Origin of the sequence: Streptomyces sp. NPDC055955 (assembly GCF_042270245.1) — a bacterium.
Lineage (GTDB): Bacteria > Actinomycetota > Actinomycetes > Streptomycetales > Streptomycetaceae > Streptomyces.
The window spans coordinates 58,922-114,799 of record NZ_JBHJYS010000005.1 but is presented as its reverse complement, the minus strand read 5'-3'; the positions used below and the strand labels follow the sequence as shown (position 1 = coordinate 114,799).

Annotated in this window: 53 protein-coding genes and 2 pseudogenes (1 of these 55 running past the window's edge); 36 read left to right on the top strand and 19 right to left on the bottom strand. The window is 70.7% G+C overall.

Annotated elements, in window-relative coordinates:
• On the bottom strand, positions 1-1,472 hold the 5' portion of the coding sequence (locus ACFC96_RS11615; RefSeq protein ID WP_376611702.1) for an acyl-CoA synthetase. The gene continues 145 nt to the left of window position 1, outside the view; the window shows 1,472 of its 1,617 coding nt (coding positions 1-1,472); its start codon is at positions 1,470-1,472; the stop codon falls past the left edge of the window.
• A gap of 196 nt (positions 1,473-1,668) precedes the next feature.
• Here ACFC96_RS11615 and ACFC96_RS11610 point away from each other — a divergent pair, with 196 nt between their 5' ends.
• The 6 genes from ACFC96_RS11610 (at position 1,669) to ACFC96_RS11585 (ending at position 7,119) form a co-directional block, all read left to right on the top strand.
• Positions 1,669-2,505, top strand: coding sequence for a crotonase/enoyl-CoA hydratase family protein (locus ACFC96_RS11610; RefSeq protein WP_376611700.1), 837 nt, complete (start codon positions 1,669-1,671; stop codon positions 2,503-2,505).
• 28 nt (positions 2,506-2,533) lie between these two features.
• Positions 2,534-3,481: a Zn-ribbon domain-containing OB-fold protein gene (locus ACFC96_RS11605; protein WP_376611698.1), complete on the top strand. Its 948-nt coding sequence runs from the start codon at positions 2,534-2,536 to the stop codon at positions 3,479-3,481.
• On the top strand, positions 3,482-4,528 hold the full coding sequence (locus ACFC96_RS11600) for a thiolase domain-containing protein (protein ID WP_376611696.1): 1,047 nt from the start codon (positions 3,482-3,484) through the stop codon (positions 4,526-4,528). It begins immediately after the preceding gene.
• Complete coding sequence (locus ACFC96_RS11595; RefSeq protein WP_376253335.1) at positions 4,525-5,712, top strand: thiolase domain-containing protein; 1,188 nt, start codon at positions 4,525-4,527, stop codon at positions 5,710-5,712. The genes ACFC96_RS11600 and ACFC96_RS11595 overlap by 4 nt, the downstream gene beginning before the upstream one ends.
• An 82-nt stretch (positions 5,713-5,794) precedes the next feature.
• The gene (locus tag ACFC96_RS11590; protein WP_376253336.1) at positions 5,795-6,037 is read left to right on the top strand and encodes a DUF397 domain-containing protein; all 243 of its coding nucleotides are present in this window, start codon (positions 5,795-5,797) and stop codon (positions 6,035-6,037) included.
• A 167-nt stretch (positions 6,038-6,204) separates the two neighbouring features.
• The gene (locus tag ACFC96_RS11585) at positions 6,205-7,119 is read left to right on the top strand and encodes a universal stress protein (RefSeq protein WP_376611694.1); all 915 of its coding nucleotides are present in this window, start codon (positions 6,205-6,207) and stop codon (positions 7,117-7,119) included.
• Between the two features lie 15 nt (positions 7,120-7,134).
• Here ACFC96_RS11585 and ACFC96_RS11580 read toward each other — a convergent pair whose 3' ends face one another.
• Positions 7,135-7,845, bottom strand: a complete 711-nt coding sequence (locus tag ACFC96_RS11580) for a leucine-rich repeat domain-containing protein (RefSeq protein ID WP_376253342.1) — start codon at positions 7,843-7,845, stop codon at positions 7,135-7,137.
• A gap of 75 nt (positions 7,846-7,920) precedes the next feature.
• Between ACFC96_RS11580 and ACFC96_RS11575 the strand changes: the two genes are divergently transcribed.
• Together ACFC96_RS11575 and ACFC96_RS11570 are read left to right on the top strand one after the other, a co-directional pair.
• On the top strand, positions 7,921-8,544 hold the full coding sequence (locus ACFC96_RS11575; RefSeq protein WP_340459005.1) for a CGNR zinc finger domain-containing protein: 624 nt from the start codon (positions 7,921-7,923) through the stop codon (positions 8,542-8,544).
• A gap of 208 nt (positions 8,545-8,752) precedes the next feature.
• On the top strand, positions 8,753-9,253 hold the full coding sequence (locus ACFC96_RS11570; RefSeq protein ID WP_340459004.1) for a hypothetical protein: 501 nt from the start codon (positions 8,753-8,755) through the stop codon (positions 9,251-9,253).
• A 68-nt stretch (positions 9,254-9,321) separates the two neighbouring features.
• Here ACFC96_RS11570 and ACFC96_RS11565 read toward each other — a convergent pair whose 3' ends face one another.
• Both ACFC96_RS11565 and ACFC96_RS11560 read right to left on the bottom strand, forming a co-directional pair.
• Positions 9,322-11,304, bottom strand: coding sequence for an N-acetylmuramoyl-L-alanine amidase (locus ACFC96_RS11565; protein WP_376253348.1), 1,983 nt, complete (start codon positions 11,302-11,304; stop codon positions 9,322-9,324).
• Between the two features lie 317 nt (positions 11,305-11,621).
• Positions 11,622-11,957 (bottom strand): ROK family protein, encoded by a 336-nt coding sequence (locus tag ACFC96_RS11560; RefSeq protein WP_340459003.1) that lies wholly within the window; start codon positions 11,955-11,957, stop codon positions 11,622-11,624.
• A gap of 20 nt (positions 11,958-11,977) precedes the next feature.
• Between ACFC96_RS11560 and ACFC96_RS11555 the strand changes: the two genes are divergently transcribed.
• Complete coding sequence (locus tag ACFC96_RS11555; RefSeq protein ID WP_376611692.1) at positions 11,978-12,160, top strand: carbohydrate-binding protein; 183 nt, start codon at positions 11,978-11,980, stop codon at positions 12,158-12,160.
• Between the two features lie 70 nt (positions 12,161-12,230).
• Here the strand turns inward: ACFC96_RS11555 and ACFC96_RS11550 are convergent, their stop codons facing one another.
• On the bottom strand, positions 12,231-13,409 hold the full coding sequence (locus ACFC96_RS11550; protein ID WP_340459001.1) for an aminoglycoside phosphotransferase family protein: 1,179 nt from the start codon (positions 13,407-13,409) through the stop codon (positions 12,231-12,233).
• A gap of 233 nt (positions 13,410-13,642) precedes the next feature.
• Between ACFC96_RS11550 and ACFC96_RS11545 the strand changes: the two genes are divergently transcribed.
• On the top strand, positions 13,643-15,142 hold the full coding sequence (locus ACFC96_RS11545) for a hypothetical protein (protein WP_376253354.1): 1,500 nt from the start codon (positions 13,643-13,645) through the stop codon (positions 15,140-15,142).
• A gap of 78 nt (positions 15,143-15,220) precedes the next feature.
• Here ACFC96_RS11545 and ACFC96_RS11540 read toward each other — a convergent pair whose 3' ends face one another.
• The 7 genes from ACFC96_RS11540 to ACFC96_RS11510 form a co-directional block, all read right to left on the bottom strand.
• Positions 15,221-16,651: a PP2C family protein-serine/threonine phosphatase gene (locus tag ACFC96_RS11540; protein WP_376253357.1), complete on the bottom strand. Its 1,431-nt coding sequence runs from the start codon at positions 16,649-16,651 to the stop codon at positions 15,221-15,223.
• A gap of 150 nt (positions 16,652-16,801) precedes the next feature.
• Positions 16,802-18,403: a glycoside hydrolase family 13 protein gene (locus ACFC96_RS11535; protein WP_376611690.1), complete on the bottom strand. Its 1,602-nt coding sequence runs from the start codon at positions 18,401-18,403 to the stop codon at positions 16,802-16,804.
• An 84-nt stretch (positions 18,404-18,487) separates the two neighbouring features.
• Positions 18,488-19,363, bottom strand: coding sequence for a carbohydrate ABC transporter permease (locus ACFC96_RS11530; protein WP_376612283.1), 876 nt, complete (start codon positions 19,361-19,363; stop codon positions 18,488-18,490).
• Positions 19,364-19,395: 32 nt separating this feature from the next.
• Positions 19,396-20,343, bottom strand: a complete 948-nt coding sequence (locus ACFC96_RS11525; protein ID WP_376611688.1) for a carbohydrate ABC transporter permease — start codon at positions 20,341-20,343, stop codon at positions 19,396-19,398.
• A 30-nt stretch (positions 20,344-20,373) separates the two neighbouring features.
• On the bottom strand, positions 20,374-21,786 hold the full coding sequence (locus tag ACFC96_RS11520; RefSeq protein WP_376611686.1) for an extracellular solute-binding protein: 1,413 nt from the start codon (positions 21,784-21,786) through the stop codon (positions 20,374-20,376).
• A gap of 150 nt (positions 21,787-21,936) precedes the next feature.
• Positions 21,937-22,959: a LacI family DNA-binding transcriptional regulator gene (locus ACFC96_RS11515; protein WP_376253368.1), complete on the bottom strand. Its 1,023-nt coding sequence runs from the start codon at positions 22,957-22,959 to the stop codon at positions 21,937-21,939.
• 135 nt (positions 22,960-23,094) lie between these two features.
• Positions 23,095-24,003: a TIGR03619 family F420-dependent LLM class oxidoreductase gene (locus ACFC96_RS11510; protein WP_376611684.1), complete on the bottom strand. Its 909-nt coding sequence runs from the start codon at positions 24,001-24,003 to the stop codon at positions 23,095-23,097.
• 677 nt (positions 24,004-24,680) lie between these two features.
• On the opposite strand from ACFC96_RS11510, the gene ACFC96_RS11505 reads away from it, so the two are divergent.
• Entirely contained in the window at positions 24,681-25,076 is a 396-nt protein-coding gene (locus tag ACFC96_RS11505) for a nitroreductase/quinone reductase family protein (protein WP_376611682.1), read from the top strand.
• 181 nt (positions 25,077-25,257) lie between these two features.
• Positions 25,258-25,980: a PP2C family protein-serine/threonine phosphatase gene (locus ACFC96_RS11500; RefSeq protein ID WP_376253376.1), complete on the top strand. Its 723-nt coding sequence runs from the start codon at positions 25,258-25,260 to the stop codon at positions 25,978-25,980.
• An 18-nt stretch (positions 25,981-25,998) separates the two neighbouring features.
• Here the strand turns inward: ACFC96_RS11500 and ACFC96_RS11495 are convergent, their stop codons facing one another.
• A complete protein-coding gene (locus tag ACFC96_RS11495; RefSeq protein WP_376611680.1) occupies positions 25,999-26,598 on the bottom strand; it encodes a DUF4232 domain-containing protein in 600 nt (199 codons plus the stop codon).
• A gap of 237 nt (positions 26,599-26,835) precedes the next feature.
• Between ACFC96_RS11495 and ACFC96_RS11490 the strand changes: the two genes are divergently transcribed.
• The 3 genes and pseudogenes from ACFC96_RS11490 (at position 26,836) to ACFC96_RS11480 (ending at position 30,970) form a co-directional block, all read left to right on the top strand.
• Positions 26,836-27,510, top strand: coding sequence for a TetR/AcrR family transcriptional regulator (locus tag ACFC96_RS11490; protein WP_376611678.1), 675 nt, complete (start codon positions 26,836-26,838; stop codon positions 27,508-27,510).
• A 175-nt stretch (positions 27,511-27,685) separates the two neighbouring features.
• Positions 27,686-29,293, top strand: a complete 1,608-nt coding sequence (locus tag ACFC96_RS11485) for an MDR family MFS transporter (RefSeq protein WP_376253384.1) — start codon at positions 27,686-27,688, stop codon at positions 29,291-29,293.
• Between the two features lie 387 nt (positions 29,294-29,680).
• A pseudogene (locus ACFC96_RS11480) lies at positions 29,681-30,970 on the top strand (RNA-guided endonuclease InsQ/TnpB family protein).
• Here ACFC96_RS11480 and ACFC96_RS11475 read toward each other — a convergent pair.
• Positions 30,957-31,427 (bottom strand): pyridoxamine 5'-phosphate oxidase family protein, encoded by a 471-nt coding sequence (locus ACFC96_RS11475; RefSeq protein ID WP_376253386.1) that lies wholly within the window; start codon positions 31,425-31,427, stop codon positions 30,957-30,959. The pseudogene ACFC96_RS11480 and the gene ACFC96_RS11475 overlap by 14 nt on opposite strands.
• A gap of 271 nt (positions 31,428-31,698) precedes the next feature.
• Here ACFC96_RS11475 and ACFC96_RS11470 point away from each other — a divergent pair, with 271 nt between their 5' ends.
• Positions 31,699-32,634, top strand: coding sequence for an SDR family oxidoreductase (locus ACFC96_RS11470; protein ID WP_376253389.1), 936 nt, complete (start codon positions 31,699-31,701; stop codon positions 32,632-32,634).
• A 124-nt stretch (positions 32,635-32,758) separates the two neighbouring features.
• Here ACFC96_RS11470 and ACFC96_RS11465 read toward each other — a convergent pair whose 3' ends face one another.
• Positions 32,759-32,977 (bottom strand): hypothetical protein, encoded by a 219-nt coding sequence (locus ACFC96_RS11465; RefSeq protein WP_376253392.1) that lies wholly within the window; start codon positions 32,975-32,977, stop codon positions 32,759-32,761.
• A 253-nt stretch (positions 32,978-33,230) separates the two neighbouring features.
• Between ACFC96_RS11465 and ACFC96_RS11460 the strand changes: the two genes are divergently transcribed.
• From ACFC96_RS11460 to ACFC96_RS11445, 4 genes are all read left to right on the top strand, one after another.
• Positions 33,231-34,406 (top strand): hypothetical protein, encoded by a 1,176-nt coding sequence (locus ACFC96_RS11460; protein ID WP_376611676.1) that lies wholly within the window; start codon positions 33,231-33,233, stop codon positions 34,404-34,406.
• Between the two features lie 610 nt (positions 34,407-35,016).
• Complete coding sequence (locus tag ACFC96_RS11455) at positions 35,017-35,511, top strand: DUF5709 domain-containing protein (protein ID WP_376253398.1); 495 nt, start codon at positions 35,017-35,019, stop codon at positions 35,509-35,511.
• 74 nt (positions 35,512-35,585) lie between these two features.
• On the top strand, positions 35,586-36,626 hold the full coding sequence (locus ACFC96_RS11450) for a Dyp-type peroxidase (protein ID WP_376611674.1): 1,041 nt from the start codon (positions 35,586-35,588) through the stop codon (positions 36,624-36,626).
• The gene (locus ACFC96_RS11445; protein WP_340460880.1) at positions 36,623-37,420 is read left to right on the top strand and encodes a family 1 encapsulin nanocompartment shell protein; all 798 of its coding nucleotides are present in this window, start codon (positions 36,623-36,625) and stop codon (positions 37,418-37,420) included. Before ACFC96_RS11450 ends, ACFC96_RS11445 begins: the two co-directional genes overlap by 4 nt.
• 35 nt (positions 37,421-37,455) lie before the next feature.
• Here ACFC96_RS11445 and ACFC96_RS11440 read toward each other — a convergent pair whose 3' ends face one another.
• Positions 37,456-38,046 carry a hypothetical protein gene (locus tag ACFC96_RS11440; RefSeq protein WP_376611673.1) on the bottom strand — a complete coding sequence of 197 codons (591 nt, stop codon included), beginning with the start codon at positions 38,044-38,046 and terminating at the stop codon, positions 37,456-37,458.
• A gap of 16 nt (positions 38,047-38,062) precedes the next feature.
• A complete protein-coding gene (htpX, locus tag ACFC96_RS11435; RefSeq protein ID WP_340461051.1) occupies positions 38,063-38,998 on the bottom strand; it encodes a zinc metalloprotease HtpX in 936 nt (311 codons plus the stop codon).
• 191 nt (positions 38,999-39,189) lie between these two features.
• Here htpX and ACFC96_RS11430 point away from each other — a divergent pair, with 191 nt between their 5' ends.
• Positions 39,190-39,684 (top strand): NUDIX hydrolase, encoded by a 495-nt coding sequence (locus ACFC96_RS11430; protein WP_376611671.1) that lies wholly within the window; start codon positions 39,190-39,192, stop codon positions 39,682-39,684.
• Between the two features lie 180 nt (positions 39,685-39,864).
• On the opposite strand, the gene ACFC96_RS11425 is transcribed toward ACFC96_RS11430, so the two are convergent.
• Complete coding sequence (locus ACFC96_RS11425; RefSeq protein ID WP_376611669.1) at positions 39,865-41,019, bottom strand: ROK family protein; 1,155 nt, start codon at positions 41,017-41,019, stop codon at positions 39,865-39,867.
• 374 nt (positions 41,020-41,393) lie between these two features.
• Between ACFC96_RS11425 and ACFC96_RS11420 the strand changes: the two are divergent.
• The 4 genes and pseudogenes from ACFC96_RS11420 to ACFC96_RS11405 form a co-directional block, all read left to right on the top strand.
• Positions 41,394-41,756: pseudogene (locus ACFC96_RS11420) on the top strand (hypothetical protein); the annotation flags it as partial.
• Positions 41,753-42,958 carry a Gfo/Idh/MocA family protein gene (locus tag ACFC96_RS11415; RefSeq protein ID WP_376611667.1) on the top strand — a complete coding sequence of 402 codons (1,206 nt, stop codon included), beginning with the start codon at positions 41,753-41,755 and terminating at the stop codon, positions 42,956-42,958. The pseudogene ACFC96_RS11420 and the gene ACFC96_RS11415, both read left to right, overlap by 4 nt.
• 105 nt (positions 42,959-43,063) lie before the next feature.
• Positions 43,064-43,699 carry an LAETG motif-containing sortase-dependent surface protein gene (locus ACFC96_RS11410; protein WP_376611665.1) on the top strand — a complete coding sequence of 212 codons (636 nt, stop codon included), beginning with the start codon at positions 43,064-43,066 and terminating at the stop codon, positions 43,697-43,699.
• A 71-nt stretch (positions 43,700-43,770) separates the two neighbouring features.
• The gene (locus ACFC96_RS11405) at positions 43,771-44,310 is read left to right on the top strand and encodes a 2'-5' RNA ligase family protein (protein WP_376253417.1); all 540 of its coding nucleotides are present in this window, start codon (positions 43,771-43,773) and stop codon (positions 44,308-44,310) included.
• Positions 44,311-44,314: 4 nt separating this feature from the next.
• Here ACFC96_RS11405 and ACFC96_RS11400 read toward each other — a convergent pair whose 3' ends face one another.
• The gene (locus tag ACFC96_RS11400; RefSeq protein WP_376611664.1) at positions 44,315-44,623 is read right to left on the bottom strand and encodes a zinc-ribbon domain-containing protein; all 309 of its coding nucleotides are present in this window, start codon (positions 44,621-44,623) and stop codon (positions 44,315-44,317) included.
• Between the two features lie 272 nt (positions 44,624-44,895).
• Here ACFC96_RS11400 and ACFC96_RS11395 point away from each other — a divergent pair, with 272 nt between their 5' ends.
• The 11 genes from ACFC96_RS11395 (at position 44,896) to ACFC96_RS11345 (ending at position 55,717) form a co-directional block, all read left to right on the top strand.
• Positions 44,896-45,078: a hypothetical protein gene (locus ACFC96_RS11395; protein ID WP_340459363.1), complete on the top strand. Its 183-nt coding sequence runs from the start codon at positions 44,896-44,898 to the stop codon at positions 45,076-45,078.
• Between the two features lie 105 nt (positions 45,079-45,183).
• Positions 45,184-46,599, top strand: coding sequence for a phenylacetate--CoA ligase family protein (locus tag ACFC96_RS11390; protein ID WP_376253423.1), 1,416 nt, complete (start codon positions 45,184-45,186; stop codon positions 46,597-46,599).
• Complete coding sequence (locus ACFC96_RS11385) at positions 46,596-47,489, top strand: hypothetical protein (RefSeq protein WP_376611662.1); 894 nt, start codon at positions 46,596-46,598, stop codon at positions 47,487-47,489. The genes ACFC96_RS11390 and ACFC96_RS11385 overlap by 4 nt, the downstream gene beginning before the upstream one ends.
• Before the next feature lie 240 nt (positions 47,490-47,729).
• Complete coding sequence (locus ACFC96_RS11380; protein ID WP_376611660.1) at positions 47,730-48,677, top strand: ABC transporter substrate-binding protein; 948 nt, start codon at positions 47,730-47,732, stop codon at positions 48,675-48,677.
• A 20-nt stretch (positions 48,678-48,697) separates the two neighbouring features.
• Complete coding sequence (locus tag ACFC96_RS11375) at positions 48,698-49,645, top strand: amino acid ABC transporter permease (RefSeq protein ID WP_376253783.1); 948 nt, start codon at positions 48,698-48,700, stop codon at positions 49,643-49,645.
• Positions 49,646-49,653: 8 nt separating this feature from the next.
• The gene (locus ACFC96_RS11370) at positions 49,654-50,406 is read left to right on the top strand and encodes an amino acid ABC transporter ATP-binding protein (protein ID WP_376612281.1); all 753 of its coding nucleotides are present in this window, start codon (positions 49,654-49,656) and stop codon (positions 50,404-50,406) included.
• Entirely contained in the window at positions 50,403-51,617 is a 1,215-nt protein-coding gene (locus ACFC96_RS11365; RefSeq protein ID WP_376227468.1) for a M20 family metallopeptidase, read from the top strand. The genes ACFC96_RS11370 and ACFC96_RS11365 overlap by 4 nt, the downstream gene beginning before the upstream one ends.
• Before the next feature lie 162 nt (positions 51,618-51,779).
• Entirely contained in the window at positions 51,780-52,652 is an 873-nt protein-coding gene (locus ACFC96_RS11360; RefSeq protein WP_376611658.1) for a MurR/RpiR family transcriptional regulator, read from the top strand.
• A 176-nt stretch (positions 52,653-52,828) separates the two neighbouring features.
• Positions 52,829-54,274, top strand: a complete 1,446-nt coding sequence (locus ACFC96_RS11355; RefSeq protein ID WP_376611656.1) for a hydrolase — start codon at positions 52,829-52,831, stop codon at positions 54,272-54,274.
• Positions 54,275-54,340: 66 nt separating this feature from the next.
• Complete coding sequence (locus ACFC96_RS11350; RefSeq protein ID WP_376253437.1) at positions 54,341-55,129, top strand: SAM-dependent methyltransferase; 789 nt, start codon at positions 54,341-54,343, stop codon at positions 55,127-55,129.
• Positions 55,130-55,204: 75 nt separating this feature from the next.
• Positions 55,205-55,717, top strand: coding sequence for a hypothetical protein (locus tag ACFC96_RS11345; protein WP_340460205.1), 513 nt, complete (start codon positions 55,205-55,207; stop codon positions 55,715-55,717).
• The last annotated feature ends 161 nt before the right edge of the window (positions 55,718-55,878 follow it).

The window sequence follows — 55,878 nt, the reverse complement described above, 5'->3', positions numbered from 1 at the left end:
AGCGACGGCGGTGCCGCGCCGTCGCGCAGCTGGACCACGGCGGCGACATGGTTGCCCCACTTCGCGTCGGGCACTCCGGCGACCAGCGCGTCGTAGACGTCCGGATGGGACTTGAGGGCCTGCTCGACCTCTTCCGGATACACCTTCTCGCCGCCCGTGTTGATGCACTGCGACCCGCGCCCGAGGACGGTGACGACGCCGTCCTCGTCGACCGTGGCCATGTCCCCGAGCAGCACCCACCGCTCGTCGCCCTTCTGGAAGAAGGTCTCGGCCGTCTTCGCGGGGTCGTTGTAGTAGCCGAGCGGGACGTGCCCGCGCTGGGCGATGCGGCCCTGCTCCCCGGGGGCGATCGGCTCGTACGTCGCCGGATCGACCACCTGTGTACGGGAGTTGACCCGCAGGCGGAAGCCCTTCTCCGGGCCCGAGTCCTCCGTCGCGGTGCCGTTGAAGCCGGACTCGGAGGAGCCGAAGTTGTTCAGGAGCATCACGTTCGGGACGAGCGCCTGGAACTGCGCGCGCACCGTCTCCGACATGATCGCGCCCGACGACGAGACGCTGAACATCGACGAGCAGTCCGTACCCTTCATGGGCCCGTTCAGCGCGTCGATCAGGGGCCGCAGCATCGCGTCCCCGACGAGCGACACGCTCGTCACCCTCTCCTTCTCGATGGTGCGCAGCACCTCGTCGGGCACGAACTTCGTGTGGATGACGATGCGTTGACCGAAGTTGAAGCCGATGAAGGCGGTGAGGGTCGAGGTGCCGTGCATCAGGGGAGGGGTGGGGAAGAAGGTGATTCCGTCGCCGCCGGCGGCGACGCGCTCGGACAGCTCCTGCGGCCTGCCGACCGGCTCACCCGTCGGCGCGCCGCCGCCGAGCCCCGCGAAGAACAGGTCCTCCTGGCGCCACATCACGCCCTTGGGCATGCCGGTCGTGCCGCCCGTGTAGATGATGAAGAGGTCGTCGGCCGAGCGGGGCCCGAAGCCGCGCTCCGGCGAGCCCGCGGCCTCCGCCTCCGTGAAGTCCACGGCCTTGACGGGCGGCGCGCCGGTCGGCGCGGTCCCCACGCGCACGAGGTGGCGCAGCTTCTCCGTCTGTGGGGCGGCGGCCGCCACGCGTTCGGTGAACTCGGCGTCGAAGACCAGCGCGGCGAGGTCCGCGTCGCGGTAGAGGTAGACCAGCTCCTCCTCCACGTAGCGGTAGTTGACATTGACCGGGACGATGCGCGCTTTGAGGCAGGCCAGCACCGTCTGGAGGTACTCGATGCCGTTGTAGAGGTGCAGTCCCAGGTGTTCGCCGGGGCGGATCCCGCTGTCGATCAGATGGTGGGCGAGACGGTTGGCCGCCGCGTCGAGTCCGGCGTAGGTGAGCCGGCGCTCCGCGCCCGTGCCGGGATGGTCGATGTGCACGAGCGCCTCGCGGTCCGGGACCACGTCGACGACCGACTCGAACAGGTCGGCAAGGTTGTACTCCACCGCTCCTCCTGACCCCGGCGCCATCTCGATGTGGCCGTCATCTCAGCAGAGCCGCAGGGAACAGGGAAGGGCTCCCGCACAAGAAATCTGACTGACTGTCAGAAAACTCTTGAACTGGCCACCCGCCTACTGCAACCTGTTCTCGCATCCGAGACGTACGCGGCAGCCGAGACGCATCCGAGACGGGAGTACGGCCATGGATGGCACGGAACACGACGAGGGGCACGGGGCGGGTCACGGCACGGAACACCTCACGGTGCGGCGCGAGGGCGCCACCCTCGTCCTCACCCTCAACAGGCCCGAGGCCAAGAACGCGCTCTCCCTGCCGATGCTGGTCGGCCTCTACGACGGATGGGTCGCCGCCGACGAGGACGACTCGGTCCGGTCGATCGTCCTGACCGGCGCGGGCGGCACGTTCTGCGCGGGCATGGACCTCAAGGCCCTGGCCGGCAAGGGGATGGAGGGCGAGCAGTACCGGGACCGGCTCAAGGCCGACCCGGAGCTCCACTGGAAGGCGATGCTGCGCCACCACCGCCCCCGCAAACCTGTGATCGCCGCTGTCGAGGGCCACTGCGTGGCGGGCGGCACGGAGATCCTCCAGGGCACCGACATCCGCGTCGCCGCCGAGACCGCGACCTTCGGCCTCTCCGAGGTCAAGCGCGCCCTCTTCCCGATCGGCGGTTCCACGGTGCGCCTTCAGCGGCAGATCCCGCGCACCCACGCCCTGGAGATGCTGCTGACCGGCAGGCACTACAGCGCGGCCGAGGCCCTCTCCATCGGGCTCATCGGCAGTGTCGTCCCGGCCGGCGCCGCGCTCGACAAGGCCCTGGAGGTCGCCGAGCAGGTCAACGCCTGCGGCCCGCTCGCGGTGGAGGCGGTGAAGGCCTCGGTGTACGAGACCGCCGAGATGACCGAGACCGACGGCCTCAAGTCCGAACTGGAGCGTGGCTGGCCGATCTTCGCCACCGAGGACGCGAAGGAAGGCCCCAGGGCCTTCGCCGAGAAGCGCCCGGCCGTCTACCGGCGCGCGTGAAGCCCTCCGACCGTCAAGGAGTCATGAAGTGCCCGAAGTCCTCAAAGCCCCGCTCGTCGTCGAGTTCCCCTTCACCCGCTCGCTCGGTCCCGTCCAGAGCGCCTTCCTGACGGGCCTGCGCGAACGCACCGTCCTCGGCGTGAAGACCACCGACGGCAAGGTCATGGTCCCGCCCGTCGAGTACGACCCCGTCACCGCCGACGAGCTCCGCGACCTCGTCGAGGTCGAGCCCACCGGCACCGTCACCACCTGGGCCTGGAACCCCGAACCCCGCCGAGGCCAGCCCCTCGACGCCCCCTTCGCCTGGGTCCTGGTCAAGTTCGACGGCGCGGACACCGCCCTCCTGCACGCCCTCGACGCCCCCGGCCCCGACGCCGTGACCAGCGGCATGCGCGTCCGCGTCCGCTGGGCCGCCGAACGCACCGGCGCCATCACCGACATCGCCTGCTTCGAGCCGTACGAGGGAGCGGCGGCGGACACCGAGCCCGCCACGCACGACGGACAGTTCGACGACGCGGTCGGCGGGATCGTCGCCGCGGCCCGTCTCGACTACGTGTACTCGCCGGGACGCGCCCAGACCGCCTACATCAACGCCCTCGCCGACCGCCGCACCGTCGGCGAACGCTGCCCGTCCTGCCGCAAGGTCTACGTACCGCCGCGCGGCGCCTGCCCCACCTGCGGCGTCGCCACGACCGACCGGGTCGAGGTGGGCCCGGCCGGCACCGTCACCACCTTCTGCATCGTCAACGTCAAGGCCAAGAACCTCGACATCGAACTGCCCTACGTCTACGCCCACATCGCGCTCGACGGCGCCGACCTCGCGCTGCACGGCCGCATCGCCGGCATCCCCTACGACCAGGTGCGGATGGGTCTCAGGGTCGAGCCCGTCTGGACGGAGGGCGGGCGCTACCCCGACCACTACCGGCCCACCGGCGAACCGGACGCCGACTACGACACGTACAAGGAGCTGGTGTAGATGCGAGAGGTAGCGATCGTCGCCTTCGCGCAGAGCGACCATCTGCGCACCACCGACGAACTCTCCGAGGTCGACATGGTGATGCCGGTGCTGCACCAGGTGCTGGCGCAGACCGGCCTGAGGACCAGCGACATCGGTTTCACCTGCTCCGGCTCCTCCGACTATCTCGCGGGCCGCGCGTTCTCCTTCACGATGACCCTCGACGGCGTGGGCGCCTGGCCGCCCATCTCCGAGTCCCACGTGGAGATGGACGGGGCCTGGGCGATGTACGAGGCCTGGGTGAAGCTCCTCACCGGCGAGGTCGACACGGCGCTCGTCTACTCGTACGGCAAGTCCTCTCCCGGCTCCGTGCGCGATGTGCTCACCCGCCAGCTCGACCCGTACTACGTGGCCCCTTTGTGGCCGGACTCGGTCGCGCTCGCCGCACTCCAGGCGCAGGCCCTGATCGACGCGGGGGAGACCGATGAGCCCGCCCTCGCCGCCATCGCCGCCCGGAGCCGGGAGTCCGCATCCTCCAACTCCCACGCACAGGTGAAGGGTTCGGTGCCGCAGGGCGACTACGAGGTGCGGCCCCTGCGCACGGGCGACTGCCCGCCGATCGGTGACGGCGCTGTCGCCGTGATCCTGGCCGCCGGTGACAAGGCCCGCGAACTGTGCGAGCGGCCCGCCTGGATCCGCGGCATGGACCACCGCATCGAGGCGCACAGCCTCGGCGTACGCGACCTCACCGACTCCCCGTCCGCGCGGCTGGCCGCAGAGCGGGCGGGCGCCTTCGAAAGGCCCGTGGACACCGCGGAGCTGCACGCCCCGTTCACCTCGCAGGAGGTCGTCCTGCGCAAGGCGCTGAAGCTCGGTGACGGCGTGAGCGTGAACCCCTCCGGCGGCGCGCTCGCCGCCAACCCGCTCATGGCCGCGGGTCTGCTGCGGATCGGCGAGGCCGCCGCCCGTATCCACCGCGGTGAGTCCGACCGGGCCCTCGCGCACGCCACCTCCGGCCCCTGCCTCCAGCAGAACCTGGTCGCCGTCCTGGAAGGAGACGCCCGATGAGCAGTACGGGGCACGCCACGCACAAGGAACCCGTGGCCGTCGTCGGCATCGGCCAGACCAAGCACGTCGCGGCCCGCAAGGACGTCTCGATCGCCGGACTCGTCCGGGAGGCAGCGCAACGTGCGCTGGAGGACGCCCAGTTGACGTGGGCCGACATCGACGCAGTGGTGATCGGCAAGGCGCCCGACTTCTTCGAGGGCGTCATGATGCCCGAGCTGTATCTCGCGGACGCCCTCGGCGCGGTGGGCAAACCGATGCTCCGGGTGCACACGGCGGGCTCGGTCGGCGGCTCCACCGCCCTCGTCGCCTCCAACCTCGTGGCGTCCCGGGTCCACAGGACCGTCCTCACCCTCGCCTTCGAAAAGCAGTCCGAGTCCAACGCGATGTGGGGCCTGTCCCTGCCGATCCCCTTCACGCAGCCGCTGCTCGCCGGCGCGGGCGGATTCTTCGCCCCGCACGTTCGCGCCTACATGCGGCGCACCGGAGCGCCCGACCACGTCGGCTCCCTGGTCGCGTACAAGGACCGGCGCAACGCGCTGAAGAACCCCTACGCGCATCTGCACGAGCACGGCATCACCCTGGAGAAGGTCCAGTCCTCGCCGATGCTGTGGGACCCGGTCCGCTACTCCGAGACCTGCCCGTCCTCCGACGGCGCGTGCGCCATGATCCTCACCGACCGTGCGGGCGCCGCCCGTTCACCCCAGCCTCCGGCCTGGATGCACGGTGGCGCGATGCGCAGCGAGCCGACCATGTTCGCGGGCAAGGACTTCGTCTCGCCGCAGGCCGGGAAGGACTGTGCGGCCGACGTCTACCGGCAGGCAGGTGTCGTCGACCCGCGTCGCGAGATCGATGCCGTCGAGATGTACGTGCCGTTCTCCTGGTACGAGCCCATGTGGCTGGAGAACCTCGGCTTCGCCGACGAGGGCGGGGGCTGGAAGCTCACGGAATCGGGCGTCACGGAACTCGACGGCGACCTCCCCGTCAACATGTCGGGCGGCGTCCTGTCCACCAATCCCATCGGCGCCTCCGGCATGATCCGCTTCGCGGAGGCCGCGCTCCAGGTCCGCGGGCAGGCCGGGGAACACCAGGTCGACGGTGCCCGCAAGGTCCTCGGGCATGCCTACGGGGGCGGCTCGCAGTTCTTCTCCATGTGGCTCGTGGGGGCGCAGCCGCCCACGTCCTGAACGGCTCGCCGCCGCGGCCTGTCCGCCGCGCGGGCCGATCGCTAGGCTGGCGGGCGGACGACGAACCGGGAGGAGCACGGACGTGGCCGAAAGCACCATCGAGGAGCACACGCTCGCGGGTTGGGAGAAGCCGGACCTTGATCTGAGTGCCGCGGACTGGCATTCGAGCAGCAAGGGGCGGGGCGACGTCCAGATCGCCTTCGTCGAAGGCTTCATCGCGATGCGCAACGGCGGCAGCCCCCAGAATCCGTCCCTGATCTTCACGCCCGCGGAATGGGGGGCGTTCGTGCTGGGGGCACGCGAGGGGGAGTTCGACCTGACCTGAGCCTCGCCCACCTGACCCGGGCCGCGGTCAGGTGACGTTTCCGGCTTTTCCGGCGACATGTGACGTTCGGCCCTGCCCCTCGGTCCCGGTGTGCGCGAGGCTGGGGGCAGGAACAGTCGCTCTTGCCGGGGCCCGTCGACACCGTGCCCCGGTGTCGGAGGTTGGACATGAGTACCCCGCGCCCCCTGCCCGTCGTGGCCGCCGTCGACGGATCCGAGGACAGTCTGCGTGCCCTGGAGTGGGCGCTGACGGAAGCGGGTAGGCGCGGGGCGCCCGTGCGCATCGCGCATGTGCGCCAGAACGGCCCCTGGACTCGGCACGGGGCACCGGCGTCCGGCTCGCCGGAGCCCGCCGGTGACGCGGTCCTCGACGAGGTGCGTGCCACTCTCACCGGTCGAGGCGGTCTGCCACCGGTCGCATACGTGACCTTGGAGGGCGCCCCGGCGACGGTCCTGGCCGAACTCGGCTCCGAGGCACAGCTGTTGGTCCTCGGCTCGCGGGGGCGCGGCGGCTTCGCCAGCCTGCTGCTCGGTTCGAACGGTGTGGCCGCGGCGCGGGACGCCGCCTGTCCCGTCGTCGTGGTGCCCAGGCCCGGACGAGCCGTGCACGGTGACAGCGACGCACCGCCCGGACCGCGCGTGGTCGTCGGCGTCGACGTGGACGAGCCCGACGACAGCCTCCTCGCCTTCGCCTTCGAGGAGGCCCGTCGTGGCGGGGCGCGGCTCCAGGTGATCGCGGCGTTCCCGTGGCCGGTGCTCGCCTGGACGACCTTCGGCGATTTCACGCCCACGACCGTCGACCAGGAAGCGGCCGAGAGCGAGACCCTGACCCTGTTGAACGCCGCCGTGGCGCCCTTCCGCAAGGCGCACCCCGACGTCGAGGTCGACCTGTACGTGGCGCCGGGCGACGCGGCCGGTCACCTCGTCGAGAACTCCCGCGAGGCCGACCTCGTGGTCGTGGGCCGTCACCGGCGCCGCCTCACGCGCCCCGCGCCGATGCTCGGCACGGTGACGATGGCGGTGCTCCTGCACGCGGCGAGCCCGGTCGCGGTGGTGCCGCCGGCGCCCGAGGGCATGCCGTAGAAGATCGCTGGTGGCTCAGTACAGGACCGCGCACCCTCGCGCCGTGAGTGCCTCCAGCAGCGCGGGCGCCACGCGCAGGTCGTTCCACCTGAGGTCCAGCTTCTCCAGCGCGGGCAGCGAGGCGATCCAGTCGGGCAGCTCGCGCAGCCGGTTGGACCGCAGGTCGAGCCGGCGCAGGAGCGGAAGGCCGCGCAGGGATCCGGGCACCTCGGTGAGGGCGTTCTCCCGCAGTTCGAGTTCCCGCAGCTCACGCAGGTGCCGCACGGAATCGGGGAGGGCGGTGAGCCGGTTGCCGCGCAGCCACAGTTCGCGCAGCGCCCCCAGGCCGCCGATCGGTGCGGGGAGCCGGGTGAGGGCGGCGTGCTGCGCGCGCAGCTCCACGAGGCCCGTCATCGAGCCGATCGACTCGGGGAGAGCGGCGAGCGGATTCTCGCCGACGTTCAGATAGGCCAGCCTCGAGAGCCTGCCGAGCGATTCCGGCAGCGCGGTGAGCTCGTTGTCGTGCAGGTAGAGGAACCGGGTCAGGCCCGTCAGGTCGCCGAGCGTGTCCGGGACCGAGGTGAGGCGGTTGTGCCCGAGATCGAGGGTGTGCAGATGGGGGAGCGACCCGATGCGGTGGGGAATTCTGGTGAGCGCGTTGTCGGGCAGGAGGAGAACCTCGAGGCGGGGGTGATCCCACACCTCGTCCGGCACGTCGCTCAGACCCGCCCGCCAGTACGAGAGCACCGCCGGCCTCCCCTCGGAGATCTGGAATCTCCGCCCGCACGTCTAATGGATGCGCGGGACCTTATCATTAGCACCATGCGTGACATCAGCACGGGCCCGCACGCCACACCGCTCGCCCTGGACCTCGCCCTCACCATCCGCCACGACGGGCACGGCGGTGTCGCCGACGACCTCGAGCGGCCCGAAGCGCTGACGGCCTGGGTGCGGGAGCACGCCGACGCGCTGCCGGACACCGCCGGTTTCGAAGCGGACGCGACGGCGCTCGCCGAGGTGCGCGAGGTGCGGGCCGCCGTCCGCGCCCTGTTCGCCCACGCCGTGCGCCCCTGCGAGCCGAGCCCGGCGGACGCCCACCGGCTGCTCCCCGTGAGCGAGGCGGTGCGGCGGCTCAACGCGGCGGCGGCGCTCGCCCCGACCGTCCCCGTCCTCACCTGGGACGACGGCTCCACCCCTCTCGTGCGCCAGGAGGCACGCCCCTCCGCGCCCGCGTCCGACCTGCTCACGGCGGCCCTGGCCCGCGCCGCGGTCGGCTTCCTCGCCGGCGACGACCGCGAGCGGCTGCGCGCCTGCCACGCACCGCGTTGTGTGCGCTACTTCCTCAAGGACCATCCCCGTCAGGAATGGTGCAAGCCGTCCTGCGGCAACCGTGCCCGGGTCGCCCGCCACCACGAGCGGCACCGCGCGGAGGCCGTACGGGACTGAAGTCGTCATGGGCGTGAGCTTGTTGACCGAGATCATCGCCGTGCGCCCGGGCCGTCGCCCCTGGCAGGTTGCCCCCTCGTGAGCAGACCGGACCGTCCGGGCGGGAACCCGCGGCGCCCCGGGAACCGACCGTGCCGGGCCGCCGGGGACCCCGTCGGGGCCGTGGCCCCCGCACCGCGGAGCGCCCCGGTGCACGTACCATTGCGGCATGTCCTTCCTCCGCCGACGCAGCTCCGCCACACCCGCGGGTCCTGACTTCGATGTCCTCGCCATGGACCCGGGTGACTGGCCGGGCAATCTCGGCGCGGGCCTGCTGCCCGCCCCCGACGGCAGCTGCCAGGGCGTCTTCCTGCGCTACGACCTCTTCGGCGGCCGCGGCCCCGCGATGATCATCGGGAACCTGCCCGAGGGCTCCTCGGCCCGCGAGACCGCCGAGGGCGAGATCCCCTTCGAGGTCGCCCAGCTCCTCCTCGCGCTGGAGAACGACGAGGAGGTCACCGTCGTCAGCACCGAGGACGACCCGGTGATGCAGGGCGACAACCTCCTCATCGTGCGCCGCCTCAAGCTCTCCGAGAGCCGGATCTCCTGCGTGCAGTTCGACCGCAGCGACAACGTCCTCGTGACCATCGCGGCCTGGGACCGGCCCATCACGGACGACCTCTACGCGCTTTTGAAGCCGCTGCCCCCGGAGCTGTTCCAGCAGGGCTGAGCCATGAGAACCGGCCGGGCCCGGACCTGCCCCCACGGCAGTTCCGGGCCCGGCCGAGTCATGTGGGCTCAGGCGCCCGACGGCAACACCTGCACGTCGGCGGCGCGCACGTACGCCACCCGCTGACCGAACTGGATCTCGTAGTAGACGTCCTTGCCGCGCACCACGCGGTGCGACGTCGTGTCGAACGTCGGCGAGTAGAAGTACTCACCGGTCGTCCTGCCACCCGTGACGTACCGCTGCCCCGCGAGCAGCTTGTACGGCAGCGGGGAGACCGTCTGCGGGGTGATGTCCGCCGGGTACGCCTCCTTCTCGGGGTAGGCGCGCCCGTACACCGGGACGTCGGTGCGGCCGGCCTTCGGGGCGACGACCAGACCCGCCGCGTTCACGGCCGTGGGCTGCTTCTTCGGGTTCTTGAACCAGGCCTTCTGGCCGAGGTACCAGACCGCCGTCCAGTCGCCCTTGCGCTCCGCGACCGCGTACTGCTGGCCGGTCGACAGGCGTGCGCCCGTGTCGTTCACGTCGGTCGTGGAGTCCTCGCCGCCGGGCCGCAGCCCGATGTCCTTGATCAGCGGGGCGTCCTCGCTGGGCGCGGTGTACACCCGTACGGCGCCGGAGCCGTGCGTGGCGCAGGTCTCGCCCGCCTTGACGCAGCCCGTGTACACGGGCTGGTTCCTGGCGTAGTCGGGGGCCACGGTCACGAGGCCGCCCTTCGCGCCGGCGGTCGCCTTGAACGGCTTGCCCATCAGCGCGAAGTAGTGCGCCCAGTCCCAGTACGGGCCCGGGTCCGTGTGCATGGACTTGATCCCGGACGTGGTCGTCCCCGGCACGTTGTCATGGCCGAGGATGTGCTGCCGGTCCAGCGGGATGTCGTACTTCTTCGCCAGGTACTTCACCAGGCGCGACGACGCGCGGTACATCTCTTCCGTGTACCAGGAGTCCGGCGCGGCGAGGAATCCCTCGTGCTCCAGGCCCAGGGACTTGGCGTTGACGTACCAGTTGCCCGCGTGCCAGCCGACGTCCTTGGCCTTCACGTGCTGGGCGATGTGCCCGTCCGTGGAGCGCAGCGAGTAGTGCCAGGCCAGATACGTCTTGTCCTGGACCAGCTGGAGCGTCGTGTCCCACGTCGCCTCGGTGTCGTGGATGACGATGTAGTCGATGCTCTGGTCGTTCGGCCGGTCGGCGAGGTCGTGGTTGCCGTAGTCGCCGTCCCCGAACTCCTCGTAGGGCGCCGGGATCCACTCGCACGACACGGTCGGCGGGCACTCGGTTCCGCTCTCGTCGGACTTCCGCAGGCCCATGCTCCGCACCTGCGCCGCGTCGGGCTTCAGGCTGCGATCGGCCGCGAGCTCCACGCGCTGCCCGGCGTCCGTGGTGCGCCGCTCGCCGTCGTGGATCACGGCGAACACGTCGTTCGCGTACGTCGCGGCCGTGGCGGTGTCGTCGGCCCCGGAGAACTTCGCGATCGCCCCGTACCAGTCGGCAGGGTCGGAGCTGAGGGGCTTGCCGAGGGCCTTCTGCGCCGCGGCGAGCAGGGCGGCGCCGCCACGCACATTGGCCGCGGGGTCGGAGCGCAGCTGTTCGGCGGGGATGCCACTGAGCTCTGCGGCACGCGGCAACGACTTGAGACGGGCCGGGAGTTGGGAGTTCTGCGGCACCTTCGTCTTCGGGGTGAGCGCGGGCCGTGAGGTGTCCCCGCGCGGATCGCCCTCGGCCTCGCTGCGCGCGACCGCACCGGCGAGCGCGGCGCGGGCGTCCGTGAGGTGCATGGGGCCGTAGCCGCCGGTGACGCTGGGCGCGCCGCCGTGCGTGTCCCACCGGGACTGGAGGTAGGAGACGCCGAGCAGGACACTCTGGGGCACCCGGTACTCGGCCGCCGCGGTCGCGAACGCGTGCTGGAGCCCCGCGTCCGACGCCTGGGCCTCGCTCGGAGGCGCGGCCCCGAGGAGGGGGAGAAGCAGGGCCGCCGTCGCGAGCGTTCCTGCCGCCCGGGCCGCCTGGTTCGTGCGTCTGCGGGCGGCCGGCGAGCGGTCGCTGGTGGTCGAGGGCAAAACGGCCTCCTGGGAACGGTCCTGGGACATGTGAGCTCGACGGGTGCGGGAGCGATCGTGGGTCAGTGGTATCGGCTTGCCGACGATCCGTCAATCATGCTCAGGGAAAGGGATTTCCCATGTCAGCGCCCGTTCGGCGGGCTTTCTCCGGGGAGGCCTCACCGCCTGCGGTGCTTCAGTGGAATGGACCAATGACAGTTCGCGGAGAGTGGGGCCGTCGTCTCGGCCTGCGGGAGGGCGCCGCGTACTCCGGCGCGTACTCCACCTGATCGGGGGATCGGCCGGGCGGGTGTTGCCCGGCGGCCGGCCCGGCCTCGTCAGCGCGGCGATGCGCCCGCGAGGACGCGGTCCACCTGCTCCGGCGAGAGAGCGTGCTCGATCGCCAGGATGGCCGCGCCGACCACGGCCGCGTCGGCTCCGGTGCGGCTCGGCTCGATGCGCAGGACATGGGTGGCCAGCGGGTGGGAGCGGCGGTACACGGCCTCCCGTACGCCCGCCAGGAGTTGGTCGTGGACGGCCGCCAACGCGCCGCCGACCACCACCGTGTCCGGGTTGAAGAAGTTCACCAGACCCGCGAGGACCTCGCCGACCGCGCGCCCCGCCTCACGCACCATCCGTACGGCGTCACGGTTGCCGGACTTCACCAGGCGCACGACGTCGCGGCTCGACGCGAGTGTCGAACGGCAAGCCCCTGGCCACCACACCCGTCCCGAACACCGGTGACTGGGACACCTACCAGGCCACACCCGCCGCCCCGGTGGACACATTGACCGGCACCCACAAGCTGTACCTCGTGTTCAAGTCCCCGCAGGACAACTCGTTCGACATGGACGCCGTGCAGTTCAGCAACCCCTAGCCCCGGAGGTGAGTACACACGGGAATCCGCGGTGCGCCGCTGTCCTGGCGCACCGCGGATTCCCGTCCCCTCAGCGAGTGCCGACCGCCGCACGCACGGCCCGGCGGGCCAGCTGGCAGTCGTCGTGCAGCCGCCTCAGCAGGAGGCGCTGTTCCTCGCCGGACGGCGCAGCACCGTGCGGGGCCGTGCCCGATGCCGCCGGGGTCGTGTCGTGCATCGAACGCTGCACGGCCGTCTCGTACGTCCGGATCTCCCGCGTCAGTACGAGCATCAGGTTCACCAGGAACGCGTCCCGCGCGGCGGGCCCGCCGGACTGCGCGAGCTGACTGATCTGACGCCGCGCCACCGGCGCGTCACCCAGCACCGACCACAGGGTCGCCAGGTCGTATCCCGGCAGGTACCAGCCCGCGTGCTCCCAGTCCACGAGCACGGGGCCCGCGGGGGACAGCAGGACGTTCGAGAGCAGGGCGTCCCCGTGACAGAACTGGCCCATGCCCTGGCGGCCCGCCGAGTGCGCGATGCCGTGCAGCAGCTTCTGCAGATCGCCCATGTCCCGGTCGGTGAGCAGACCGAGGTCGTGATAGCGGGAGATCCGGTCCGCGTAGTCGAGCGGCGCGTTGAACGTGCCGGCCGGCGGACGCCAGAGGTTGAGCCGGCAGATCGCGCTGAGCGCGGCCCGCACGTCCGCCCGGGGCGGTGCCTCGGCCGGGTGCCGCTGCAGGGCGGCGACCCGGCCGGGCATCCGCTCGATCACCAGCGTGCAGTTGTCGGGGTCCGCGGCGATCAGCCGCGGCACCCGGACCGGTGGCCGGTGCCGGACGAACGAGCGGTACGCCGCTATCTCGTGGCGGATCCGCTCGGCCCACACGGGGGAGTGGTCCACTAAACACTTGGCGACGGCGGTGCTGCGCCCTGTGGTGCCGACGAGCAGCACGGACCGTCCACTGCGGCGCAGCACCTGCACCGGATTGAACTCCGGGCAGATCCGGTGCACCGAGGCGATCGCCGTGCGCAGCTGCGCGCCCTGGGGGCCGGACAAGTCGAGTCTCCCGCTGAGCGGTTGGGTGCCGAGCCCCGGGAGGCGCCTGGTCCGACCGGAGCCGAGCGCTGCGGTCGCAGGTCGCGCGGGGTCGAGGTAGGGGCCGCTGCCCGCCGTCGGGGCCTCCCCGGCGCGGCCGTTGCCGCGAGCCGGGGGCCGGGCGTAGAGCGGCCGGGGCGGGGCGGACACGGAGGACGATGCTGCGTACATGGGCGAACAGATCCCTTCGTGTGCCTGCGAGTTGCCTGCGCCCACCCGCCCCGGGAGCCGTGGTGCACCCTGGGGAGTGAGCCGCGGCAACCGGGTCGGGGTGGCGCATTCCTACCTGACACCCGGTGCCCACTGGCACACCATCTGGCGCACCCTGGCGAACCCTGGCGAATAGTCGCTCAGCAACTGACAGAGGGTTACTGTCAACTCAGCCGAGAACCTGGGGGCTTGACGTGAACGGACAACCCAACACCCGCCTGAACGACCTGTTCGGCCTCGCCGGCTGGTCCAAGGGGGAGCTCGCGAGGCTGGTCAACCGGCAGGCGGCGGCCATGGGCCACCCGCAGCTGGCGACCGACACCTCACGGGTGCGGCGTTGGATCGACATGGGAGAGATCCCGCGCGATCCGGTGCCACGGGTGCTGGCGGCGCTGTTCACCGAGCGACTCGGCCGTGTCGTGACCATCGAGGACCTCGGTCTGGTCCGGCACGGGCGCACCGGGAAACGGCGTGACGCCGGGGCTGTGGAACACCCCGACGGAATGCCATGGGCGCCCGAGCGGACTGCTGCGGTCCTCACCGAATTCACGGGAATGGACCTCATGCTCAACCGACGCGGCTTGGTGGGCGCGGGTGCCGCGCTTGCCGCAGGATCTGTACTCAGCGGCGCCATGCACGACTGGCTGCACACCGAACCGGCCCTCGCGGCCGACGCCCCACGTTTCGAAGACCCCCTGCACGCCGACCCCGCCGGGTACGACCGCTATGAGGCCGCCCCCATCGGGTCGCAGGAGATCGAGGAACTGGAGCGCTCCGTCGAGGTGTTCCGGGCCTGGGACGCGGCCCGCGGTGGCGGTCTGCAACGCAAGGCGGTGGTGGGCCAGCTCAATGAAGTGGGCGGCATGCTCAGCTACCGGCACCCCGACCATCTCCAGCGGCGCCTGTGGGGCGTCGCCGCCAACCTGGCCGTCCTCGCGGGCTGGATGTCCCACGACGTCGGCCTCGAACCCACGGCCCAGAAGTACTTCGTCATCGCCGCGCACGCGGCGCGGGAGGGCGGCGACCGGCCGCGCGCCGGGGAGGCCCTGTCCAGGGCGGCCCGTCAGATGGTGCACCTCGGCCGGCCCGACGACGCCCTCGACCTCATGAAGCTCGCCAAGTCCGGATCCGGCGACGAGACCCTGCCGCGTACCCGCGCCATGCTCTACACCATCGAGGCCTGGGCACAGGCGTCGATGGGCAAGGGCCAGGCCATGCGGCGCACCCTCGGCCAGGCGGAGGACCTCTTCGTCTCCGACAAGGGCGACGTGCCGCCGCCCAGCTGGATGCAGATGTTCGACGAGGCGGATCTGCACGGGATGCAGGCCCTGGCCTACCGCACCCTCGCCGACCACGAGCCGGCCGCGGCGACCACCGCGCAGCGTCATGCCAAGGAAGCCATCGAACTGCGGGCGAAGGGGCGGCAGCGGTCGCAGATCTTCGACTACATCTCGCTCGCGTCGGCCCTGTTCATCGCCGACGACCCGGAGCAGGCCGACCGGTACGCGCGCCTCGCGCTGGTGTCGATGGGGGCCAACTCCTCCCATCGCACCTGGGACCGGCTCCGCGAGATGTACCGGCTCACCGGGCAGTACGCGGGCTACCCGAAGATCGTGGACCTTCGTGAGGAGATCAAGCTCGCCCTGCCGAAGGCCCCCGGAAAGTCCACGGGAGGCACACGCGCCCAGGCGTGACCCCTCGGGGCACGCGGTCCGTCGTCCACACCTGCCCGTCTTCGACACATGACCGCATTCCACACATGACTGTCTGCGTCATGAGCCGATCCTGGCGACCAGCACACAGGCCTCGTCCGCGCGCTCGTACGTGGCGAACTCCTCGAAGACCGTCCGCACACAGTCCTGTGCGGTGGCGGCCTCGGCGAGTCGTGGCGCGAGATCGAGGAGCTTGTTCGCCGCCGCGGCGCCGCTGCGGTGGGGGACCAGTCCGTCGGTGTGCAACAGCAGAAGATCGCCGGCGCGGAGCGACTCCTCGGCCTGCCCGTACGTGGCACCGGGTGTCGCTCCGAGCAGCACGCCCTCCGGCGGCGTCAGCGCACGCCCCACCCCGTCGCGGAACAGCAGCGGGGCGGGGTGTCCCGCCTGCGCCCAGGTCAGGGTGCGCGACCGGGGGTCGTATCGGCAGCAGACCGCGCTGCCCAGGGACGGCTGCACCGAGGTGTCGGTCAGCTGGTTGAGCCAGCCCATCAGCTCGTCGGGGCGGGTCCCCGTGACGGCCAGGCCGCGCAGGGCGCCGAGGAGCATCGCCATGCCGGAGGTCACGGTCACGCCGTGTCCGGTCAGGCCGCCGACGCTCAACAGGGTCTGCCCGTCCGGCAGTTCGAGGGCGTCGTACCAGTCGCCGCCGACGAGCTCGCCCGTGGACGACGGCAGATGGCGGGCCGCGACGTCGAGGTCGTGCGGCGCCCCCTGGGAGAACCGCAGGGAGCCACGCCACGGCGGCAGTACGGCCTCCTGGAGCTCGACCGCGAGCCGGTGTTCCGTCTGCTCGATGTGGCGCCGGCGCTGGAGCGAGTCATGGGTCTCGCGTACGGTCCGCTGGGTGCGGCGCAGCTCGCTGACGTCGCGCAGGACCGCCCACATCGACGCGGTGGAGCCGTCGGCATCGAGCACGGGTTCGCCCATCATGTGCACCGTTCGGGCGGTGCCGTCGGCGTGCAGGATGCGGAACTCGCCGTCGATCGGCTTCCCCTCGATGAGGCAGTCCGTCACCATTCTGGTCAGCATGGCCTGGTCATCGGTGTGCACGACGGACGGCAGTTCGTCGAGGGTCAGCGGGGGTGCGGCCGGGCTGCGGCCGAGGATCTGGAACAGCTCGCCGGACCAGCTCGCCTCGTCGGTGAGGAGATTCCATTCGGCGCTGCCCACGCGGCTGAGCAGGGAACCGCTCTGCGGCTCGGCCGGCGCGGAGTCGCGTGCTTCGTGTCGTCGGGAGTCCATGGCCGGACGCGGTGGCCCGTCGCGCAGCTGCGCCAAGTGTTTGTCGAGGTCGCTGAGTTGGTGCACGGCCAGCTCGTAGAGGGCGCGCTGCCAGCGTCGCTCGGGGTCACCGTCGTCCGAGACGGCCTCGCGCCGCACGGCGTCGACGTCACCGAGCAGCCGACGCGTCTGCGTGATCAGCGCGTCGACCGAACCGTGCTCCGGCGGCTGGGCGGCGGGGCGGTCCGCGAAGACATGGGGTGACATGGCGTACTCCGATACAGGCGCGGCACGACCAAGAGTGACGGAAGGACCGGTAATGACTGTCGCACAGCCGGACAGGCCCCGTAAGGGGTTTGGCAACACCCGGTGCGGTGATGCTTCTGGCATATACCTAAGTCCTCCCGGGCGTGCCGTTCACGCGCGCAGCCACACCGCCGTGTCCCGCGGGAGCCGCCCCTCGTCGTCCAAGGGGCCACTGGTCAGCAGGAGACGTGCATGGGGCGGGAGCTCGGCCGCCGGATCGGCGAAGTTGACGACACAGACCAGGCCCTCGCCCCGGGCAAGGGCCAGCACGCCGGGGGGACCGGGGAGCCAGCGCATCGGCTCGTCACCGAAGCCAGGCTCCGAGCGACGCAGGCGCAGCGCCTCGCGGTAGAGCGAGAGCATGGAGTCGGGATCGGCTGCCTGGCGCGCGGCGGCGTAGGTCCCCCAGTTCGCCGGCTGCGGCAACCAGGGCTCCCCGCCCGACCCGAAGCCGTACGAAGAACCGTCCTGCGTCCAGGGCAGGGGCACCCGGCAGCCGTCGCGGCCCGGGTCGGTGCCGCCGGAGCGGAAGTGCATCGGGTCCTCGATGCGACCGGGCGGCACCTCGGCCTCGGGCAGGCCCAGCTCCTCCCCCTGATAGAGGTAGACGGCGCCCGGCAGGGCCAGCGACAGCAGAGCCGCCGCGCGCGCCCTGCGCGTGCCGAGCGCCAGGTCCGTGGGCGTGCCGAAGCGCTTCGCAGCGAACGCGAACGTCGTGTCCGTCCGGCCGTAGCGGGTCACGGTCCGTGTCACGTCGTGGTTGCACAGGACCCAGGTCGCGGGAGCCCCCACCGGCGCGTGGTGGGCCAGCGTCATGTCGATGGATTCGCGCAGTTCCGCAGCGTCCCACGGGCGGGACAGGAAGTCGAAGTTGAAGGCCGTGTGCAGCTCGTCGGGGCGCAGATAGCGCGAGAAGCGCTCGGGTTCGGGGACCCACAGCTCGCCGATGAGCACCCCGTCGTACTCGTCGGCGACGGCCCGCCAGGCGCGGTAGATCGTGTGCAGCTCGTCCCGGTCGACATAGCCGCTCGTGTCGTCCGCGGCGGCGTCCGCGAGCGCCGGGTCCTTGGCGAGCAGCGCCGCCGAGTCGACGCGTACGCCCGACGCGCCCCGTTGGAACCAGAACCGCAGCACCTCCTCGTGCTCGTGGCGTACGGAGGGATGCGCCCAGTTGAGGTCGGGCTGCTCGGGCGTGAAGAGATGCAGGTACCACTCGCCGTCGGGGACGCGGGTCCAGGTCCCGCCGGCGAACTGGGACGGCCAGTTGTTGGGCGGCAGTTCGCCGTGCGCGCCCCGGCCGGGCCGGAAGTGGAACAGTTCGCGCTCGGGGCTGCCGGGACCCGCTGCGAGCGCGGCCCTGAACCAGGCGTGCCGGTCGGAGACATGGTTGGGCACGACGTCGACGATGACGCGGATGCCGAGGTCGCGCGCCTCCTCGATGAGTTTCTCCGCCTCGGCGAGCGTGCCGAAGGACGGGTCGATCGCGCGGTAGTCGGCCACGTCGTAACCGCCGTCCGCCATCGGGGAGCGGTACCAGGGGGTGAACCAGATCGCGTCGATCCCCAGCCGGGCCAGGTGTGGCAGCCGGGCTCTGACCCCCGCGAGATCGCCCGTGCCGTCGCCGTCGCCGTCGGCGAAGCTGCGTACGTACACCTGGTAGATGGCGGCGGAACGCCACCAGTCGCCGGTGTCTGAGGAATGGGGGGCTGCCACGTAGAGGTCCTTTCGGGCAGGAGGGCGCGCCGGGGCGCGCCGTCACTGAGGCGGCGTACGGGGGGAGGGGAGGGGCAGCGGGCGTCAGCCCTTGAGGCCGCCCGCGGTGAGACCGCTCATGATGTTGCGCTGGAACAGCAGGAAGAGGATCAGAGTCGGCAGCGACGCGATGGTGAGCGCGGCGATCAGCCAGTTCTCCGGCACGCCGCTCGCCAGCGAGTAGATGCCGACGTTCAGGGTCTGCTTGCCGGGGTCGGGCAGCGTCAGCATCGGCCAGAGGAAGTCCTTCCACACGCCGACGACCGCGAAGATGGAGACGACGCCCAGGATGGGCCGTGAGATGGGCAGCACCACGGACCGCAGTGTGCGCAGCGCGGATGCCCCGTCGATGGACGCGGCGTCCAGCAGCTCCTGAGGGATCGAGTCGAAGAACCGCTTGAGCAGGAAGATGTTGAAGGCGTTGGTGACGGACGGCAGCCAGATCACCCAGGGGCTGTTGAGCAGATTGCGCTCGAAGACCGGCACGTCGAGGACGGTCAGGTACTGGGGGACGACCAGGACCGTCGCCGGGATCATCAGCGTCGCCAGCATCATGGCGAGGATGACGTTGCCGAACAGGGGACGCAGCTTGGACAGCGAGTAGGCCGCGGCGACGTCGAGGACGAGCTGGAAGGCGAGCGCGCCGAACGCGTAGTACAACGTGTTGCCGAGGAGCTTCGCCAGATCCATCACCCGCCACGCGTCCCCGTAGTTGCCGGGGTGCACGCTGGTGGGTACGAGCGTCGGCGGTGCCTTGACGAACTCCTGCGTGGTCTTGAGGCCGCCGCTGACCATCCAGTACATCGGTCCCAGGAAGACCAGCGTGAACAGGACCATCACCAGGGCGAAGACGCACCAGTAGACGACCTTGCCGCGCCGTCTGCCGAGCTGGGCCGGCGAGATCAGGGTCCGGGGGCGCATCGTGTCGGTAGCCATGTGAACTCCCGTGCCGGTCAGTCTTCTCGGGTGCGGCTGAGGCGGACGTACACTGCGGAGAACCCCGCGAGCAGGACGAGCAGGACCAGGCCGAGGGCCGCCGCTCCGCCGTAGTTGTTGAAGTTGAAGGCGTACTGGTAGATGAGGTAGACGACGGTCATGGTCGACCCCTCGGGGCCCGCGCCGTTGGTGAGCAGGAACGGCTCGGTGAAGACCTGCATCGTGGCGATGATCTGCATCAGGAACATCAGCGAGAGGATCAGCCTCGTCTGAGGGATCGTCACATGCCAGATCTTGCGCCACAGTCCGGCGCCGTCCAGCTCCGCGGCCTCGTACAGCTCGCCGGGGATGCCCTGGAGCGCGGCGAGATAGATCAGGGTCGCGCCGCCCATGTTCATCCAGGTCGCCGCGATGACCACGGAGATCATCGCCGTGCTCGTCGACTGCAGCCACTGCTGGTCGGGTATCCCGAAGATGCCGATGATCCGGTTGAACAGCCCGTAGCCGGGGTCGTAGAAGTACTTGAACAGCAGGACCGAGGCGACCGGCGGAAGCATCACCGGCAAGTAGACGAGCATTCTCAAGTAGCCCTGGCCGTGCCGGAACTCATTGAGCAGGACCGCCACGAGGAAGGGCACCGCGAAGCCCAGCACGAGCGCGAGTCCTGTGAACAGGAGGGTGTTGCGCCAGGCCTGCCAGAACGCCGGGTCGTTGAAGACGTAGGAGAGGTTGGACCAGCCGGCCCAGGTGGTTCTGCCGTCCTTGTTCTTCTGGAAGGCCAGGAAGAACTCCCTGACCATCGGATACCAGGAGAAGAAGGAGAAGCAGAGCACCGCGCCGATCAGGAAGCCGTGGGCGGAGAGATTGCGCTGCACCGCTCGGGCCAACGGGCCGCGCTGCACCGGGAGTTGGTGCGGCGCACGCGCGGGCGCCGGCGAGCTCTTGGACACGGTGGGGGCCGACATGGTCGCTCCTCGGGATGCCGGTGCCGTGGGCTACTGGTTGGCCAGCACCTGGTTGACCTGCCGCTCCGCGGTGGCGAGCAGCTTGTCCACGTCGGCGTTGCGGTTGGTGAGGACGCCCGACATCACGTTGTCGAGGACCTTGTAGATCTCCTGTGCCTTCGGCGGCTCCGCCTTGCCGGGCACAGTGTTAGCCAGGAACGGCTTGAAGTTCTCGACGGGCATCGTCGCGTTCTCCGTACGGGACGCGAGGTCCTTGGCCTTGGTGGCACCGGTGAAGAAGTTCGGCTGCGGCAGGCCCACGGGGAGTTTGTCCGCCTTGGTGCGGTCCCACTGGAACTGGCCCTTGCCCGGGGTGAGGGTCTTGAAGTTGAGCCAGGCGACGGCCGCCTTGATCTTGTCGGGCGAGGAGCCCTTCTTGATCATGTAGTCGTTGCCCCCGAAGAGCGTGGTCCTGCCACCGGGGATCGGGCCCATCCCGAAGTTCTCGTACTTGGCGCCCAGTTGCTGGACCATGTACGTGATGTCGTCGGGGGCGGCGAGGAACATGCCGAGCTTGTCGGAGGCGATCTGCTTCTGGAGGTCGCCCCACTTCAGCAGCTGCGTCCTGCCCATGCTGTCGTCCTTCCAGCGCATGTCGTGCAGCTGCTGGGCGACCTGCTTGCCGGTGGCGTCGTTGAACGCGGCCTTCTTGCCGTCGGCGGAGACGACGTCGGCGCCGAGGCCGTACATCGCTGCGGTGAAGTGCCACCCGCCGGTGTTCTCCGCGCTGTACTCGCCGTAACCGGAGATGCCGTTGCCGAGGCCGGCGATCTTCTTGGCGGCGGTGCGGACCTCTTCCCAGGTCGTCGGCGGCTTGTCCGGGTCGAGGCCGGCGCGCTCGAAGAGCTTGCGGTTGATCAGCAGGCCCATCGTGTAGTTGCTGGTGGGCAGACCGTAGAGCTTGCCGTCCTTCTTGAGGACGCCGAGGACGTTCCCGTCGATGGAGTCCAGCGCCGGCACGGTCTTGGGCGTGACGTAGGCGGTGATGTCCGCGGCGCCGTCGTTGTCGAGCACCTGCTGGAGATCGGTGAAGTACGTGTAGAAGACGTCCGGTTGGGACTTCGCCTTGAGCTGGGCGGTGAAGCGGGCGGGTTCCTCGCACTGGCCCGGCGTGGACTTCCCGTTGATCGTGACGTTCGGGTACTTCTTGTTGAACTCCTTGACGTCCTCCTTCCACTCCCTGAGCTCGGCCGCCTTCGCCGCCGGCGGCATGCAGTCGATGGTGAGCGTGACCTTGGTCTTCGGATCCAGGGGGGCCGATATGTCGGCCTTCGAGCCACCGCCCGACCCGCTGTTGTCGTCGCTGCTGCTGGTGCCGCAGGCGGCGAGGGAGGTCAGGGTGAGCACGGCGGCGACCGCGGCCGCGGAGCTACGGCGGGTGGGGCGGAACCAGGAGCTTCTCATCGGTGGTCCCCTTCGGGCATGAGCATGGAGGGCCCACGGCTGACGACAACCGCAGGAACGCCCACGGCTGCCGCGCAGCCGGGGCGCGGCACACTCAACCACCGCGAACAGGTGCCCGCAATATGTCGTGCAGACTCTGCAAAAAATTGACTATGCCTCGGTTGTCCCGGACGGGGCCTGTGCCGTGGAGCCGCGTACCACCAGTTCGGGCTCGAACAGCAGCTCACCGGGCGTCACCGAGCCGCCCTGGATCTGCGTGACGAGCAGCTCGACGGCGGCCCGGCCCATCGCCTCGATCGGCTGGCGCATGGTGGTGAGGGGCGGCTCCGTGCAATTCATGAACGCCGAGTCGTCGTACCCGACCACCGAGATGTCGTCCGGCACCCGCAGCCCCTCGCGCCGCGCGGCCCGCACCGCGCCGAGCGCCAGCGGGTCGCTCGCGCAGATGATGCCCGTGATGCCGCGCCGCATGAGGCGCGCAGCCGCCGCCTGGCCGCCCTCCAGGGAGAACATGGCCCGCTCGACCGCGTCCTCGGGCAGTGTCCCGCCGGCTGCCCGCACCACGCTCCGCGCGGCGGCGAGTTTGCGTTTCGACGGCACATGGTCGTCCGGGCCGAGCACGAGCCCGATGCGTTCGTGACCCAGCAAGGACAGGTGCCGCCAGGCCTGCTCGACCGCGACGGCGTCGTCGCACGCCACGCACGGGAAGCCGAGGTCCTCGATCGCCGCGTTCACGAGGACGACGGGGACCTTGCGTTCCGAGAGCAGCCGGTAGTGCTCGTGCCGGGCGTCCGCCTGGGCGAACTGGCCGCCCGCGAAGACCACGCCGGACACCTGCTGCTGGAGCAGCAGTTCCACGTAGTCCGCCTCGGAGACCCCGCCGTTGGTCTGGGTGCACAGGACGGGGGTGAGGCCCTGCTGGGCGAGCGCGCCGCCGATCACGTCCGCGAACGCGGGAAAGATCGGGTTCTGCAGTTCCGGCAGGACGAGCCCGACCAGGCGCGCGCGCTCGCCGCGCAGCTGGGTCGGCCGCTCGTAGCCCAGGACGTCCAGGGCCGTGAGCACGGCCTGCCGGGTGGCCTCCGAGACGCCGGGCTTGTTGTTGAGCACCCGGCTGACCGTCGCCTCGCTGACGCCGACCTTCTGTGCCACCTGCGCAAGTCTCCGTGTCATGGAACGCAAGATTAGCGCAAGAATTGCAGTCTGCTTGCGTAAGGTCGGTGACGGATGCCCAGGGCGCGGAGACAGGCGCCCTGGGCCCGGGTTCCGTCCGCCGAGGGGCGGCCGGACGGCCTGCGGATCCTGACGTCAGCGCACGTCGCCCGTGGCCGGATCGACGACCTTCTCCACGAGGAGTTCCAGGACGCGGCGGTCCTCGTCGGCCGTGGCGCGTGCGGCCGGGCCGCCCGGGTAGGTGTCGAACAGCACGTGCGTGGCGCCGAGTTCGGCCAGCATGTGAAGGTCTGAGCGGACCTGTTCGACGCTGCCGTGGCCGAGCGGGCGGTCATCGGTGTCGGGCCGCTCCTCGAGCGCGATCTGCAGTCGCGGCACGAGCTCCGGCACGGGCCGGCCGGCCTTCTCGGCCTCGGCGGCCACGACCGGCAGCTTCGCGCGCAGGCCCTGAAGGGTCGGCATGAAGGGGTGCCATCCCTCGCCCAGGCGCGCGGCCCTGCGCAGCGCGGCGGGCGAGTCGCCGCCGACCCAGACCGGCAGCTGCGCGGCAGAGGGTGCGGGGGCCGTACGGATGCCCTCGTACGAGACGTAGCGCCCCTCGAAGGTGCACGGGTCCTGCGCCCAGGCGGCGCGGATCGCGGCCAGGTACTCGTCGGTGATGGCGCCGCGCTCCTCGAACGGGACGCCCAGCGCGCGGTACTCGGCGGCCGACCAGCCGACGCCCGCGCCGAGGATGAAACCGGCGTCGTTGAGCTGGTCGATGTTGGCCGCGAGCCGCGCCGTCTGGAGCGGGTGCCGGTACGGGATGACGGTGATGGTCGTGCCGAGCCGGAGCCCCGGGACCCGCCCCGCGAGATGCGCGGCCAGGACGAACTGGTCGTAGAACGGGGCGGGGTACACCTCGTGCACGTCGGGGGTGACGGCTATGTGGTCGGAGATCATCGCGAATGTGAAGCCCAGCGCGCGGGCGTCCGTCGCCTGGCGCTCGAGGGATCGCGGGGTCGTGCCGGAGCCGAAGTTGAGAAGGTTCACGCCGAATCGCATGATCCTCAGTCTTGATGGTCATGGGCGGGCTTGTCGAACCGGGGTTGCCGAAGGCGGGTTGGGGGCAACTCGGGTCCACCCCTGGTGCGCCGCGGGGTCGGCGTGCCCGCAGGGCACGGGAGCGCAGGTGTGTGCACAGGTGCAGGAACCCGGCGTCAACAGGCCCGCCTCGGCCTCGTAGTTGCCGCCGCCCGCGAAGCGCACCCAGCGCCCTTCATCTGGATCACGCCGGGGTCGAGGGGCATGATGCCGCGCCTCGCGGCGTTGTCGTCAGTCGCCGACGCTCCGCTTCCGCTGCTGCCTCGGCCTTGCGACGCACGGCTTCTTCCTCGGCCTTGCGACGCACGGCGCCATGCCCCGCTCCCTGGTCCGGTCCGGTCCGATCCGGACGGAAGGCCCTCGGGCGTCCAGCCCCGGCAGCCGGTGTCCTCCTGGGTGGCGGACTGTCAGGTGTTCTCCGCGGCGCGGTCCCGGTGCGTCGCCCTGGATCTCGGTGACGAACCAGGGGGCTGCGCCGCCCAGTTCCGACCGGCCGACCACGGGGGAACAGGGCAGCGGCTCGCGCGGACCGGGGCGTGGCCGTGCGTGAGGCCGCAGCAAAGGCGCCTCGCCTGACCCGGTCCCGCCGGGTCACCTAGAGTGCGGCGGGTGGTCACAGTGTCGGTGGAAGGACGCGTATGTCGCGGTATCGCGAGTTCAAGTTCAGGGCCGTGACGTCGTTCCAGCGGCGTATCGGCAACCCCCTTCTCTCCCGGCTCCCCGGCCAGATCCTGCTGGAGACCACCGGCCGCACGTCCGGGCTGCCCCGGCGGACACCGGTCGGCGGTCGCCTGGTCGGCCGTGAGTTCTGGTGGGTGTCCGAGTACGGCGACAAGTCGCAGTACGTACGCAACATCCGGGCCGACCCCAAGGTCCGCGTCCGGATCAAGGGGCGCTGGCACACGGGTACGGCCCATCCGCTTCCGGAGGACGACGCCCGCGCGCGGCTGAAGGACCTGCCGCGGTACAACAGCGCCGCCGTGCGCGCCCTCGGCACGAACCTGCTGACACTGCGGGCCGACCTCACCGACTGAGGGGCCCGCGGTGCGGTGAGGTGAACTGGAGTGTGCCGGAGCCGAGTTGACGGTCTCGGGGCGGCGGGATCCGATGGGGTGGATTCGGTGACGATCGGTTACCGGGCGCGCTCGACTGGCTACACTTGCGCGGCACGTCACGTCGGGCAGCTCGTCCGGCCGCACCCCGGAAGGTCCCTGCATGACTGCCCGTTCCCAGCCGGTCTCTCCTCTCCCCGAGCGGGTCGGCGCGCTGCGCGTCAGCGCCCGGCACCTGGCGAACGCCGCCGTCGCGCCGGTGGAGAGAAGCCCCGGGGGAGCGGGCGGCGACGTGTACGGAGCCGTCGAATCCCCTTACGGCACCCGTCTGTTGATGGGTGACGTCATGGGCAAAGGCGGCGCGCTCGCGCGCATCGCGGACAACGTCTTACGCGCCTGGCGTGATCTCGCCGCCTGCGAGGCACGGTTGGAGGGCATCGCCGTACGGCTGCACTCGCTGGTCGCGCACTCGGACGAACCCGACCGCTTCGTCACGGCGACCCTGCTCAGCGTCGAGTCCGACGGATCCGCCCAACTGGTCTGCTGCGGACACCCGCCGCCCGTCCTGCTGCGCGACGGCGCCGCCGTCCACGCGGCGGTCCCCGCGCCCGCGCCGCCGCTCGGCCTGCTCGACCTCCACTCCGGATGGTGCGCCGCCCAGCCGGTGCCGGCCACCGCCTGGGAGTGCATGCTGCTCTACACGGACGGGGTGAGCGAGGCCAGGGACGCGCGCGGTGCGTTCTATCCGCTGGCCGAGCGGGCCGCCGCCCTGGGGAACGCGGCCCTCGAAGACTTCACCGACGCCCTCGCCGCCGACCTGCTGCGCCACGCGGAGGGCCGGCTCCAGGACGACGCCTCGCTGCTCGCGGTGCGCGCCGCGGCCTGATGCCGGGCGGGCGAGGGGTCAGACCTGCAGGATCCCGGCGCCGTCGGACTCGGCCAGAGCCTCGTCCGCGCGGGCCGGGGTCGTCTGCCACAGAGTCGTCACCGGCATCCAGACACGCAGCCCGCCCGGCTCGGAGAGTGAGGCGGCGGTGAATTTCTTGCCGTCGTGTTCCGGATTCGTCGCCACCACGACGTAGCCGACCGACCGGACGTCGCTGTCACCGCTCGCGGAGTCGCTGTCACCGCTCGCGGACAGCGACCGCACGACGGCGTGGGCCGTCTTCCCGGCGTCGAGCTTGTACGTGGAGCTGCCGGAGAGCGGGAACGGGACGGCGGCCCCGTCCAGATCGCCGTACGTGACCAGCGGCACGCGGTCCACGAGGCAGGCGCGCGAGGAGTGGTTCTTGACGCTCAGGCGCAGGACGTGGTCCTGACCCGACGCGGCAGCCTTCAACGTCAGCGCGTTCTCCGCGCAGGGCTTGAGGGCGGCGGCCGGTGCCGCGGCGGGGTGCGTGGGGCGGATGTCGGTCGACGCGGCGGCGGCCACGCCGGTGGCGGCCCCGGTGGCGGACACCAGCAGCGCGGCGGCGGAGGCGGCAAGGACGGTGCGAGTGAGCATCAGTCTGATCTCCCGGCGGACAGTGGCTGTCGCATTTCACCCGAAATAACGCTTATGGAGCGTATCTCGAATGGCCGCGTCTGCCCACGTCGGCGCCCGCGCCGTTGACGAGACCGCCGGGGGCAGGGGTTCGCGGGCGCCCGGATCGAGGTGTGGCGGGCGCCCGGATCCGGGTGTGACGGCCGCCCGAATGCAGTGCGCGCAAACATTGCAGAGTGTGCAAGAATCTTCGGCGTGATGACATCAGGCACCGCGGCGTCGGCGGTCCGCGAGCAGGCGCCGGCCGAAGGGCTGCGCGCCCGGCGACGGCGCCAGACCCGGGCCGAACTGCACGCCGCCACGGTCCGCCTGGCCCGTGAACACGGCCTCGAACACGTCACGGTCGAGATGATCAGCAAGGAGGCCGGGGTCTCCCCGCGGACCTTCTTCAACTACTTCCGCACCAAGGAGACCGCCCTCTTCGCCTGGCCCGGCGGCCTGACCGAGGCCGAGGCGGAGCAGTTCGTCTCCGCGCCCGGCCGCGGCCCCGACGCCGTGCTGCGGGACCTGGGCGACGTCTTCGCCACGCACGTCGACGAGATGCCGCCCGGCGCCGGAGTGTTCGAGGATGTCCTCGCCGTCGTCGAGAAGGTGCCCTCGGCCCTCGGCGCGTTCCTCGCCGAGTGCGACGCGCTCGAACGGGACCTCGCCGGCACCATCGCCCGCCGCACCGGAGACGCCCCCGACGGGCAGACCGTCGCGCTGCTCGCGGGAATCGCCATGACCGCCGTACGCAACGGCCTCATGCGAGGGGTCCGCGACGCGCGGCATCCCGACGGCCCCGCGGCCTCGGTGCGCGACTCCTTCACCGCTCTGCGCGGCCTCCTCGCCCCGGCGCACACCCCACACGCCACCACCGAGCGGGAGGCCTGAGGCGCGGCTCCCGCAGCGCGACCCGGCCGCCGCCCCCACGGCGCCGGTGCGAGCGCTCCCCGCGCAAGGCCCCCAGCGACTTTCCACCCCAAAGCCCCGAAGACTCCCCGAACTCCCCGGGCGGCGACCGCTCGCGCGCCGCGCATTCCATCCCTTCACGTACGGAGACCTGAGCATGACCCACGCCCCCGCACCGGCGGGCACCGATCCGGCCCCTGAGGACGGAATGGACAAGCCGCACAACTTCGGGCTGATCTTCGGCGCGCTGATGCTGACGATGCTGCTCGGCGCGCTCGACCAGACCATCGTCAGTACCGCCCTGCCCACCATCGTCGGCGAGCTCAACGGCATCGAGCACATGGCGTGGATCACCACCGCGTACATCCTCGCCGCCACCATCGGCATGCCGGTCTACGGCAAGCTCGGCGACCTCATGGGCCGCAAGAACATATTCCTCGCGGGCATCGCGCTCTTCCTGGTCGGCTCCGTGGTCTGCGGGCTCGCCCCGAACATGGGCACGCTCGTCGCGGGCCGCGCCCTCCAGGGCCTGGGCGGCGGCGGCCTCATGATCACCTCGCAGGCGATCATCGCCGACCTCGTACCGCCCCGGGAACGCGCCAAGTACATGGCCCCCATGGGCGCCGTGTTCGGTCTCTCCTCGGTCGTCGGGCCGCTGCTCGGTGGCTGGTTCACCGACGAGCACTCGTGGCGCTGGGCGTTCTGGGTCAACCTGCCGCTCGGCGTCCTCGCCTTCTTCGTCGCGGCCGTCGCGATCAAGCTGCCGCGCAAGGCCGTCAAGGTCACCCTCGACTACCTCGGCACCGCACTGATGGCCGCCGCCGTCACCTGCACCGTGCTGTTCGCCAGCTGGGGCGGCACGCAGTACGACTGGTCCGACCCGCTGGTCATCGGGCTCGGCATCGGCGCGGTCGTCGCCTGGGTGCTGTTCTTCGTCGCCGAGAAGCGGGCCGCCGAGCCGGTCATCCCGCTGCACCTCTTCCGCAGCCCGATCTTCAACGTCGCCACGCTCCTCGGCATGATCGTGATCGGCCTCGGCATGTTCGCGATCGTCGGCTACATGCCCACGTATCTCCAGATGGTCTACGGCAAGACGGCCACCGAGTCGGGGCTGCTGCTCATCCCGATGGTCGTCGGCATCATGGCCACGGCGCTGCCGTCCGGCGCGATCATGAGCAAGACCGGCCGCTACAAGATCTATCCGATCGTCGGCACGGTCGTCATCATGCTCGTCGCGTTCCTGATGTCCCGCCTCGACGTGAACGACCCCGTCTGGCTGGTCTGCCTGTACGTCGGACTCGCGGGCGCCGGTGTCGGCCTGATGATGCAGACGCTCGTACTCGCCGTGCAGAACGACTTCCCGGGCGCCGAGGTCGGCACCGCCACCTCCGCGAACAACTTCTTCCGCGAGATCGGCGCCACCCTGGGCACCGCTGTCGTCGGCGCGGTCTTCGCCAGCCGCCTCACCGACCAGCTCGCCACGCGCCTGCCGGCGAACGCCGCATCGAAGGTCGGCGACAGCGACTCGCTGACGCCCGCGCTGGTACGGGCCCTGCCGGCCGACCTGCGCGCCACGGTCGTCTCCTCGTACCAGGAGGCACTCGTTCCGATCTTCCTGTACCTGGTGCCCGTCTTCGCGGTCGGTCTCGTCCTCGCCTTCGTCCTGAAGGAGAAGCCGCTCGCCGACAACGAGGACTGGCACGCCGAGAACGAGACGGCGCGGCCGGGCGGTGAGGAGAAGGAACTGGAGCCTGCCGCCGGCTGAGCCGGTTAGACCCGGCCGAGTGTGTGGCACCGGGCGCGCCCGTCGGAGGTCTCTTCGGCGGGCGCGTTCCGCGTTGTCCGGTGCGGTCGTGCGGTCGTGCGGTCGTGCGGTCGTGCGGCTGTGCTGGGTGGGCTGCCGTTGTGGGGCTCGGCTTGTGGCCGGATCCGCGGTCTGCTCTCAACTCGGCCATCGGTGCGGGTGGTTCAGCGTGCTCTTGCGAGGAACCCCGGGGATTCACCCCCGGGAGGAATCGCATCCGATGACGGCGATGCGGAGCATAGCCGCGGCAACGGGCGCGGCGCACGCAAGAAACCGGGCCCCAGTGCCCGGTGAGGAATGTGCACTGTTCGAATGCCGGTACGCCAGGCGGCGGGTAGCGTCACGGTCGTGAAGTTGACCGTGCAGGTGAAACTCCTGCCGACGCCCGTGCAGGCGTCGGCACTTGAGCAAACCCTGCATGCCTGCAATGAGGCCGCGACCTGGGTGTCGTCCGTGGCGTTCGAGAAGGGCATCAAGCGCAACTTCGCCCTGCGTGAGCACACCTACGGCCAGGTCAAGGAGCGGTGGAACCTGGGTGCGCAGGCTGCTCAGCATGTCATCAAGAAGACCTGCGACGCCTACACCACGCTCAAGGCGAACCTGACGGCAGGACACCTCGGCAAGCCGGGCTCGCAGCGTTACCGGCGGGCCACCGAAAAGCCGATCGCTTTCCGCCCGACGGGCGGGCAGCCGTATGACGACCGGATGCTGTCCTGGCAGTACGCGGAGCGCACGGTGTCGATCTGGACCCTGTCCGGCCGCATGAAGCAAGTGGCGTTCACCGCCGCCCCCGAACATCTGGCCCGTCTGGCCCTGTACCGCAAGGGCGAGTCGGACCTGTTGTTCCGCGACGGGATGTGGTTCCTTACCGCTACCTGCGAGGTCCCCGAGACCGAACTCGACACCAGCGTCACCCAGTTTCTGGGGGTCGATCTGGGGATCGTGAACATCGCGACCACCTCGGACGGCCAGATCATGGCCGGACGCCGCCTGAACCGCGGGCGTCTGCGCGAACGCACCCTGCGGCACAAACTCCAGCGCAAGAACACCCCGTCCGCCAAACGCCGGTTGAAGAGGCGGCGTCGTAAGGAGGCGCGGCGGGCGCGGGACATCAACCATAAGATCGCGAAGCATGTGGTGGCCGAGGCAGAACGCACCGGACGCGGAATCGCCCTGGAAGACCTCACGGGCATCCGCGCGCGGGTACGGCTTCGCAAGCCCCAACGGGCCACCCTCCACTCCTGGGCCTTTGCCCAGCTCGGAGATTTCATCGCGTACAAGGCCCGCAAGGCGGGGGTGCCGGTGGTGCACGTCGATCCGGCGTACACCTCGCGCACCTGCGCCGAGTGCGGGTACATCGACAAGGCGAACCGGGCCAGTCAGGCCCGTTTCGTGTGCCGGTCCTGCGGATTCGTTGATCACGCAGACCGATGGGGGTACCCCCTGCTCGAACGTAGTTGAGAGCTTGGGGGAGGCTCCCGCAACATCCGCCACCGTGCGGAAGAGTTGTGGCGACGCGGGGCGCAGTCAACCGCCCCAGTCCCGCCCCCGAAGAACGGGCGCGGGACAGGACGCAAACGCAGCGCCACAGCCAGTGGCGCCCGTTGTGCAAGCCCGGGACCTTTCAGTCCCAGGTGATTGACTCGTCGATCCACTCGCCGTCCCGCATCAGATCCCGTCCCGCCAGCTCGTTGGCCTCCCGCCAGGCCTGGACTCGCCGCGGTGCGACGCGGAAATAGAGGTACTCCGAGCTCAGCGTGCGCGGGTCGAAGCCTGTCTTCTCCGCGAACGCGTCCTTGACGTCGTCCGGGAGTTCGGCGGCCGTCAGCGTCTGCGCCGTGCCCTCGATCATGACGACGTCACGCGTCGGGCCGACGCCGAGCCGGGCCCGCCCCGTGGCCCGCAGATTGCGTCCCGTGGGACTGGCTGCCGGAGTGGCGAGCAGCAGCGTCGTACCGTCCCACAGGAACGACAGCGGTACGAGATACGGCGTCGCGCTCTCCTCGTCGGCCGTGGCCACCCATACGTCCTCGTCGCGTTCGAGCCTGTCGAGGGTGTCCTGCTTGCGCTGCTTCGCGGTCCGGGCGGGTGGCATCGGCGTCTCCCTGTCGCATCGGGCGGATTCCCTGGTCACTGTTATGACACGGGCCGGCCCTGGAATGTGACGGATGGACGAGAACGCGATCCTCGTCCTGGCCGGCATGCGCGGCATCCGCTTGATTCAGGGCTTGCGCGGCATCAGCGGCATGCGTGTCGTGGCCGTCATCCGCTCAGTAATGGCGACACTCGGTGTCGTGATTTCGGGTCATGCTCGAACCGGGGGCGGGCCGCGGCGGTCCGTCCGGCAGCAGCGAGGAGGCGGCTCCATGACGCAGGAACCCGGGACCGGAAGTGCCCGGCTGGACGGCAAGGTCGCCCTCGTGGCGGGCGCGACCCGTGGCGCGGGACGAGGCATCGCCGTGGAACTCGGCGCGGCCGGCGCCACGGTGTACGTGACCGGCCGCACCACGCGGGCCCGGCGCTCCGAGTACGACCGGCCGGAGACCATCGAGGACACGGCGGACCTGGTGACCGCGGCCGGCGGGCGCGGTGTCGCCGTGCCCACCGACCACCTCGACCCCACCCAGGTCAGGGCACTCGTCGACCGCATCGCCACCGAACAGGGGCGGCTCGATGTGCTGGTCAACGACATCTGGGGCGGTGAGAACCTCTTCGCCTGGGACACCCCCGTCTGGGAGCACGACCTCGACGACGGGCTTCGCCTGCTCCGCCTCGCCGTCGACACGCACGCCATCACCAGCCACCACGCGCTGCCGCTCCTGCTCCGCAACCCCGGTGGTCTCGTCGTCGAGGTGACCGACGGCACGGCCGAGTACAACCGCGACAACTACCGCGTCTCGTTCTTCTACGACCTGGCCAAGAGCTCCGTCCTGCGCATGGGCTTCGCCCTCGGGCACGAACTGGGCCCACGCGGCGCGACAGCCCTCGCCCTCACCCCGGGCTGGCTCCGGTCGGAGATCATGCTCGGCCACTTCGGCGTCACCGAGGAGAACTGGCGCGACGCCTTGGAACAGATGCCGCACTTCGCCATCTCCGAGACCCCGTTCTACGTCGGCCGGGCCGTCGCCGCGCTCGCCGCCGACCCCGAAGTGGCCCGCTGGAACGGGCAGTCGACGTCCAGCGGGGCGCTTGCCCAGGTGTACGGCTTCACCGATGTCGACGGGAGCCGGCCCGACGCCTGGCGCTATCTCGTCGAGGTACAGGACCCGGGCAAGCCGGCTGACGCGAGCTCTTACCGCTGACGCTGGGGTCTGGGTCTGGGTCTGGGTCTGGGTCTGGGTCCGGGGGAGGGGTGTGGGGTCCGGTGGGGCGTCGGGCGTGGGTTCGGTGGCGCCTTTCAGATCTGCGACGGCCACACCTTCGTGTTCAGATCTGGGCCGGCCACACCTTGGTACCGCCGCCCCGCCACTCCACCAGCTCGGGGTCGTCCAGCCGTGCGTCCTCCAGGCCCGCTCGCCGCAGGAACTCGAGCACGTCCTCCTGTCCGGTCGCCAGCCCGGCGTCCTCGCCGCGGATGGTCACCCGGCGGCCGCCGGGCTGGGAGGCGTGCACGATCACAGGGGGAAATCCTTCAGGTTCGTCCATAGTCCTCAGCTTCCGTGACGTGAATCGGCTCCGCACCCGCACAGGGCACCGGGGCCGGACGCGTGGCGTGCGTCGCGGTCGGCCGCGGGGCGGAACGGGGCGGCGTGGCTCGTTCTCGTTCCGCCCACAATGACGTAACCCTCACGCGTGCGGCGGCCACTTCCCGATTGCGTCCAAATCGCCCTGTATTGACCCCAGTCGAGGTCTTGCCACCGGTCACCCGTGACAGAGAAGGACCAGTTACGGTGCTGTTGTGGTGATCACTCAGCAGGACAACGGGGAACAGGCAGTGACCGGGACCGCGCTGCTCCTTGCGGCCGCTCCGGCGAACAAGAGCTGCCTCATCGACGCGACGTCCGTCCTTCCCGCGCTCGCGGCCGTACCGCCCGGTGTGCTGACCGGCACCGCCGCCGCGACCGTCGTGGAACTCGCCGACCCCGTCGACCCGCAGACCGTCCTGACCCGCATCCGTACCGCGGCCGCCGCGCCCGGCCCCCTCGTCCTGTACGTGACCGGGCAGCTCCATCTCGATCACCGTCAGCGTCTGCTGCATCTCGCCCTGGCCCGTACGACGCCGTCGACCCTGCGGTACACGGCCCTGCCCTGGCACTGGCTCACCGGCGAACTCGCGCTGCGGCGGCCCGACACCACCACTGTGGTCCTCGATCTGGTGGCCGACGGTGACGCCTGGGGGCAGGTGCGGGACGGGGGGTTCGGTGTGGGGCCCGGGGTTCGGCTGTTCGGGCGGGTCTCGCCCCCGCCTCCGCGGCGTTCCACTGCCGTGCCCGGCTATCTCAAGACCTATGCGTCGACATGGCGCAACGGGCACCGTCCGCCGCTTGCGCACCTGCACGCTCAGGCGGCCGGGGAGGCCGGTCCGGGCGACGCGGTGTTCCTCGCGGTCGACGGTGGGCCGGGGAGCGTGGCCATGGCTCCCCAGTCGCCCGTGCCGGCCCCTCGGCAAGAGGCGGCGCCGGTCGTCGAGGCTCGCCCCGATGCCGATCCGCACCCGGCGATCCTCGCCGCCGCGCAGTCCGGGCGGCACGGTGAGGCCGCGGCCCTCGCCGCCATGTGGGAGAGCACCGCTCTGCGCACGCGTGGCGCGGGGTCGCCGGAGGCGCTCCACTGGCTCGAGGTGCGTGCGGATCTCGCCCGGCTCGCGCAGGATCCCGGACGTAGTTGCGAGCTGTGGACGGCTGCGGCGGAGGCTCGGCTGGCGCGCGGGCAGGCGACGGATTCGGACGATGTCGAGGCCGCCGTGGATCGCGCCCATCATCAGTGGGAGCAGCTGCGCGATCCCGCGCAGGCCCGTGCGCTTGCCGCGTCTCTCACGCGGTTGCGGCGTGCGGTTCCCGGGCGGCGGCCCGGGGCGCTCGAGGCGATCGGCCGGCGGATCTCGGCGCTGGAGAACGTGGCTGCGTCGCCGTGACGGACGGGTGGGTGGGGGTGCCGGTGTCCAGTTCGGTGCGTGTCGGCTTTGACCGTTGTGCTTTTGGGTGCGGGGCCGCGGGGGCATGTACGTGCTCGCTGTTCTACGGATGCACGTCGGCGAGCTGATCGCCGGTACGTGGTGCTGGTGGCTGCGCGCGCACATGCCCCCACGTCCCCTCCCGTCTGTGAGCGGCTGATCGCCGGTGGGACTCGCTGTTTTTCCGGGCCGCGTCTCGTACGCGGCCCATCGCTCGGTGGGCTTCCTTTCTTGGCTGGCCTGTTCGGCGTGTGGGGTGGGGCATGACGTAGTTCATGGAGCGGGGTGCGGAATGGGGAATTCCCGGGGGTGCTTCGTCGTTGACTCAGGCGTGGACGTGGATGGAGCTGTGTCCCCGGGCCTCATCTCATTCGCCTGCAAGGACGATCGTTCGGCTGATGCCTTGTGGAGCCCCCGCCGCGAGGCGACCGCCATCCGCGCCCACCCGGACCGCCCCGGCCGTGATCCCCCGTCACGGTCGGGGCACCTTCGTGTCCGGGATCCTTCAGCAGGACGTGCCGCCCTCTCGCCGCACACAATGGAGGCAGAGGCCACCGCTGAAGGAGGCGACGTGGACATCGACGATCAAGGGCGGGGAGACGACGTCTACCAGCCCGACGGGTCCGAGGTCCAGGACGACGAGGGTCTCCTCGACCAGGAGGACACCCTGCTCGGCGGCGGCGTCACCGATCCGCTCGACGAGGGCTATTCGCCGCCCGAGCGGCCCTGGGGGGTCGAGCACACCGGTGTCACCTGCACGGAGCAGCGGCTCGGCGAGACGCTCGACGAGCGTCTTTCGGAGGAGGTCCCCGACCTCGTCGTGCCGGAGGACGACGGCATCGGCGACACCTGGGACACCGACGGCGAACCGCTCGACGACGAGGTGGGTGCCGAGCGCTCCGGTCGGCTCGTGGCGCCCGATGAAGGGGTGCGCAAGGACAAGGAGGGCGAGCTGTTCGCCGAGGACGTCGGGATCGACGGTGCGGCCGCGTCAGCCGAGGAGGCCGCGATGCACCTCGTGGAGGACGTCCGCAGAGGGCGTGACCCGCGGCGGGTCACCGACTGACCGTGCGGGAGAGGTGAGCCCGGCTTAGTGTGACGGAAGTCAGCCGACTGCATTGCACCCCTGCGGGAGAGCCAGTGACGCAAACGCAGCCCGTCTTGGCGCCGTACTCGACAGCGGCCCTCTTTCTCGTGGTGACCACTGCACCCGGCGCCGAACCCCGCGTACGCGACCAGCTCGGTGGGTTGAACGGGCTGCTGCGGTCGGTCTCGTTCCGCTCTCCCGACTCGTTCCTGGCGTGCACCGTCGGCATCGGTTCTGTTGTCTGGGACCGGTTGTTCGGCGGGCCGCGGCCCGCCGGACTGCATCCCTTTCGTGAGCTGAACGGCGATCGGCACCGGGCCGTCGCCACTCCGGGGGATCTGCTCTTCCATCTGCGGGCACGGCGCATGGACCTCTGTTTCGAGCTGGCCGGCCACATCGTCGGGCAGCTCGGCGACGCCGCGACCGTCGTCGACGAGGTGCACGGCTTCAACTACTTCGACGACCGGGACCTGCTCGGGTTCGTCGACGGCAGCGAGAACCCGACCGGTGACGCGGCACGCTCTGCCGTGTTCATCGGCGATGAGGACGCCCCGTTCGCGGGCGGCAGTTACGTCGTGGTGCAGAAGTATCTCCACGACATGGCTGCCTGGAACGCCCTGTCGACGGAGGAGCAGGAGAAGGTCATCGGCCGTTCGAAGGCCGACAACATCGAGATGTCCGACGAGACCAAGCCCGCCGACTCCCACGTCGCCCTCAACACCATCACCGAGGACGGCGAGGAGCGGAAGATCGTCCGCCAGAACATGCCGTTCGGGACCCTGGGACGTGGCGAGTTCGGGACGTACTTCATCGGGTACGCGCGGACCCCCGCGGTCACCGAGCAGATGCTCGAGAACATGTTCATCGGCAGCCCTCCCGGCAACACCGACCGGATCCTCGACTTCTCCACCGCCGTCACGGGAAACCTGTTCTTCGTTCCCGCCGCAGACTTCCTCGACAACCTGCCGGACCCGCCCGCCCTGCCGGACGCCGCACGCGAAGTTCCCGCCCCTGCCGCGTCACCGCAGCCCGTCGTCGCCCCGCCCGACGGCTCGTTGGGCATCGGCGGCCTCAAAGGAGCCCCCGCGTCATGAACAATCTGCACCGCGAACTCGCCCCCATCAGCGAAGCCGCCTGGGCGGAGATCGAGCAAGAGGCCGGCCGCACGTTCCAGCGCCATGTCGCGGGACGCCGCGTCCTCGACGTCACCGGCCCCGACGGGCTCGAACTCGCCGCCGTCGGCACCGGGCATCTGCGGTCCGTCACCCCGCCCGCACCGGGAGTCATGGCGCGGCTGCGCGAGGCCCAGCCGCTGGTCGAACTGCGCGTCCCCTTCACCGTCAGCCGCGAGGCCGTGGACGACGTCGCGCGTGGCTCGAACGACTCCGACTGGCAGCCGGTCAAGGACGCGGCCCGCACCATGGCGTTCGCCGAGGACCAGGCCATCTTCGACGGCTACGCCGCGGCGCAGATCGAGGGCGTCCGCGAGCGCACGTCCAACCCCGTTCTGAGTCTGCCGGCCGAACCCCGCGACTACCCCGACACCATCGCGAGGGCCCTGACAGCCTTGCGCCTCGCCGGCGTCGACGGACCCTACTCGCTGCTGCTCGGCGCCGAGGCGTACACGGCGGTCAGCGAGACCACCGACCACGGATTTCCCGTGTCCGGCCACATCGCCCGGCTCCTGGACGGCGACCTGATCTGGGCACCCGCGATCAACGGCGCCTTCGTCCTGTCCACCCGCGGCGGGGACTACGAACTCCGCATCGGCCAGGATCTCTCGATCGGCTACACCTCGCACGACGCGACCGGCGTCGAGCTGTACTTCCAGGAGACGCTGACCTTCCTGATGTACACGGACGAGGCGGTCGTCGCTCTGCGGGCGTGACGGCGGGCGTTCTCGTCGTGGTCGGGGAGGTCGCGTCAGGTCCTGGACTCCTCCAGGCCGGGTGCGCCCCACACCGGGAACCAGCGTTCCAGGTCCGGTTCGATGTGGAGGTCGTCGCCGATCACCGCGCGTACGCGCAGTTCCAGGGCGTTGTCGCGCCGTTCTCCGGGGAGCGGCGCGAAGGGGTAGAACGTGCCCCGCTTGTAGAGGTAGACGAGCGCCAGCGAGTGACCCTCCGCATTGCGGAAGCCGGCCAGGGAGCAGAGGAGCTGGGGGCCGAAGCCGTTGCCCTCGAGTGTGGAGTTCACCGCGTGCAGATCGCCGACCAGTGCCGGGAGATCCGAGGGGGAGCGTCGGGAGAGCAGCCAGGTGTAGCCGTATTCGTCCCGGCTGAACTCCACCGTGGCGCCACGCTGCGTATCGGCGTTCAGCAGGTCCCCCACGTCCTCGCGGATCGTGTCGAAGGCCGTTCCCTCCACGGTCGTGAAGCACACCGAGCCCAGCCCGGTCGGCGTGAACCCGGCGGCCGCCTCCAGGGTGATCGCGGCCGACGGGAGGGCGAAGAGCCGGTCGAGGTCGGGCGGGGCGGGCCTGGTGCGCCCGAGCAGGATGTCCAGGAAGCCCATGTGGATCCCTTCGGGCTCAGGCCGGGCGGCCGAGGTCGGCGGAGATCGCCGCCAGCTGGGCGAGGCGTTGTTCGAGCGAGGGGTGCGTGGAGAAGAGCCGGGGCAGCGGGGCGTTCTTCGACAGCGCGGGGATGAAGTAGAACGCGTTGAACGCGCGGGCCGTCCGCAGATCCTTGCTCGGGATGCGGGCGATGTCCCCGTCGAGCTTGGTCAGCGCGGACGCCAGCGCCGACGGCCGGCCGGTGAGCAGTGCCGCGGCCCGGTCGGCGGCCAGCTCCCGGTACCGGGACAGTGCCCGGATGAGGACGAAGCTGATCGCGTAGACGGCGATCGAGACGCCCATGACCACCGCGAGGACCACCAGCGTGTTCTGGTCGCTCCTGCGGCGGCCGCCGAGCAGCTCGGAGTAGAACGCGAAGCGCACGACGATACCGGCGACCACACCGAGGAACGAGGCCACGGTGATCACGGCGACGTCGCGGTGCGCCACGTGGGAGAGCTCGTGCGCGAGGACGCCCTCCAGCTCGTCGGGCTCCAGACGGCGCAGCAGGCCCGTGGTCACGCACACCACCGCGTGATCGGCGTTGCGACCGGTGGCGAAGGCGTTCGGCAGGTCGGTGCCGGCGATGGCCACCCGCGGTTTCGGCATGTCGGCGGTCGCGCACAGCCGGTCGATGACGCCGTGCAGCTGGGGCTCCTCCTCACGGGTCACGATGCGCCCGTGCATGGCGTACAGGGCGATCCGGTCGGAGAACCAGTACTGCGACCCGAGGAGTCCCGCGGCGATCACGACGACCAGGAGCGTCGACTTGAGCAGGACCAGGAGCGCGGCGATGAACGCCACGTACAGCAGGCCCAGCAGGAACACGGTGACCAGCATGCGCGCGGTCAGCTGCCGGTCGGCCTTGAACCGGCTCCCTCCGGCCTTGAGGGTGGTTGCCACAGCCGTCACCGCCTTCGCTCCGCGGTGCGCGCCGCCGTACGGGCCGCTCACGCGGAGCGGGACGGCGGTGCGCTCACCTTCCACGATGCCACTTACCGGGACCCTTGCGACCAGTGGCGCACAGACGCTGTCGGTTCCTTGTCAGCCCCTGCTCCCGCCGTCCCTGCCAGGGCGCGTCGGCATCGCTCTAGAGTGGCGCCATGCCGCCGCGCGAGAGTGACGAACGGATCGCCGTGACACCTGAACCTCCCGTGATGAAGCCGGGTGAGGTGTGGACCGTGGGTGCCGTGATCCTCAATGCGCGGGGGCAGGCCTTCGCGCAGCGGCGAAGCCCTGACCGGCGCCTCTTTCCCGACACGTGGGACGTCGTCGGCGGCCATGTCGAGCCCGGCGAGAGCCTGCTCGGCGCGCTGGCCCGCGAGATCGAGGAGGAGACGGGGTGGCGCCTGCGGCGGGTGAGCGCGTTCCTCGGTGTCTCGACGTGGACCGGCGACGACGGTGGCGGCCGACGGCACGAGGCCGACTGGGTCGTCGAGGTCGACGGGGATCTGGACCGGCCCGCCCTGGAGTGGTCCAAGCACTCCGCGTACGGCTGGTTCGGCGCCGCCGATCTGGACCGGCTCAAGGAGAACTGCGGGCCGGGCGAGTTCCTGGTCCACGACCTGATCGCCCGCGTTCTGCTCGGCACGCGTTAGGGCTTTTCGTTTGGATCTTGCCGGGCCCGCGGGTGCCGGTACCGCGCCTCGCGGCGTGGTCGTCGGTCGCCGACGCTCCGCCTGGGCTCCTTCGTCCGCCTTGCGATGTACGGCGCCGGGACCCGCTCCCTGGTCCGGCCTGATCCGAACGAGAGGCCCTGGCCCCCGCCGGTGTGCCCCTCACTCCTCGTTCGTCCCCAGTACCAGTACCTGGATGGCCAGGACCGCGGCGCCGCGGGCCCACTCGTGGAAGTCGGAGACCTTCGTCTCCAGATGGACGGGGTCCGCCATGGGGTGGCGGTTGGCGAGGATCGCCTCGTGGACCGTGCCGCCCGCGACATCGGCGAGGCCCACCCCCTCGCCCGCCAGCAGGATCTTCTCCGGCATCGCGAAGTTGGCGATCTGCGCGACCAGCGTGCCCAGGGCTCGCGCCGCCTCGCCGGTCACGCGGGAGCAGAGCGGGTCGCCGGCCGCGGCGGCGGCCAGGATCTCCTCGTAGGTCACGTCGCGTCCGGTGGCCGCGCGGACCTGGTAGCAGATGCTGGGGATGGTCAACAGGGCCATGGCGCTGCCCCGTTCGCCCTCCGGGGTGAGCGGGCCGTTGGGGTCGATGATCCAGCGCTTGCCGACCCCGTGGCCGTCCTCTCCGGTGCGGACCAGGCGCCCGCCGAGCATCAGGCCGTAGCCGATGCCCGCCCCGATGGTGAGGACCGCGAACCGTTCGAGGCCGCGGCCGGCGCCGAACCAGGCCTCGGCCTCGATCAGCGCCGCCACGTCGCTGTCGACGACGACGGGCAGCCCCGTGCGCCCTTCGGCCATCTCGCCGAGCGGTACTTCCGCCCAGCCGAGGAAGGTGTTCGTGACGACGGTCGCCCGGTTCCGGACGTCGCCGCCCACGCCGATGCCGATCCCGGCGAGGCGGGGGAAGTTCTCCTGGAAACCGTTGGTCATCCGGTGCAGCAGGTCGGCGATCTCCTCCGGGTCGTGCGTGTCCAGGGGTTCGGAGCGGCGGGCGACGATCTCGCTTCTGAGGGTGGTGACCACCCCGTAGACCGCGTCACCCGTGATCTTGAACCCGGCGAAGCTCTGGGACCCGGCCACGATGTCGAGGGGCTGCGAGGGGCGTCCCTGGCGTAGTGAAGCCGCCGTCGTGGCCTCCTCGACGAGCAGACCGGACTCGATGAGCGGCTTGGTCAGGCGGGTGAGGCTGCCCGGGGACAGGCTGAGCCGCTTGGCGATCTCGCTGCGGGACAGCGGGCCATGGGTCAACACCTCGATCGCCACCGCCCGTTCACCGGGGCTCAGGGGCAGCCAGCTCGCGGTACGTGCGCTCATGGGCTCCTCGCGCCGGTCGGTGAAGGGGGTTGCCTGCGGCCTGAGTCTGTCACAGCCTGTGACAAAGAATTATTCCGCGGCGGAAGCAATATCAAGGCCGAATTCGCTGGCAGTGCAATCCAGAAGGTCTCTGTAGGCCCCTTGACGCCAGGATTGTTCCGCGTCAAAAGTAATCGGCGCGAGGACGAGTCGCGGACGAGGGAGTCTCGGATGACTGTCGCCTCAAGCGGCCCGCCCACCCGAGTGCGGCTGCCTGGTGCCGAAACGGCCAGGCGGAAGACCGAGGAACGGATCAGGGAGCGGGACGGTGGCGGACACGGCGGGGACGGCGCCCTCGCGGCGGTCTTCATCGCCCCGGCGCTGCCCGGATTCCTGGCGCCGAGAAGTGGCTGGCCCACCTCGCCTCCCACGCCTGACGGCGGACGGTCGGCGAGCACGGGATCGTGTTCCCCGCCACCAAGGACGGCACGGCGGCGGCCGTGGCCGCGTACAAGAAGGACGGCATCGACGTCACGGCGTTCACCGAGCCTGTTGCCGACAGGACGACCCTCTCCTTCCCGATCGCCAACTACGCGGCGGACGTGTACGCGTTGATGCGGCCCGCCATGCAGGACATCTACGCCAACGATGCGCCCGTCGGCGGCCTCGACCGCACCGACAGCCAGATCAACCTCCTGCTCTCCCAGTGCAGTTCCGTGAATTCCAGTGAAGTCCAGTCTGTGAAGGGATCCTCATGACGTTCTCCATCGGCATCGTCGGCGCCGGGCAGTTCTCCGGGCAGTTCGCCAAGCTGTTCCGCGCCCACCCCGGTGTCGGCGACATCCACGTCACGGACCTGCTGCCGGAGCGCGCCGAACAGCTCGTCGCCGCCGAGCGGCTCGCCGGAACCTTCCCCTCGTTCGAGGCCATGCTGGAGTCCGACGCCGTCGACGCCGTGGCGGTCTTCACCCAGCGCTGGACCCACGGCCCGCTCGTCCTGCGGGCGTTGCGCGCCGGGAAGCACGTGTACTCGGCGGTGCCGATGGCGATCACCGAGGACGAGATCGCCGCCATCATCGAAGCCGTGCGCGACACGGGGCTGACGTACATGATGGGCGAGACCAGCCAGTACAACCCGGCGACCGTGCACGCCCGCAACCAGATCGCCGACGGCGCTTTCGGACGGCTCTTCTACGCCGAGGGCGACTACGTCCACGACATGGACCTCGGCTTCTACGACGCCTACCGGTACAGCGGCGGCGACGACTGGAAGGCCACCGCCAGCTATCCGCCCCTGCTCTACCCGACGCACTCCGTCGGCGGTGTGCTCGGAGCCTGGCAGACCCACGCCGTGAGCGTCTCCGCGATCGGTGTGCCCGACGAGCGCGGGGACGGGGTCTTCGACAAGGAGGTGAGCCAGTTCGGCAACGACCTGTCGAACGCGACGGCACTCTTCGAGGTCGCGGGCGGCGGCTCGTTCCGTACGAACGAGTTCCGCAGGGTCGGCTATCCGTCACACATCCGCGAATCGCGGTTCCGGTTCTTCGGCACCGACGCCAGCATGGAGCAGCTGGCCACGGTCAGCTTCTGGCAGGACAAGAAGGGGGTGCGGGACATCTCGGAACTCCTCCGGCCCAAGCCGACGCTGGCGGCCGACGACCCCTCGCTCCAGCACATCGCGCCCGCTCTCAGGGACGCGTTCACGTCCGGCTCGGCGCCCGTGCACGACCGCGCCCGGCTGCCCCGCGAGTTCGACCACATGCCCAACGGCCACGAGGGAAGTCACCACTTCCTCGTCGACGACTTCGTCACCGCCGTCGCCACGAGGACCCAGCCGTCGGTGAACGCGTGGGTGGCCGCCCGCTACACGCTGCCCGGCATCGTCGCCCACGAATCGGCCCTGCGTGGGGGTGCACGTCTGGACATCCCGGACTTCGGGGACGCTCCCAACTCCCTGTGAACCAGGGGGCGCAGGTTAAGGGGGAGGCGGTTGTGAGCCTATGGTGCGTCAGGAGTAGGGTGCGCGCACTGTCAAACGGGGTGAACACATCGCGGAGGAAATTCTGTGGTTGAGAACAAGAAGACGTGGCGGGCATCGGGCGCCCTCATAGCGGCCGCCACGGCCGGTGCGTTCGGCGTGGGGCTCTTCGCGAGCCCGGCGCAGGCGCACACCCCCGTGTGGGAGGTGACCTGCTCCCAGGTCAGCCTCGACCTGACCAACTACGGGTCGCGGTCCGAGAACACGGTGACCGTCACGGTGGACGGCAAGGACCTCCTGCCCACCGAGACGTTCAAGAACGATTTCCACAAGCAGCTGGACCTGCCCGAGCACAGCAAGGAACTCACGGTCCGCCTCGTCGTGAAGGCCGGCGACGGCGACCAGTACTCGCGTGACGAGGAGAAGACGGCCCCGGTGTGCGAGGGCAGCACGCCCAAGCCGTCGGACACTCCGAAGCCGACTCCGACGCCGTCCAAGCCGGCCGACACGGCGTCTCCCACGCCGAGCGACAAGCCCAGCACGGCGACGAGCTCCGCTGCCGCGGTGCCCTCGTCCAAGCCGAGCGCCGACTCGGGCGACCTCGCCGAGACGGGCTCGTCCAGCGCCACGCCGCTCATCGCCGGTGCGGCCGCCGTGGTGATCGTCGCGGGTGGCGGCCTCGTGTGGGCGACGCGCAAGCGTCGCGGCGCCGCTCAGGGCTGAGACCATGTGCGGGGGCGGGCCGTTCCTGGTCCGCCCCCGCACGCATGTCCCAGCACGGAGGTGAGGTGGCCATGACGGCCGTCGGCGAGGGGCGCGCCCCGGAGGACCGGAGCGCTCTGGTCATCACCCTGCCCATGGCGAACCCGCTGCTCGAAGCAGCGGCGGAGGTCAACCCCGCGCTGGTGAGAAAGGGCCTGCCCGCCCATGTCTCGCTGCTCTACCCGTTCCTGACCGCGGCGGAGCTGACGGCGGACGTCGACGCCGAGGTGCGCGACCTCGCGTCGTCACTGCCCGCGGTCGAGACGGATCTGAAGGACTTCGTGGTGGCGCCGCGCTTCGTCGCCGTCCCGGTACCCGCGCTGCAGCCCGTGGCCGAAGCGTTCTGCGCGCGCTGGCCGCACATCGCCCCGTACGGCGGCCGGTTCGGGGAGCGCCCCGAGCCCCATGTCACGCTGGCGACCGGGGCCACGGACGAGGAGACGGAGCTCGTGCGGGACCGGGTGCGGCCGCTGCTCCCGCTGCGCGTGGCGGCCTGGCGCGTCGATCTCGTGGTCCGCACCGACGGGGACTGGCGGCTGCGCCTCACGGCGCCGTTCGCCGCCAGCCCCTGAACGACTACTGCTGGTACGGGTTCTGGCCGAGCGGCTGGCCAGGCTGCTGCTGGCCCTGCGCCGGGTGAGGGGCGGGGGCGGAGGCCTGCGCGAGCAGCGCCTCCGCCTGCTCCTTGGCGACCTGGTGCTCGATTCCGCAGAACGTGCACTGCGAGCGGTACCTGGTGGAGATGGGGAACAGCGGCACGAAGAACAGCGTGAACTTCGTGACGTACTTGCGCAGCGCGTGCGCCGCGGGATTGCCGCAGTTGCCACAGACGAACGTGAGCATGGCGAGCTGGTACAGATATCCCCGCGTACCGAAAATGATCATTGGTGGCCCCTCCCGACCGGCGGCCCGCCGGCACATGAGCGGCGGTGGACCGCCATCGTAGAGGGAGCACACCGAGGCCGGTCCGGCGCAGGGGCCCTGAGGAGGCGTCGAGGTCCAGGGCAGCCGTCATCGCCTCCATTGCCTCCATCGCCACCACCTGACTGCTCCGTGGATGACCGTGAGCGGCGCCGGCACTCGTCGCGTGGGCGCGGGAGAGGCCGGAGACGGGACGATCTCGCCCGATTGCATGTTTCGGTGCGGACAATGGATCGTTGGGCGCGTTCTTGACAGAAGAGTTTGCCGCAATGAGCATCGTTGTGCTTTCACCGGCCGGTGAAGGTCATCCGAACGATGGAGGGGGTTTACGAATGTCCGCGATCGTTTCCACGCTCAAGCACACCAAGTACGTCATGGGTTCGCTGGCGGCGGTGCTCTTCACCAACTGCCCCAGCTGACGCGGCGACGGGGCGGGCGGCGACTGCCGCCCGCCCCGTCTCTCTGCCTCGATCCAGGGGCTCACGGTTCACGGTGCGCGATGTGTCGAAGGCGGGGGAGGAACCATGTTCGACGCGGGGATCCGGCAGTTCCGCATGGCGCTGGCGATGGTGCTCGGCCGCCCCATCGACGTACGGTCCGCCGAGCGGCTGGTCGAGGACGCCTTGGCGACGATCGCCGAGTTCGGCTCGCCGGGAGAGGACGTCGAGCAACTCCTGCGGGGCGCGGCCGCCGACCCGCAACTGCGCGCCGACCTGACGAACAAGGCGCTGCGCCGCACCGCCAGGCGGCTGGCCGACAAGTCACCCTTCTACGCGGAGCACTTCGAGGCCGCGGGCGTCGACCCGGCCACGCTGACCGTCGACACCATGGGCCGCGTCCCCGTCACCACGAAGACGGACCTCGTCAAGCGGTCCCGCGACTTTCTGTGCGGCGAGCCGTTTCTCGCCTCGCGCACCACCGGCACGACGGGCCGCCCCGCCGAGGTCTGGTACTCCCGCTACGAGGAGCGGCTGTGGCCCGCTCTGGTGGCTCTCTCGCAGGTCCTGCGCGGCAATGTCCGCACCACGGACCTCGTCCAGTTCAACGTCAGCTCCCGCGCCACCGGCACCGCGTACGCGGAGATGCAGGTGGCCCGCATGGCCGGGGCCGCGATCCGCATGGTCGGCCTGGTGCCCCCGGCCGAGACCCTCGACCTCACCGTCGGCACCGACGCCCCCGCCCCGACCCTGATGGTCACCTATCCGAGCTACCTGGGCCAGTTGGTCGTCCTCGCGCGTGAACGGGGCCTCGGGCCCGCCGACTTCCGGCTGCGGCGCATCAACGTGGGAAGCGAAGTCCTGTCGCCTGCCCTGGCGTCGGCGGCCGAGGAGACCTTCGGTGCCCCGGTCCACGACGGCTACGGCATGACCGAGGTGACTCCGGTCGCGGGGGCGATCTGCGCGCAGCGGCATCTGCACATCGACGCCGGGATCGGTCTCGTCGAGGTGTGCGACCTGGAGACCGGGGAACCGGCCGAGCCCGGTGCGCTCGGCACCATCGTCGCCACCCCCTTCTACCCGTACCGGGAGTGCATGCCACTCTTTCGCTACGACACCCGTGATCTCGTACGGCGCCTGCCCGACGAGCCCTTGACCTGCGAGATGGCGAACGTCCCGGCCACCTCGCACATCCTCGGCAAGGCCGACCACGTGCTGAGCACCCGTGCCGGGGCCGTGATGCCGCGCGACATCATCGAGGTCCTCGACGCGCTGCCGGGCGCCCGGTGGCCCATGCGCTACCGGACCGATGTCACCGACGGCCGCCTACGGCTCGAACTCGCCACCGCGTGCGCCGCGGACAACAGCCCGGCCGACATCGCCGGCCGCCTCGCCGCGGCAGGCATCGACGCGACCGTCGCCCTCACCGACGCCGAAGGACACCGACTGCGGCGGTACCGCTGCGACTTGGTCGAGCACAGCTTCGCCGGGAGGGCCTCGTGAGCGCCGCACAGTCCGTGTTCTTCACCCTCGTCACGCTGGGCATCGCCCTGGGCGTCTCGCTCGCCGGCGTCGCGTACTTCCGGCTCGTCACCCTGCCGAGGCCGGCGGTCGGCGCCTTCAACGGCAACGACATGGTCATCATGATGGGCTTCGTCATCGCCCTGCCGTTCCTCTACCTGGCCCTGCCCGGCGCGCTCCTGCCGCCCGTCCTCGGCCTCACGCTGGCGGGCGGTCTCGCCGTCGCCTACGGTCCCGTGGTGCGAAGCGCCCGGCTGCGGTGGCTCCTCATCATCGCGCTCCTCGCGGCCGACTGGTTCGCCGCGCGCACCGCCGAACACGATCCGACCCACGCGCCGGCGTACTGGCTGATCAACAGCACCGTCATCATGCTGATGGCGGTCGGTGCCGCCAACCTCAACGCCCAGGGTGGTCTGCGTCTGCGGCACGTCGCCCGGTTCGCGCTCGCCCTCGCCGCGTACGACCTGTTCTTCGCCACCGCCGTGCCCATCACACAGCGGCTCTTCGAGGCCGTACAGGGCTATGCCTTCGCGCCCTCCGCGGGCCTGCGGGTGGGGGATCTCGGCGCGGTGCTCGGCATGGGGGACCTCCTCGTGTACGCGCTCTACAGCACCGTCGCGTACAAGGCGTACGGGCGGTCCGGTCTCGCCATGGCTCTGTGCCTCGTCGCGGCGTTCGGCGCGCTGCTCCCGACCCTGACACCGGTCACGGTCGAGGCGTTCACCGGGCATCTTCCCGCGATCGTGCCCGCGCAGATCTTCTTCGGGCCCGCCGCCTTCGTCGGTCATCTGGTGCTGCGGAGGCGTGGCCCTGAGCGCCGTATGGCGGACGTCCGCCCGCCCGCTCCGGTGCCGGCCTCCGTGGCCGCGTAGAGCACCGTCGGACCTGTACGCCCGGCAGGCCGGCCTCGGTCATGACGTCCGCCCGCCCCGGTAGGGAGGGCGCGTCGGGCCTCGTTTCCGTCGACGAGACATGGAGCAGATGCCTGTCCGAGCGCGTTCAGGCATGTAACGCCTATTACATCTAGCCATTGTCGGCATTGATGTGTAACTTCTGGGACGTCGCCGGAGGTGATTCCGTGCGCTTCGGACGTCCGAGAGGGAACGACGTTGATGTACATCTCTGTGCCCCGCCGCGGGGCGACTGCCGTGCTGGCCTGCACGGCTCTGGCGGTGGTCTCCGGCTGCGGCGCGGGCGGCTCCGGCAGGGCCGAGCCGGCGTCACGGGGCAAGATCGCCGGGGTCACCGTCACGCGGGACGCGGCGCTGCACGAGGCCCTGCCCGAGCAGATCAGGAAGGCGGGCACCGTGCGCGTGGCCACGGACGTCCCCTACCCGCCGTTCGCGATGTTCGTCACCGAGGGGAAGAGCGAACTGACCGGCCTGGACTACGACCTCGGCCAGGCCCTGGGCGCGAAGCTCGGCGTCAGGTTCGCCTTCACCCCGACGAAGTTCGACGGCATCGTGCCCGCGCTCCAGGCCGGCAAGTTCGACGCCGCGATGTCGGCCCTGACCGACAACAGGGAGCGGCAGAAGGTCGTCGACTTCGTCGACTACTCGCGTTCCGGCTCGGGCATCCTGGTGGCCGAGGGCAACCCGGCGAAGATCAGCACGCTGGACGACCTCTGCGGCAGGAAGGTCGGGGTCCAGGCGGCGACCAACCAGTACAAGCTGCTCGAGGCCCACCAGGCCGAGTGCCGGGCGGCCGGCCGGAAGGCGGCCGACATCCAGACCTTCCCCAAGGACTCGGACGCCCAACTCGCCCTGCGTTCGGGCAAGGTGACGGCCGAGGTCGTCACCAAACCCGCCGCCGGATGGTCGGCCAAGACCGCCGACGGCGGCAAGGCCTTCGACCTGGCCGAGGACCCCAAGGCGCCGGCGGGCTACCGCGCCTCACCCAACGGCATCGCGGTGTCCAGACACCTTCCGCAACTGACCGACGCGATCCGGCGGGCGCTCCAGGCCCTCATCGACGACGGCACCCTCACCAAGATCTGCGACAAATACGGCGTCGCCTCCATCGCCGTGAAGGAAGCCACCAAGAACGCGGCGGTGGACTAGAGATGGCCACCACCACCCCCATGGGCACGCCGCGCACGGGTGAGCCCTCCGCATCCGACGCCTTCGAGATCGTCCCCGTCCGTCACTGGGGCCGCTGGGTCTCCGCGCTGGTCGCGGTCGCCGCGCTGGCCGGGCTCATCGGCTCGCTCGCGAAGAACGGCAACCTGCACTGGGACGTCGTCGGCCACTACCTGTTCGCCGGGCTGATCTTCGACGGTCTGGCCACCACACTGTGGCTGACCGTCGCCGCGATGACGCTCGGCCTCGTCCTCGGCACCCTCGTCGCCGTCATGCGGCTCTCCGACGACCCGGTCCTGTACGGCCTTTCGTCGCTGTTCGTCTGGGTCTTCCGCGGCACCCCGCTGCTCGTACAGATCATCTTCTGGGGATACGCCGGAGCCCTCTACCAGCACGTGATGGTCGGCATCCCGTTCACCGGCGTCACCTTCTTCCAGGCCGACACCAACACGCTGCTCACCCCTGCTGTCGCCGCCCTGCTCGCGCTCGGCCTGAACGAGGCCGCGTACGCCTCCGAGATCGTGCGCGCGGGCATCCGGTCCGTCGACGCCGGACAGACCGAGGCGGCCCACTCGCTCGGCATGCGCCCGGCGCTCACCATGCGGCGGATCGTGCTGCCCCAGGCGATGCGGGTGATCATCCCGCCGCTGGGCAACGAGACGATCAACATGCTCAAGATGACCGCCCTCGTGTCGGTGATCGCGGCGCACGACCTCATGTCCAACATCCAGGACGTGTACGGGCAGAACTACCAGGTCATCCCCATGCTCGTGGTGGCGTCCCTCTGGTACCTGGCCCTGGTCAGCGTCCTGAGCGTCCCGCAGGCGTGGCTCGAACGCCGCTACGGGCGCGGCACGGCCCGCGGCGCCGCGGTCTCCCCGCTGCGGCGCTTGTGCGCCGGATCCCTCACGGCCCTGCGCGGCCGCACACAGAAGGAGGCGGGCCGTTGAACGCGCCCATGGTGCACGCCGAGGGCGTGCGCAAACACTTCGGCAAGCTCCAGGTCCTCAAGGGCATCGACCTGACGGTCGAACGCGGCCAGGTCTGCTGCCTGTTGGGGCCCTCGGGGTCCGGCAAGTCCACGTTCCTGCGGTGCATCAACCATCTGGAGAAGATCGACGCGGGGCGCCTCTCCGTCGACGGCGAGCCGGTCGGCCACCGGCCGCAGGGCACCCGCCTCCACGAGCTGCGTGAGCGCGAGGTCGCCGCCCGGAGGCGCGACATCGGCATGGTGTTCCAGCGGTTCAACCTCTTCCCGCACATGACGGCCCTGGAGAACGTCATGGAAGCCCCCGTCAAGGTGGCCGGCGTCGGCAGGGACCAGGCCCGCGACGAGGCGAGGGCCCTGCTGGACCAGGTGGGGCTCGCCGACCGGGAGGGCCACTACCCGGCCGAGCTCTCGGGCGGCCAGCAGCAGCGCGTCGCCATCGCCCGCGCCCTCGCCATGAAGCCGAAGCTGATGCTGTTCGACGAACCGACATCGGCGCTCGACCCCGAACTCGTCGGCGACGTCCTCGACGTCATGCGCCGGCTGGCGGACGACGGCATGACCATGGTCGTCGTCACGCACGAGATCGGTTTCGCCCGCGAAGTCGGTGATCTGGCCGTCTTCATGGACGAAGGCGTCGTCGTCGAATCCGGTGACCCCCGGCGGGTCCTGGCCGCACCGGAGCAGGAGCGCACCCGCGCGTTCCTGTCGAAGGTCCTGTGAGCGCCCCGCCCCGCCGGCAGCCACTCGACCAGGCGCTGCTGGCCCTGTCCCACCAACACCGGCCGCGGTACCTCGAAGACCTGGCCGAACTCGTCGCGATCGACTCCGGCTCCTACAGCTCCGCCGGCGTCGACCGGGTCGCCGACCTGGTCCGGGCCCGTCTCGAGCGTCTGGACTTCTCCGTGGAACGCGTCCCGCTGCCGCCGGCCCACGGGCACCGCATCGGGGACGTGCTCATCGGACGCAGGCAAGGTCGCCTCGCCGTCGCCGACGGAGGCCGCAGACTCCTGCTCGCCGCGCACATGGACACCGTCTTCGACGACGGGGCCGCCGCCGAACGCCCCTTCTCCCTCAGCGGATCCCTCGCCCACGGCCCCGGCGTCAGCGACGACAAGGGAGGCATGGTCGCGGGACTGGCCGCCCTCGAGATCCTCGCCCGGGCCGGGGTCGAGGACTACGCGGAGCTCGTCTTCCTCGCCACGCCGGACGAGGAGATCGGCTCACCCGCCAGCAGACCGGTCACCCGGCGGGCCGCCGAGGGGGCGCACTACGCCCTCGCCCTGGAATGCGCCCGGGAGAACGGCGACCTGGTCATCGCCCGCAAGGGTGTGGCCGACTTCAGGCTCACCGTCACGGGCCGCGCCGCGCACGCGGGCATCGAACCCGAACGCGGAGCGAACGCGGCTCTGGCCGCCGCCCACCTCGTCATCGCGATCCAGGCGCTGAACGGCACGTGGGAGGGTGTCACCCTCAACGTCGGCGTCGTCCGTGCGGGCAGCCGCTTCAACATCGTCTGCCCGGACGCGGAACTCCTCGTCGAGATCCGCTCGGCCACGGACAGCGGCATGCGCGCCGCCACCGCCGCCATCCAGGAGGCCGCCGCGCGGACCGTAGTCCCCGGAACCCGCGTCACCGTCGAGGAACTCGCATCCTGCCCGCCGATGGAGGCCACCGATGCCTCCCGCCGGATGTTCGACCGGGCCAAGGACATCGGTGTACGCCTGGGCCTGTCCTTCGGGGCCACGGCGACGGGCGGCGTGGGAGACGCCAACACCATCGCCGGCACAGGGGTCCCGACCCTGGACGGCCTGGGACCGGTCGGCGGCGCCGACCACACCCCCGAGGAGTGGCTCGACGTCAGTACGGTCCCCGCCCGGATCGCCCTGCTCGCCTCTCTCATCGCCGACCTGGGTGACAGCCGCAGCGACTGACGCTGCCCCCGACGCTCCCGCACCGGTTCACCGCGCCGTTGCCCGGTGCGGGAGCACCCGTCGTGGCCCCGGGGCGCGGCGACAGCCGGGACCACAGGTCCGGAGATCGGCATTAGGCTCGGCCCGCGGGCCCACGCCCGCCGACCGAGAAAGGAACCCGCGATGGCCTCCGGCGCACTCGCCGACGTGATCCGGCACAAGCTGGGCGACCTCAGCCCCGCCGAGCGCAAGGTCGCCCGCGTCCTCCTGGCCAATTACCCCTCCGCCGGCTTCGAGACCGTCGCCGTCCTCGCCGAGCGGGCGGGCGTCAGCGCCCCGACCGTCATCCGCTTCGTCGGCCGGCTCGGCTACCGCGGCTTCCCCGACTTCCAGACCGCCCTGCGCGGGGAACTCGACGAACGCAACGCGTCGCCCCTGTCCCTGTACGAATCCGCCGACCGCGCCGGCACCGACGAGAGGGCGGGCGGCGACGCGTCCCTCCTCGGCCGGAGCAGCCGGCTGTTCAGCTCCGCCGTCGCCCAGACCCTCACCGAACTCCCGTCGCACGACCTGGAACACGCCGTCACGCTGCTGGCCGACGGCAAGCGGCGCATCACGCTGGCAGGCGGCCGCTTCACCCATCTCCTCGCCCAGTATCTCGGGCTGCACCTCATGCAACTGCGTGGTGACATCCGGCTCCTGCCCGCGGGCGACGTCGAGCGGACCGCGGTGCTCGGCGCGCTCACCCGCCGGGACGTCCTGATCGTCTTCGACTACCGCCGTTACGAGCAGGACAAGGTGACCATGGCCCAACTCGCCCTGGAACAGGGCGCGAAGGTCATCCTGTTCACCGACAGATGGCTGTCCCCGGTCTCCGCGCACGCCGAGGTCGTGCTGCCCAGCCTGGTCACGACGCCGTCGCCGTACGACAGCTTCGTGCCCACCCTCGCGGTGGTCGAGACCGTCGTTGCCGGAGTCGTCGCGGCCCTCGGCGACGAGGCGCCGGTGCGCCTGCGGCACACCGAGGAGATCGCGCGGCGTATGGGCCTGCAGTGACGCGGGGCATCCGACCGCGGTGACGTGGACGGTCGGCCCGCGATGCCCTGTCGGGGCACCGGTTTGCCATGTACTGTTCAATCACGCGTGGTCCTCCCTCTTCCCGGTCGGTGTTCTACGCGCGCAGAATCGACACCCGCACCGCCTTCTCCCCACCCCTCACGGAGGTATGACGGATGCTCGGATCCAGACGTCCCCGCCGCCGCGTCGCCTGTGCGGCCGCCGTCCTCGGAATGCTTCTCGCCGGCGTGACGGCAGGTCAGGCAGCCACCGCCGCCACCCCGGCCGCCGCCGCGACGCCCCATCGCGTGCTCTTCGACAACACCAAGGCCGAGACCGCCGGCAACGCCGACTGGATCATCGGCACGAGCCAGCCCGACCCGCTCGGCCAGGACGCGACCCCGTCCGCCGAGAACGACTGGACGGGCGCGCTCTCCGCCTGGGGCGTGGGCCTTCAGAAGACGGGCGACTACGCACTCAAGACCCTGCCGTCCGGCAACACCATCACGTACGGGACCTCGTCGGCCCTGGACCTCAAGAACTTCGACACGTTCGTGCTGCCCGAGCCGAACGTGCTGCTCAGCGCGGCGGAGAAGACCGCCGTCATGAAGTTCGTCCAGAACGGCGGCGGTCTCTTCCTCATCTCCGACCACACCGGCGCGGACCGCAACAACGACGGCATCGACGCGGTCGAGGTCATCAACGACCTCATGACCGGCAACTCCGTCGACTCCACGGACCCGTTCGGCTTCTCCGTCGACACGCTGAGCATCAGCACCGACAACCCGAAGGCCATCACCTCCACCACCGACCCGGTCATCAACGGGTCGTTCGGCAAGGTCGGCGGCAGCATCATCCGCAGCGGCACGACGGCCACGCTCAAGCCGGCCGACAACTCCTCGGTCAAGGGCCTGGTCTACCGCACCGGTTCCTCCGGCAACACGGGTGCCTTCTTCGCCACCAGCACGTTCGGCAGCGGCCGCGTCGCGTTCTGGGGCGACAGCTCCCCGATCGACGACGGCACGGGCCAGTCCGGCAACACGCTCTACGACGGCTGGAACGACCCGGCGGGCACGAACGCGACCCTCGCCCTGAACGCCACCGAGTGGCTCTCCGGAGCCACCGGCAGCAGTGGGGGAGGCGGTGGCACGTGCACCGCCGCCCAGCTCCTCGGCAACCCGGGCTTCGAATCGGGCGGCACCGCCTGGACCGCCTCCAGCGGGGTCATCACCAACGACACCGGGGAACCCGCGCGCACCGGCACCTACAAGGCCTGGATGAACGGTTACGGCTCCGCCCACACCGACACCCTGTCGCAGTCGGTGAACATCCCGACGGGCTGCGGGGCCCGCCTCAGCCTCTACCTCCACATCGACACGGCCGAGACCACCACCAGCACGGCGTACGACACGCTCAAGGTGCAGGTCCTCAACAGCGGCGGCACGGTCCTGTCGACGCTCGCCACGTACTCCAACCTCGACGCGGCCTCGGGCTACGCGCTCAAGACGTTCGACCTGGGGGCGTACGCGGGGCAGTCGGTGACCCTGAAACTGACCGGCACCGAAGGGTCCACCCTCCAGACGTCGTTCGTCGTCGACGACACATCGGTCGGTGTGAGCTGACCGACCGCGGGTCGCCTGCCAACCGTCCGTATTGACAACCGAGTTGCTGTGGCAGACTGCGTGGCCATGACGGCAGAGACACCATCCACCCCCCGGATAGACACCAGCAAGCCCCACCCGGCCCGTGTCTACGACTATCTCCTCGGCGGCAAGGACAACTATCCCGTCGACGAGGAGGTGGGGGAGCAACTGCCTCCCCAGGCGCGGGACGCGGCGCGCCAGAACCGCGAGTTCATGCACCGCGCCGTCGCGTGGCTGGCGGGCACCGGCGTCGACCAGTTCCTCGACATCGGCACCGGGATCCCGACCGCGCCGAACCTGCACCAGATCGTCCAGGGGATCCGCCCCGAGTCGCGCGTCGTCTACACGGACAACGACCCCATCGTGCTGAGGCACGCCGAGGCCCTGCTGGTCAGCAGCCCCGAGGGCATGACCGACTACGTCCAGGGTGATGTGCGCGCACCCCGGGAGATCCTCGACCACGCCCGTAAGCTGCTCGATTTCGACCGGCCGATCGCGCTCTCGCTCATCGCGCTCATGCACTTCCTGCCCGGTGAGCAGGAGCCGTACGACATCGTCTCCACCCTGGTGGAAGCACTGCCGTCCGGCAGTTATCTCGTGCTGTCGCATGCGTCGTCCGACATCTTCCCGGAGCTTTCCGCGCAGGTGACGGCCGAGTACGCGAAGGGCGGGATCCAGCTCGGCTTCCGTTCGCGCGACGGGGTCGGCCGCTTCTTCGAGGGGCTCGAAATCGTGGAGCCGGGCCTGGTGACGGCGACGGAGTGGTTCCGGGACACGGTCGCCCCGCGCGCGGAGGACGGCGGAATCTACGCCGTGGTGGCGCGCAAGCCGTAGCCGCATCACGGCGGACACCGATGCAGCGTCCGGCGGGAGCGACCTCCCGACGGGCGCTGCATCTATGGTTCGCGCATGGCAGTGAATGTGGAGAAAAAGGGAGAGTTGCTCAACACGCTCCGTGAGCGGCTGAAGGAGCGCATCTACGCCGCGATCACGATGCTCGCGGTGGTCGTGGGCCTCGCGCAGAACCCGCACACCGGGCACTGGACCGCTGCCGCCTATGTGACGGGGACGGCGGTCGGCCTGTGGCTGGCCACGCTGGTGGCGGACGTGCAGTCGCACCGCGTCGTGCACAAGCGGTTCCCGGGACGCGCCGAGGCCCGGCACATGCTGTACGTCAGCAGCCCTCTCCTGTCGTCCGCGGCCGGCCCGCTGGTGATGGACGCGCTGTCCGCGACGGGCGCCCTCGACCTCGACACCGCTCTGTGGATCGCGGCAGGCGTGGGCGTCGCCGGCCTCGCCGCCTGGGGCTTCGAGGGTGGCCGCCGGATGGGCGGCGGTCTGATCGCGTCGAGCCTGGCGGCCGTGGTCGACGCGGTGATCGGGCTCGGAGTGGTGGGGGTGAAGCTCCTCGCGGGACACTGACCGCCCGCGCCTTCTGAGTCCCTCCCGAGGGTCGCGACGCCCAAGTCCTGCGCGGCGAAGTCGGGTTCGAGGGAATGCCGCGGCGGGCCGAACGGTGGGGCGTGGGGCCCCCCCCCGGCAGCCGCCCCCGGGGTGGGACCCCCCACGCCGGGGGGGCGACC

Excerpts from the sequence above, each read along its gene's own strand:
- ACFC96_RS11525 (WP_376611688.1), bottom strand. The coding sequence starts at position 20,343 with ATGTCGGCCCCCACCGTGTCCAAGAGCTCGCCGGCGCCCGCGCGTGCG.
- ACFC96_RS11415 (WP_376611667.1), top strand. The coding sequence starts at position 41,753 with ATGACGTTCTCCATCGGCATCGTCGGCGCCGGGCAGTTCTCCGGGCAG.
- ACFC96_RS11585 (WP_376611694.1), top strand. The coding sequence starts at position 6,205 with ATGAGTACCCCGCGCCCCCTGCCCGTCGTGGCCGCCGTCGACGGATCC.
- ACFC96_RS11405 (WP_376253417.1), top strand. The coding sequence starts at position 43,771 with ATGACGGCCGTCGGCGAGGGGCGCGCCCCGGAGGACCGGAGCGCTCTG.
- ACFC96_RS11600 (WP_376611696.1), top strand. The coding sequence starts at position 3,482 with ATGCGAGAGGTAGCGATCGTCGCCTTCGCGCAGAGCGACCATCTGCGC.
- ACFC96_RS11350 (WP_376253437.1), top strand. The coding sequence starts at position 54,341 with ATGACGGCAGAGACACCATCCACCCCCCGGATAGACACCAGCAAGCCC.
- ACFC96_RS11375 (WP_376253783.1), top strand. The coding sequence starts at position 48,698 with ATGGGCACGCCGCGCACGGGTGAGCCCTCCGCATCCGACGCCTTCGAG.
- ACFC96_RS11445 (WP_340460880.1), top strand. The coding sequence starts at position 36,623 with ATGAACAATCTGCACCGCGAACTCGCCCCCATCAGCGAAGCCGCCTGG.
- ACFC96_RS11575 (WP_340459005.1), top strand. The coding sequence starts at position 7,921 with ATGCGTGACATCAGCACGGGCCCGCACGCCACACCGCTCGCCCTGGAC.
- ACFC96_RS11610 (WP_376611700.1), top strand. The coding sequence starts at position 1,669 with ATGGATGGCACGGAACACGACGAGGGGCACGGGGCGGGTCACGGCACG.
- ACFC96_RS11380 (WP_376611660.1), top strand. The coding sequence starts at position 47,730 with ATGTACATCTCTGTGCCCCGCCGCGGGGCGACTGCCGTGCTGGCCTGC.
- ACFC96_RS11515 (WP_376253368.1), bottom strand. The coding sequence starts at position 22,959 with ATGACACGGAGACTTGCGCAGGTGGCACAGAAGGTCGGCGTCAGCGAG.
- ACFC96_RS11370 (WP_376612281.1), top strand. The coding sequence starts at position 49,654 with ATGGTGCACGCCGAGGGCGTGCGCAAACACTTCGGCAAGCTCCAGGTC.
- ACFC96_RS11510 (WP_376611684.1), bottom strand. The coding sequence starts at position 24,003 with ATGCGATTCGGCGTGAACCTTCTCAACTTCGGCTCCGGCACGACCCCG.
- ACFC96_RS11345 (WP_340460205.1), top strand. The coding sequence starts at position 55,205 with ATGGCAGTGAATGTGGAGAAAAAGGGAGAGTTGCTCAACACGCTCCGT.
- ACFC96_RS11530 (WP_376612283.1), bottom strand. The coding sequence starts at position 19,363 with ATGCGCCCCCGGACCCTGATCTCGCCGGCCCAGCTCGGCAGACGGCGC.
- ACFC96_RS11495 (WP_376611680.1), bottom strand. The coding sequence starts at position 26,598 with ATGCTCACTCGCACCGTCCTTGCCGCCTCCGCCGCCGCGCTGCTGGTG.
- ACFC96_RS11550 (WP_340459001.1), bottom strand. The coding sequence starts at position 13,409 with ATGTACGCAGCATCGTCCTCCGTGTCCGCCCCGCCCCGGCCGCTCTAC.
- ACFC96_RS11595 (WP_376253335.1), top strand. The coding sequence starts at position 4,525 with ATGAGCAGTACGGGGCACGCCACGCACAAGGAACCCGTGGCCGTCGTC.
- ACFC96_RS11400 (WP_376611664.1), bottom strand. The coding sequence starts at position 44,623 with ATGATCATTTTCGGTACGCGGGGATATCTGTACCAGCTCGCCATGCTC.
- ACFC96_RS11570 (WP_340459004.1), top strand. The coding sequence starts at position 8,753 with ATGTCCTTCCTCCGCCGACGCAGCTCCGCCACACCCGCGGGTCCTGAC.
- ACFC96_RS11360 (WP_376611658.1), top strand. The coding sequence starts at position 51,780 with ATGGCCTCCGGCGCACTCGCCGACGTGATCCGGCACAAGCTGGGCGAC.
- ACFC96_RS11520 (WP_376611686.1), bottom strand. The coding sequence starts at position 21,786 with ATGAGAAGCTCCTGGTTCCGCCCCACCCGCCGTAGCTCCGCGGCCGCG.
- ACFC96_RS11355 (WP_376611656.1), top strand. The coding sequence starts at position 52,829 with ATGCTCGGATCCAGACGTCCCCGCCGCCGCGTCGCCTGTGCGGCCGCC.
- ACFC96_RS11390 (WP_376253423.1), top strand. The coding sequence starts at position 45,184 with ATGTTCGACGCGGGGATCCGGCAGTTCCGCATGGCGCTGGCGATGGTG.
- ACFC96_RS11540 (WP_376253357.1), bottom strand. The coding sequence starts at position 16,651 with ATGTCACCCCATGTCTTCGCGGACCGCCCCGCCGCCCAGCCGCCGGAG.
- ACFC96_RS11500 (WP_376253376.1), top strand. The coding sequence starts at position 25,258 with ATGACTGCCCGTTCCCAGCCGGTCTCTCCTCTCCCCGAGCGGGTCGGC.
- ACFC96_RS11440 (WP_376611673.1), bottom strand. The coding sequence starts at position 38,046 with ATGGGCTTCCTGGACATCCTGCTCGGGCGCACCAGGCCCGCCCCGCCC.
- ACFC96_RS11485 (WP_376253384.1), top strand. The coding sequence starts at position 27,686 with ATGACCCACGCCCCCGCACCGGCGGGCACCGATCCGGCCCCTGAGGAC.
- ACFC96_RS11505 (WP_376611682.1), top strand. The coding sequence starts at position 24,681 with ATGTCGCGGTATCGCGAGTTCAAGTTCAGGGCCGTGACGTCGTTCCAG.
- ACFC96_RS11430 (WP_376611671.1), top strand. The coding sequence starts at position 39,190 with ATGCCGCCGCGCGAGAGTGACGAACGGATCGCCGTGACACCTGAACCT.
- ACFC96_RS11470 (WP_376253389.1), top strand. The coding sequence starts at position 31,699 with ATGACGCAGGAACCCGGGACCGGAAGTGCCCGGCTGGACGGCAAGGTC.
- ACFC96_RS11490 (WP_376611678.1), top strand. The coding sequence starts at position 26,836 with ATGACATCAGGCACCGCGGCGTCGGCGGTCCGCGAGCAGGCGCCGGCC.
- ACFC96_RS11425 (WP_376611669.1), bottom strand. The coding sequence starts at position 41,019 with ATGAGCGCACGTACCGCGAGCTGGCTGCCCCTGAGCCCCGGTGAACGG.
- ACFC96_RS11465 (WP_376253392.1), bottom strand. The coding sequence starts at position 32,977 with ATGGACGAACCTGAAGGATTTCCCCCTGTGATCGTGCACGCCTCCCAG.
- ACFC96_RS11475 (WP_376253386.1), bottom strand. The coding sequence starts at position 31,427 with ATGCCACCCGCCCGGACCGCGAAGCAGCGCAAGCAGGACACCCTCGAC.